Raw genomic sequence first — 57,671 nt, forward strand, 5'->3', positions numbered from 1 at the left:
ATAGCTGTAAATGATGCGTTGAAATGATTTTTGTCTAGAATAATGGCCATTTCTGATTTGTCTGTTTTTGTGTGCTGATCGCCCAAAAAAGATATTTCTCCATTGGACGGCTCTAAATTTTTAAATATTACGTTAAATAAAGTTGTTTTCCCTGCACCATTTTCACCTATCAAACCAACAATATCCCCACTGTAGATTTTAAAACTTATGTTGTTGAGACTAAAGTCGCTCCTCTCAAAATTAACATCTGTTACTTTCAAAATTTCCTGCATAGTAATTCTCCTTATTTAAATCATTAAAAAAGTGGTGATATATGCTTCTACCAATGCACCTAGAAAAATAGCGATAATTCCTAATAATAAAATTAATTTTGTATTTTTGACGTTTGCCACATGATATTCAATACTTTTCAAACCAATAAGTGCACCCAAGAAAAAACCAAAAAACTCGATCCCTCCATGAAGTAGAACGGATACTGCACCCATTTGTAACATAATAATTAGCGGCGTATTAATGCCTAGAAGATAAGCATTAGATATTATTACAACATAGGTAACATACTTATTTAGAACACATCCGCTACATAATATAAAAAAAATGAAATTATTGAAAAAAACTTTTGTGAAAAAGTAAAAATCATTTTCGCCCATTACTACTTCTGGCCGATCTAAGTTTATGAACATCAAACTAATAATAACAATAATAAAGTAAGTTAAAAAAAATAGCGCATTAATTTTTGCATTTCTTTCTTGTAATCTTGGAACATCAGAAAAGTAACCCCTCTTAGTTAGAAAAAAAGTAAAGAATAAGTGTAAAATCTTTTTTACTTCCTTCTATTTTTTTGTAAACAGATATGCGAGTATGATTATACTGATAATTTCAAAAGAATTGACCTTGGTTATTAGAATAATTACTAAGTGATTATCCGACTTAATTAAACTATTCAATCCTATATAAGACTCTTTACTAACTCCAAAAATGGCGCTCAGAAATGTGTTCCTTATTTAGAAATAAATCATCCATTGTTGTTCCTCCTCTAATTGGTTTTGACCATTCCTTCAGTAATTATTCAAACGTTAATTTTGCAATCTCAAAATCAAAATACGTTCCAGATACCCAGTCTACATGACCGCTATCTGTAAAAGTTTTGCGGATCACATCCTCTTCATCTTATAGTGCATGTATGGCATCAAGGATTGCCTTTGCTTCGTTCTCCTTAAAAATACCTAACTCTTCTTTTCTTTGCGTAAATTGCAGATTCTCAACCGTCGTAGCGTTACTTAAAAAGCCCATCAGGATAGAAAAATCCCCTTTTTTCACATAAACTTGTTTTACTAACTCACCGCAATCACATTTTGTCCAGCTAGGCAGCCAGTATAAGCGCCGATTGTAGGGCGTTATTGGTATTTTCCATTGTTCATTCAGTTTCTTCATGCACATGAAAGATATTTTAAGTACCCGATAGATTAATAATACCGAGAAAATGAATGGTTAAATTGCAGAACAATGGTGGTACTTAGACCTTTTTTAAGAAGGAAAAGCGATCTTTTTTACCCTCCACGTTCCAGTCGGCTCCACCACTTAGGAGGACAAAAAAATAGACGTGCAATAGCACGTCTGTAGCGTCAATGATTGATATCTCACCGAAATCTTGCTATAATTATTGTGTAAAAAGGAGTTGCGCGAACAACTCCCCTAAAGCACCGTTTAAGATGGTGGCAAGTTTTATATTATTTTAGTAATCAGTCAACTCGCCAAAGTTTAGTGACTGGTTACTTTTTTTTGTCGTTTTTTGCTGCAGTTAGGATGCCAAAGATAATCGTTGCGATTAAAGAACCGAAACTAATCATTAGCCCTAATGCTTCAGCTACAGACAAAAGGCTTCTCCTTTCTAAAGAGTGAACACTTACTTTCATAAGCACCACCACCTTTCAAAAGATAGCCACCGTCACAAACTTTACTGTCCTACTATTATACCAAAAATCCACGCTAAAAACCGAGATTTATCAAGGTTTTCAGCGTTTTTCCATGCGGTAAGAACGGTCTAAGTAAAGGGATTTTTTTCTCGTTTCATCGTTTAAAGGAACCATCCATTTGTTTTTTCCACGTTGAAAGATCCCTTTTATTTCAGCAGCTCAAGCACACATACCGACACCATTTTTCTCTGACCTTACCTCAAGCCCCCCCATTCCTCACCCTTCATCCTCCCAAGACAGCTCATCCAAGATCCTGATCAACTTCTGGACCTCTTGATTCAACATCGCACTCTTTAAATAGGCATATTGAATATAAAAGATTTCCTTATCTTCAGGGACTAGTGGTATTTTCACTAAGCCTTCCATTTCTTGAAATACGGGAAATTCGGTCATCAAGGTAATGCCGATATTGGAACTGACCAGCTGGCCAATCGTCTGAACGTCTGAAAAATAAAAGGGGACTTCGGGCTTCTTCTTTGATTTCTCACTTAAATTCTGAAAGGCGCGCATGTGGGTATAGCCTTTTTCCAATAGGATAAAGGGATATTTGGCAGCTTCTTCGAATGAGATTTCCTTTTTTTCTGCCAATGGGTTTTCTTTTGACACAAAGATAAAAAACTCTTGTTGGTGCAGCAACTTCACCTGCAGATTCGGGTGGACGAGGGGATTGACACTGCCCAGCAAGCTAAAATCGATTTTTCCTGACAATAGTTTCGAAAGTAATTCATTGGATCCCCCAGATACTAAGTGGAAATTCGAAATAAAGCGGATGATCTCTTTTTCATCTAAGAGTTTTGAAAAAACTTTGGAACGAATGATTGGCGGCAAACCGATGTGGGTCCGGTTGTTTTTGGCATGGTCGATGGCTCGGTCCAAGGTCAAAAATTCATCTAAGATATACTGTGCATGAGCCTTCAAAATTTCCCCCTCTGTCGTCAATGAGATGGAGCGATGAGAGGCTTCTCTAGCGATCAAATCACAGCCATAATGCTCTTCCAAGCGTTTGATAGCATAGCTGACGGTTGGTTGACTGACAGCAAATTTATGCGCCACTTGCGTAAAAGAAAGCATCTCTGCCAAAGCGTTAAAGTATTCTAAATCTCGTATATTCATCGTCTGATTTCTCCCTTAGCCGATTCAAGCTCGCATCGGTTTTGTTATAAATAATTTTTATTATACCACCGATAGTTGACTATAATTCCATGCAAGGATTAAAGTAGCTAATGGAAATGAACGAGTACTCAAAATATATCCATTGGAGGAACATAATGAAAGCACATGACATTTTAAATAACCCATTTTTAAACAAAGGAACCGCGTTTACACAAGAAGAACGAAAAGAACTAGGGCTGATCGGTTTATTGCCCCCACACGTACAAACGATCGAAGAACAAGCAGAACAAGCCTATTTACAATATGTCACCAAAGAATCCGACATTGAAAAACGTCACTTTTTAATGGAGATTTTTAATACCAATCGGACATTGTTCTACTATTTGTTCAACCAACATATCGTTGAATTCAATCCGATCGTCTACGATCCAACGATTGCTGATACCATTGAAAATTACAGCCGCCTATTCGTTGATCCTCAATATGCAGCATACTTAGATATCAATCATCCAGAAAACATCGAAGAAACGTTGAAAAATGCCGCTGGCGATCGGGACATTCGCTTGATCGTAGCCACTGACGCTGAAGGGATTCTTGGGATTGGTGACTGGGGTGTCCAAGGTGTCGATATTTCTGTCGGTAAATTGATGATTTATACAGCAGCTGCTGGGATCGACCCTGCTTCTGTTTTACCAATCGTGATCGATGCTGGGACCAACCGTAAAGAATTGTTAGAGGATCATTTGTATCTAGGCAATCGGCAAGAACGTGTCTACGGTGATGCCTACTACCAATTCATCGATCAATTTGTTCAAACGGCAGAATCATTGTTCCCTAAACTTTACTTGCATTGGGAAGACTTTGGCCGTTCAAATGCTGCAACGATTTTGGACAAATACAAACAAACAATTCCAACTTTTAACGATGACATCCAAGGAACGGGAATCGTTGTGCTGGGCGGTATCTTCGGTGCACTGGATATTACAGGTGAAAAATTAACGGATCAAGTCTACTTATGTTATGGCGGTGGTTCCGCTGGTGCCGGGATTGCCAGCCGTGTCCATGCCGAAATGGTCAGCGAAGGTCTTTCAGAAGAAGAAGCCTACAATCATTTCTTTATGGTTGACAAACAAGGGCTTTTGTTCGATGATATGTCCGATTTGACTCCTGCACAAAAACCATTTGCCAAAAAACGGGCTGACTTTGCCAATGCTGGCGATATGACGCAATTGATCAATGTCATTAAAGTCGCAAAACCAACGATTTTGGTCGGTACTTCAACCAATGCCGGTGCTTTTACCAAAGAAGTTGTGGAAGCGATGTGTGAAAACACTGCTCGTCCAGTGATTTTCCCTATCTCGAATCCAACCAAAAAATTAGAAGCAACAGCTGAGCAAGTGATCGAATGGTCTGATGGAAAAGCCTTTGTGGCAACCGGTGTCCCTTCAGGAACGATCCAATACAAAGGGGTCGACTACCAAATCGGTCAAGCAAACAACGCCTTGATCTATCCTGGTCTAGGATTAGGTATGTTGGCTTCAGAAGCTTCTCTCTTGACCGACGAAATGATTGGTGCCGCTGCTCACTCATTAAGTGGTTTGGTTGATTTGAGCCAACCCGGTGCACCTGTTCTTCCACCATTTGAATACGTTGCGGACGTTTCTATCAAAGTGGCTGAAGCAGTTGCCAATAAAGCCAAAGAACAAGGGTTAGCCCAAGCGCAAGAAACCGATATGGCAAAAGCTGTCCAAAATCTTAAATGGTATCCAACATACTAGGAAGGTCTGAAAAATGAATAAATTAAAAACGATGACGATTTCGGGAATTAGTCTTCCCTTGTATCTCTTTTTCATGGTTGTCATATTCAGTGCGATTGCCTTAGACAAATTGCCATTAAATATGGTTGGGATCACCATTTTACTGGTTGCCTTAGGACACCTGCTGTATTTCATTGGGGAAAAACTCCCGATCATGAATTCTTATCTTGGCGGCGGATCAGTTTTTACCCTGCTTGGTGCCACTCTTTTAGCCTCCTTCCATCTCGTACCCACGAAAGTCATTAACGCGGTCAGTGACTTCATGGGGGGCGGTTTTGGCTTTCTTGATTTCTATATTGCCGCTTTGATTTGCGGCTCGATTTTAGGTATGAACCGTAATTTGTTGGTGAAAGCTTCTACGAAATTCATTCCCGTTGCTTTGATCACTATGGTAGTAGGCTTTTTCTCCGTCGGTCTTGTCGGTATGCTGCTAGGCAATGGCTTTGCTGATTCGGTGATGTATGTGTCTCTACCAATGATGTCTGGCGGGATGGGGGCGGGAATCACCCCACTTTCACAAATTTATGCTGATGGCTTGGCAAACGGTAATCAAGCCGCCATCTTTTCTCAATTAGCGCCAGCAGTTACTTTCGGGAATATTCTTGCCATTATTGGTGCTTTATTTATCGCAAAGGCCTTTGCTAAAACCAAATACAATGGCCATGGTACACTGATCAATGCCACGAAAGAAGAATTAGAAAAACCAAAAATAACGCTTGATGCCCAACAAATCGGGGTCGGGATGCTGTTTTCCTTCTCACTGTTGGTCGTTGGTGCGATTTTAAGCGACTTTTTCCCTAAAATTCACGAGTATGCCTTTATGATCGTGATTGTCTTTATTCTAAAAGCCTTGAACATTGTCCCTAAGAAACTCGAAGATTCTGTGGTGATGTTCAACAATGTTGTGATGACGAATTTGACCCATGCGGTCTTGGCGGGGATTGGTTTGGCATTGATCGATCTGTCAACATTGGCTTCTGCCTTTACTTGGCAATTTGTCGTGCTTTGCCTAACCAGTGTCGTATCTATGGGGGCTGCCAGCTGGTTCTTCGGGATGGTATTGGGGATGTACCCCGTTGAAACCGCAATTGGTGCCGGTATGATCAACAACTCCATGGGGGGAACAGGCAATATCGCTGTATTGTCTGCCTCTGATAGAATGGAAATGATTGCTTTTGCCCAAATGGCTAACCGTTTATGCGGTGCGATCGTGCTGATTCTAGGTGGAATCTTGATCCGTTTCTTCTATTCTTGATCTAAAACAAAAAACAGGTGCTGCTACGCATGATGCATAGCAGTACCTGTTTTTGCATTCATCAAGCGAATTCGTCCAATTGGTTGCACGAATCAAACAAAGGTTCAATCATTTCCTCATAAAAGAGCCAACAAGAGCAGTGCGGAGGCACTGCTCTTGCTTTACTGATTCATTCAAGGGTTACAGCTTCTGAAACAAGGTTGGGGCTTGATCAGGAGACCAAGTGGTGTCCCCGTAATTTGAGTGGGTGTTGATCACGACATAGTTGCTGCCTTTATGGCTCACGATTTCACCACTTGTATACACTTCTGGTGCAGAGAAAGTACCTAGTTTCCACACGCGGTATTCTGACTCCCCGCCTCCAGGTGTTTCCGTTTCTTCTTTGGCATTGGTTTTCACGCTCAGCTGGTTGCTAAAAGCAGATTGTTCGCCCGTTTTACTGATTGCTTTGATTTGGTAATTGTAGGTTGTATCCGCTGCTAGATTCATGTCTTCATAGGTTGTTCCTGTGGCTGTAGCAATTTTGATGCCATTGCGGTAAACATCATATCCAGCGATCCCATTTGTATGAGTCGATGCTTGCCACATTAAGGACACGCTGCTGTCTGTCACGCTCATTTGGTGTAGGTTGCCTGGTGTCGAAGGGGTTTCGACTTGATTGTCTGCTGAGGTAGTCACTTTCACTGCAGCACTTTTTTCTGAAACTAACGCCGTAAAGCCGACTGCTTCTACTTGATAGCTATAGGTTGTGTTAGCTTTTAATTGCGTGTCGGTAAAAGTTGGCTCAGTAGTCGTTGCCACTAAGGCACCATCACGATACACGTTGTATTCTTTCGCATCGGTTTGACCGTTCCATGCTAAAGCCACCGTGCTGCTAGTCACTCGTTCTGAGCGGACATTTGCTGGTTCTGCTGGTTTTTCGGGAATGACTGTCGAACCAGAAACGTTAACGTCGATCACGTTATAAAAGGCATTTGGCGTATCGGCAACATCCCAGACCGCTAAAATGACATGGTACCCGAGACGATTTTCTGGAATGGTAATAGTATGGCTTGGACTATTGCTGGCAGCCGAACCATCGTGATTCACAGTAGCGATCAATTCCAAGCTATCTCTTGAGAGTGGCGCGTTTTGATCCCAACCTGGTTTCGTGATATAGTAATGCCATTTTGTGGTCTTGTGAGGCGCTGTATAATGCCAATTGACCCGCAATGGTCCTTGATTGATGTCTTGTTTGGTCCAACGATTGGTTCCTTGTTCATCAAGAACAAAGTCCCCGATTTGTCCGAGTCCACCATCTGCTGAAGCGATACGACCATCTACTGGTCCTGCTTCTGGAAAGCCTTTTTTAGTTTCCAATGATTGTGGGTTTGAAATGACATTGCCATATTTCTCAAACGCAGCGCTCCACCCTAACGTATTGCGATCCAAAGACCCTTGATAGCCCCGACTGACCGGTGATTCCACATAACCATGAGCAAATACTTGTTTTCCCGTGAAGAACAAGGTCCCTCCAAGTAAGATTGCCACCCCGACCGACCATTTTACCAATGCGTTTTTCATACTCTGCCTCCTAAAATTTTTTATCATCGAATAAACCAATCCTATCCGTTTATTCCTTGATTCCGATTCATTGAAAAGCAAACCCTACTGACAAAAACATTTTGTTTATATGTGAATTATAAATTATCAAATCATTATAAGATTATAATGACTAGTTTTCCGTCCTTTCAGTTAGAAATACAAAAAAACTTGAAACGATTCTCCTCCTAATCACTTAAGAGGATTCGTTCCAAGTTTCTTTCTTTATATACTGTCTTTTTTAGGAAAAAACAGCCGCTTATTTCCCGTTTTCTTTCACATAGTCAGAGGATTGCGCGCCTGCTTGGCGACCAAAGACCATAATGTCGGCTACAGCATTGCCGCCGATTCGATTTTGTCCGTGGATACCGCCGGTCACTTCACCTGCTGCATACAAGCCAGTGATTGGAGTGCCATCTTCTTTCAACACTTGGGTCTTCGTATTGATTTTGACGCCGCCCATTGTGTGGTGGATCCCAGGTGCGATTTGAATCGCATAGAATGGCCCTTCCGTCAGATCATAGTCCATCGCCGTTTCACGACCGAAATCTTTGTCGGCTTTGTCGGCCACTGCTTGGTTCCATGTATCTAAGGTTTTCTTCAAGGTTGCTGGATCGACATCGATTTTTTCAGCTAACGCTTCAATGGTGTCAGCTTCTACCACTACACCTTGTTCTTTGTAGTAATCGACTTGTTTGGCTCTACCTGCTAACGCATTGTCAAAAATCAAGTAGGCATAGCTTTCTGGCAGATCCGTGATAGCAGCTGAAACATTGTCGCGGGTTTCTAATTCATTGTAGAAACGTTCCCCTTGTTGGTTCACCAAGATGGCGCCTTCTCCACGAACGGTTTCACTGATCAACATGCCTGTATCTTGAACCACGGTTGGATGGACTTGAATTTGATCCATATCAACCGTTGCGCCGCCTAATTCTTCGATCATCTTGATACCATCGCCTGTACTACCTTCAGAAGTCGTGCTGACATAACCTTTCAGATCTGGACGATATTTTTCGATCAGTTCTTTATTGGAGCCAAAACCACCAGTAGTAACAACGACCGCATCACCAGCAATTTCTTTTTCTTCACCATTGATTTTCACGTTGACGCCAGTGACTTTGCCGCCTGTTTCATTGATTTTTGTCACATCAGCATTTACAAACAAAGGAATTTCTTGCTCATGAATGTTTCTCAACAAACCATCCACCAAGTACGTACCGACTGCTGAACCGTCGTGAGGACGATGGATCCGTTTCACACTGGCACCGCCGCTATAGCTGATATTGTCTAAAGTGATCCCCATTGAATCCAACCAATCAATCGCTGAAGCAGAGTTGTCTACTAAATAATGCAGCAATTCTTGATCGTTGGTTCCTTTACCGCCTTTTAGGGTATCTTCAAAAAATAGTTCATTGGAATCTTCAATGCCTTGGGCTTCTTGGAATTTGGTTTCTGATGCGTTCATTCCGCCAGAAGATTTCAAGGTATTTCCGCCTGCGATCGGCATTTTTTCTAAAATGACTGGATTCATTCCAGCATCTTTAGCCGACAAGGCTGCTGCCATCCCTGCACCGCCAGCACCAACGATGACGATATCATATTGATCTTTTAACTCTGCTGGATCGGTATACTCTTGTTGGGAAGCACCTGAAGTGACTTCACTTTCTGAAGAAGAGCTTGCCGCACTGCTGCTGGCTTTTGTTCCGCCATCGGCGCCACATGCACTAAGCAACAATAATGAGGCTGCCCCAATCACCCATTTTGACCATCCACTTTTTTTCATTTGTTTCCCTCCGTTTTTCTTGCTCTTTTCTCCTCACTGATCCCCGTCATATATGATGAGAAAAGAAGCATTTTTCTTGCGAACCCCGCTAAACTTGTTACTTTATTAACAATGGTAAACCTCTTGCGATCGGACTATTTTTCTATTCGATAGCGACAAAAACATTGTTTAAGCAATATTTTAACAGCGTTCTATTTTATTTAACCATTGTAACAAAAAAAGAAACTAAGTGTCCCGTAATAATTTGTGTATATTTTAACTATTCATTCTCATTGTTTTCTAATTTTTCCGAAAAAAGATAATATATTTTTCTCGCTACTTTCTGCTATTGAAAGCTATCACAAAAGACACGCCCATAGAAGGATCGTTAAGCTTACGGTCAAAAAGATATGGCCGCGATTGTTCTTTCTCTGTTCTTTTCCCTTTGTCCTACGCCTTCTTTTGTATAATAAAAGAAAAAGCAGAAATGGAGTGGCGAATGGAAAAATTGACCCGAATGTTCGAGCGAGTGATCAGTATCTGTATTGATAGCTTGTTAGCGATCTTAGTTGTTATCGTCTTGATTTTTATGGGAAAAGCGATTTTTATGATCAGCACGACGCTCTTTCCCTTAAGTGAAGCGCCCCACCTGTCCTTTTTGATTGAAGAAATTGCCACGTTATTCATTTTATTAGAAATCATTTTGATGTTGCTGCGGTATATGAAGGACGGACACCATATTCCCGTCCGTTACTTGATTCTGATCAGCATTACTGCGATTTTGCGCGAGTTATTGTTGACGCAAGGTATGGCGAACGATGCCCTATTTTTTGCTTTAGCGATCTTTGTTTTGGTACTCGTCTTGCTAGTCCTGCAAAAAATCAATGCCTTCCAGCATGCCCAAGAAAAAGACCACTGAAACTAGCCCGTCGGATCAGTTGGGTTCAGTGGCTTTTTCGGGATCAGTTAGAGGAATACCAATATAAAAGGTGGTTCCTTTAGGCGTACTTGTAACATCAATCAACCAATCGTTTTTTTCCACGATCGAAGAGACAGTGAAGAGTCCTAGACCAGTACCGCCAGTGGCACTCTTGGTCGTGAAAAAGCGGGTAAAGATTTTTTCTTGGATCGCTTCTGGTATGCCGGGACCGTTGTCGGAGATTTCGATCAAAGCAAACTCCTGTTGCGCAGAGAAAGCTTGCTTACGAAACAGAAAGGTGGCGCTTTCTGTCGAAGTGCGGCTCAAGCGAATGCTGCAATCGGCATTTGCTTGGTATACATTCATCAACAAATTGTAAATGATGACTTGCAGATCGATCTTCTCGTAGACGGCATATCCTACTTCTTGGATATCATACGTAAGGGAAAAGGCTTTTGGCAACAGCGCACGCATAGTATCGATGGCCTCTGTCAAGGTGGCGGCAATTGACTGCACAGTTTTGTCGGCACTTTCGAGTTTCGAAAAACGCAGCACATTGCTAGATAACTCTTTGCCTTTTTCTGCTGCTTTGCAGACTTCTTGCAAATCCTCCATCAAGACTTCATCGTGTTGGTTTTCCTCGATCAGCAATTGCAGATGACCAATCATGGGCGTCAAAAAGTTGTTTAGGTCATGGACGATCGAGGTCGTTAGCAAGCCAATGGTTTCCAGTTTTGATTCTTGCAAAATGTTTTTTTCGATTTCGTGCTTTTCTTTTAACAGCCGTTGTCGTTCTTTCAATGCTTGGTTTTCGACATAGGCTTGATTGCGTTTCATGTAGTTTTTGATCAGGACCGTCAATAAAATCATAATGACAAACAACAAACCTAGTAGGCCAATCAAAATCAAGTTGTCTTGTAAAAAGAGACCGCTTTGCTCCAAAAAATCGGCATTGCTAGCGACGATCAGGCGACTGTCGCCGATGGTAATCCATTGATAAGCAGCCAATTTCAGCACTTTTTGCAGTGTTTCTTCGTTCCACCAATAAGAATAATAGACGGAGGTGCCCTCTTCATTGTCGATTTGTTCTTGCTCCAAGCGCTCAAGATCGGTGAAATCCAGCTCTGGAAATTCTTTTTTGCGGCTTTCAACGATGGAAAAACCAATTTGTTCGTCCGATGGGTGCATAACGATCCGCATCTCGGCGTTTTTGACCATCGTATAGCCGGAGACATTGCGATCGGTGGTAAATTCATGACGGTACATGCGCTGTAGATTCAAAGGCATCACAAGAATCGCTTCTTTGTCGTCAAGGGTTAAGGACTGATACACATTTAGATAGGCCTGCTTGCCATCAAAATAGACTTGCCCATTTTGTACCTGCCGTCCTGCCAATACTTTGTCTAAGGATGGGTCTTTGAATAACAATTCTTGCACCGGCGGGTCTTCTGGTTTATTGACCGCCGTTGCGGTATTTTGGGCGATGATCTGACCTTGTTGGTCGATCAAAAACAATCCGACCATGGCATTGTTCGCAGAATTGATCACTGGTAACGTTAAGGGGCGCTGCAAATCAGCCAAGGCGGCGCCTTCGAGGTGGTCATCGGCATAATTGGTAAGAGCCATGTGGTACGATTCGATACTGCGGCTGATCAGTTTGATCGCCGCTTGATTGACCGTTTCCAACTGCCGCAACCCGACGGTTTCAGCTTGTCTTTGTGCGCTTTTATAACTTGTAAAGGTAAAAATAAGTCCAATCAGTGTAATGAATAAGGTAGCGACCACACTTAAATACAGCCAAAACTTTGATGGCGGTTTCATTGTAAACCCCTTTCATATTTACTATAATACTATTGATACAGGAGGCGGATATTTTGCGAGATGAAAAAATTTTAATCGTTGATGATGACCCTGCCATTCGGCGGCTGATTTGGAAATCTTTACAGTCGACGGGTATTCTGATCTACCAGACCGATTCCGTTGAAAAAACGATTGCGATCAACTCTCGTGTCAGCTTTGATCTTTTTTTACTGGATATCAGTTTAGAGCATGAAAATGACGGCTATCATTTGGCACAACTGATTCGGGAAGAAAACCCCACGGTGCCGATCGTTTTTTTGAGCGGAAAAAGTGACGAAAAAGACATGATCAACGGCTATGAGATCGGCGCCGATCACTACATTACGAAGCCTTTTTCACCGGCACTCTTAAAAGCACAAATCGTTTCGATTCTTGATCGCCGCAACGTGCTGCGAGAAAAAGGGATCGCCAAACCGGAAGGCGATCTGTGCAGCGGCATGTTTCGTTTTGACCAAAAACGCTATCAGTTTTTCAAAAATGATCAGCCCATCAAGTTGTCTTCAAAAGAAATCATGCTGATGCGCTTTTTCATGGAAAATCCAGATCAAGTGTTCTCGAAAGAACAGATTTACAGCAATGTCTGGCAAGATGGCCAATTCGATGCCAATACCGTGATGGTTTTTATCAATCATCTGCGAAACAAAATTGAAGATGAGCCGAAGCACGCCCGCTTTTTAAAAACCGTTTGGGGGATCGGCTATACCTTTTTACCAGAAGGAGACGCCTTCTAGCTGCAAGAAATAAAGGGCCAAGGCTAAAAGATCCGCCGAGCCGCCGGGACTCAAATGGCGTGCAATCAATACTTGATCATAGGTCGTTAATTCACGAAGCAAGTCTGTCTCTGACAGATTGGCTTGGTGAATTTTTTGCATCTCCTGCTGTACCGTCTTCATCGCCTCGTAGCCGCCTCGGTGGACGAGGTTGCTGTCTTCGGTTTCACTCATTAGATAGACCAACCCGCGTAACAAGGAAACGGAGGTTTTTTGTGGTTGCTGCCGTAAGTACTCCAGCAGTTTTTTAACCGTTGGATACCCAGCTGCGGCTTCTCCACGAATTCCCATCGTGCCATAGGTCAAATAATTTTTTTCTCCGTAAGACAACTGGTCTTTGTGGGTGATTTGCTGCAGGTCTTGCTTGACCAAATGCTGGCAGATGTCGGCGGCAAGCTGCAGGATCTGATTGGTATCTTCAGCCGTCAGCTCCGCCTTGCCATTTTGTTGATAATAGACTCCTGTCGCCCCCAACAAAACTGCAAAGGAAAAATTTGCCCCTTTGTGGGTATTGATGCCTTTGGTTGCCCGAAGCATCGCTTCTTCTGCTTCTTGACCGATCCCTCGTAACTGGTCAAATAGCTGGATCAGCGAGCCTGTATGGGCAAAGCCCGCTTGGCTATAGCGCTGAAAAAAAGGCGCCAAACAAGTGATACTGTTGATAAAGGTAAACACATTCATGTCCTGATGCGCACCAGAGGAGCAAGGATCTACTAAACCAGGCTTGGGTGCTAACGCTACCTCATAATGCAGCGCATTGACTGCATAGTTGCTGGCGGTAAAAAGACGGGAATCAGTCAATTTTTCTTCGCTCCATTTCAGCAAGAATAAATTGCAGGGAGTGATCCAAATGTTCATGGGTCAACAACGTGATCTGTTCCGTGTCATTGGTTCTCATGCCGCGATAAATCAGCCAATGTTCCGCCAATGCCGCATCCCTTCTTCTAGAAGAGCGAATCGCAATGTCACGAAAATACACGAGGTACGCTTGCAGATCTAGCACGATACTTTTTAACCGCAGCATTTGACTTTTTTCGTAAATAAACGCATTGAAGTCCGAAAAGTTTTTCAAGACCCCATCCACATCATCCTCACGATTCAGCTGTTCGCCATGTTCTAACAAGCAGCGCATTTCCTGGAAATCTTCCTCAGTCATCAAGTCCATCGCTTTGATGGTCGCTAACGTATCCAATGATTTGCGGATATCGTAAATCTCATAAGCATCTTTGATACTGATCCCTTTTACGACGATGCCGATTTTTGGCACATGCTCCACCAGTTTTTCAGCCACGAGCTGAGTCATGGCGTAACGAATCGGGGTTCGGCTGATATTTAGCGTATCGGAAAATTCTTTCTCATTGATGCGAGAGCCTGCGGGAATATCTCCTAAAATGATGGTTTTTTTGAATGCTTCATAGATCAAATCTTTTAATGGTTTATTTTTGGTCAGATCCAGATTTTTATTTACTGCATCAATAATTGGATTCATGATTTACTCCTATCATACTAAAAACAAATGAGATTTTTGGGAAAAAATAAGTTTATCGATAAACAAGGAAAACTACCGAGCAAAATGGCAGCCTGCTCGATAGTTTCTGTATGAAATTACTGTGGAATATAAAACGGCATGTGACCTAATAGCACGATCGTAACGACGAAGATCACGAAAATCCCCAGTGCGTATTTCGCAGCTTCTTTTTGCCATTGTCCCATATCTAAGCCCGTCAAGCGCAACAGCAAGTAGATGAAGGCAACCAATGGACTTAACAAGTGGAACGCTTGGCCCATTAAAGAGGCTAAGGCCATCTGCATATTGGTGAAACCATACGAACGACCTGCTTCTGCTAAGACTGGCAGGACCCCAAAGTAAAATCCGTCATTGGAAATAAAGAAGGTCCCAGGTGCAGAAATCAGGGCAATGACTAATCCCCAGAAACCAGCCAATTGTTTAGGGATGATTTGCGTGAAGCTATTCGCCAAAGCCGTTGCCATCCCTGAGCCTTGGAACAAGCCCATGAAGACGCCTGCTGCAAAAACTAAAATTACGACTTGCACGGCGTCACCACCGTTGGCACCGATCCGTGACGACTGGTCTTTCAAGATTGGGTAGTTGACCATCAATGCGATACACGTACCTACTAGGAATAACAAGATTGGCGGTAAAGCGATACTAGAAATAAAGGAGCTTGCTACTAACCAGCCAATCAAGACGATCGTTAAGATACCGTTGAAGACAAAGTTTTTCGGACGGCGGATCGCTAATGTATCAGGATCAGTCACAGTTGTCATTTCTAAAATCTCATCATTCGTCAGCTCGGTAACCCCTAAACGTTTCCGTTCTTGGATCCCCATTCTGCGAGCTACAAAGAAAACCACGTAGAGTAGAGACAAGATCATTCCTGGCAGCAGATAAGAAAGAATATCCGCATCGACTTCCAGCACCGCCATTGCCCGAGCAGTCGGTCCGCCCCATGGCAATAAGTTCATGATGGTGTTTTGCAAAATGATCAAGACACCAAGGTTCATCATTTTCATATTCAGCTTCTTGTAGATGGGAATAAACGCAGAACAACAGATCAAGGTCGTGGTCGTTCCATCACCGTTCAAAGAGACTGCAGCGGCAACGACTGCCGTTGCCATCAAGACTTTCATCGGATCGCCTTTAGCAAAATAAATCATTTTTTTCGTGATTGGATCAAACAAACCTGCATCCAACATAATGGAAAAGTACAAAATCGCAAACAGCAACATGATCCCTGTGTTGGCTGTGGTGGAGATTCCCTCAAGGACAAAATCACCGATATTGCCTTTTTCTGAAACACCAGCAACCATCGCAACAAGGGTAAATAGTAATGGGATAATTACTAAGGATGTAAAGGGTGACATTTTTTTCTTCATGATGACGAACATGAAGACAATAATCATAGCATAGGATAAAATCGTTAAGAACATTTTCTTCTTCCTTTCATGCATCGAAATGTGTAAGCGTTATCAAAAAACATTTTAAAAAAATTACAGGCCCGTAATTTGTTAGCGACAAGCGTCACTAGTTTGTGAATCTTTTTCTTTTCTTAAAGGAAATAATGTTATTGAATGCTTTACACGTCTAAGAATAAACAATCAAGAAATAGAAAAAAAGACCCGTTTAAAAAAAGAACAGCAAAAAAACAATTTCTCTTTTCAAATCTTATTTTTCGTTTAAAAAGTTCTTAACAGAATATTAACGCAATAAAAAGCTTGATAAATCAACGTTTATCTCGGTTTTTCGCTCTTTTTTTAAAAAAGGAACACTGAAAAAACAATTTTTAGCCGAAATAAATCTCGCTGATTGAACGGGAGTTTCTATAATGAAAGGGAACGAATCATTGAGAAAGGAGAAACCCATGAATCTTATTAAAAGATTGTTCAAAAAAACGCATGATGAACCTGATGCGCCTGTCAGCTCCCCTTTGAAGTCCGAGGAAATGATAACGGATCCACCCGCGTCTGATTGGCAAGAAGTGTCGAGCTATCAGCCAGCGCCTGCAGAAGATTATCCATTAGTCAGTCTGATAGCCGCCGCACTAGGGGCTGAATGTTACCCTGAAAGTCAGTTTGTCATTCGAAGAATTGAGAAACGCAATCCTGAATTTAAGCGAGTCGCCCTGATTGCCGCCAGTATTGCCGCAGGAGAGCTGCCTGATTCTCAGTTCACAATTAAAAAAATAGCCAAAAAAAATGAAAACAAGTGAGGGAAAAACATGTTACGTAAATTTAAAATAGCAATCGATGGGCAAGAATACCTTGTCGAAATGGAAGAAATCGGTGCGCCGCAACCTACCACTCCTGCCCCAGCAGTGCCAACACCGGCTCCCGCAGCGGTACCTGCTCAACCAGAGGCAGTCAGCACACCAGAACCAGAAGTAGCACCACAGCCAGTGCCAGCTACGCTTCCTGCTGATGGCGAGCCGATTCATTCTCCGATGCCGGGAACGATTTTACGTCTCTTGGTCAATGTAGGTGATACTGTACAAGAAAATCAGTCGTTGATGATTTTAGAAGCCATGAAGATGGAAAATGAGATCGTGGCACCAAAAGCAGGAACCGTGGTTGCCATTGCAGTCAATGCGGGCGACATGGTCAACCCAGGAGAACTGCTGATTACGATCGGCTAATTTATTGAAAAGGAAGTGACGTAGTGGAAACGTTAATTGAAGGTGTAGTCGGGTTAGGATCGGAGCCGGGACGGATCGTTATGATGTTCATCGGTGGTCTATTGATGTATTTGGGGATCAAGAAAGAATATGAACCGACCTTATTAGTACCCATGGGATTGGGCACGTTGTTAGTGAACTTCCCGAACTCAGGTGTGTTAAGTGCTGGCGGAGAAGCTGGCCCGTTCCAAGTATTGTTTGATATGGGGATCTCAACTGAATTGTTCCCCTTGCTTTTGTTTATCGGGATTGGCGCGATGATCGATTTTGGTCCCTTGCTGCAAAATCCATTTCTTTTGTTGTTTGGCGCTGCTGCGCAATTCGGGATCTTCTTTACGATCATCGTTGCCGTGTTGCTTGGTTTTGATTTAAACGACGCAGCTTCCATCGGGATCATCGGCGCTGCTGACGGTCCGACTTCGATTTTTGTCGCAAATACGCTGAACTCGAAATATATGGGTGCGATCATGGTAGCAGCTTACTCTTACATGGCGCTAGTACCGATCATTCAACCGGTTGCCATCAAAGCAGTGACGACCAAGCATGAACGAAAAATTCGTATGTCGTATCGTGCCGGCGAAGTTTCGCAAACGGCCAAAATTTTGTTCCCGATCGTGATCTCGATCGTAGCAGGGTTAATTGCACCTGTTTCATTGCCACTGGTTGGATTTTTGATGTTTGGAAATCTCTTACGGGAATGTGGTGTCTTGGATCGTTTGTCCATCACTGCTCAAAACGAACTAGTGAATATCATTAGTATCCTCCTAGGTTTATCAATTTCTGTGAAAATGCAATATGAAGAATTCTTACAAGTCGATACATTGATGGTTATTGGTTTAGGGTTGGTTGCCTTTATTATGGACTCGGTCGGCGGTGTGTTGTTTGCGAAAGTGCTGAACTTGTTCCGTAAAGAAAAAATCAATCCAATGATCGGTGCCGCTGGTATCTCTGCGTTTCCAATGTCTAGTCGGGTCATCCAAAAAATGGCGACAGATGAAGATCCGCAAAACTTTATTTTGATGCATGCAGCCGGTGCCAACGTTTCAGGACAGATTGCTTCGGTCATCGCCGGTGGCTTACTGCTGGCACTGATTGCTTAGGTCACTAGAAAGGAGAGGAAAACTATGAGTCAAGATTTACTGACTTCATTTGAATTGTTGTTATTCGGTTGGGGCGGCGTCTTTGTCGTGATCCTGATCATCTACTTCGCATCCTTGCTTTTGTCGAAGCTCTTCCCAGTAAAAAAATAAAGAAGGCATTGTATGTATACCCTAAAAAGAATCTGGCTGCAAAAAGATCCAGAAGTCTTTTTGCAATGGCAAAAATTGATCACCCGTGCTGGCTTAGCCGTCGGTGAAGAAGTAGCCTATACCGTCGGCATTTTTGACCAGCAAACCTTGATTGCTACTGCTTCTTGCTATGCCAATATCATCAAGTATGTGGTGGTCTGTGAAAAAAGACGCTCCGAACAGCTGTTGACGCAATTGATTTCACACCTTAGCGATCATATCAAAGACGAAGGCTTCACCAAGTCCTTCGTCTATACAGCACCGAAAAACCGCCTGTTTTTTGAATCCCTCGGGTTTCGTGAAGTGCTGGCAGCACAAGACATCTTGTTCATGGAACAAGGCGTTCCTTCTTTTGAAAGCTATGCCCAGCAACTGCAACGGCAGCGAATTGGACAAAACAACGGCGCGATCGTCATGAACGCTAATCCTTTTACCAAAGGACATTTGTACTTAGTCGAAACGGCTGCGAGTCAAAAAGAACAGGTTTATGTGTTCGTTTTATCAGAAGACCGCTCGCAATTTTCTACCAGCGAACGGCTGCAGATGGTGACGGATGGTGTGGCTCATCTGCCAAATGTAACGGTGCTGACGACCAACAACTATCTCGTCTCTTCGGCGGTCTTTCCCAGTTATTTCTTGAAAGAGCAAGCACCTGAGGCGATCGCCAAAAAACAAGCCGCCTTTGATGCAACCCTCTTCAAAGAAAAAATTGCCCCGCTGTTGGCGATCACTACGCGTTTTGTAGGCTCAGAGCCTTACTCGCCCGTGACCCAACTCTACAACGAGGCCATGGCTGCCGTTTTTTCACCCGAGCTTGAACTGATCGTGATCGACCGTCTGAAGATCAACCAATCAACCGTTTCGGCTACAAAAGTCCGGAAAGCGATTGCAGAAAAAGATTTACTTTCCTTGCAGCAATTTTTACCAGAAACAACGTTCTCATTTTTAATGCAGCATAACTATATTTAGAGGTGATAATAAGTGGAAATCAAAAAAAGTGCGGTTGCTGGCTCTGTTGAATCCAGTGATATCTTGATCGCGATCGAGCCTACCACAACCCAAACCATCGAGCTGACCCTCGATAGCAGTGTCGAAAAACAATTCGGCAAACAAATTCGCGCCGTCATCCTTGAGACGCTGAACCATCTAGGCGTGACACAGGCCAAAATCACTGCCACCGATAAAGGCGCATTGGACTGTACCATCAAAGCCCGAACTCTGACCGCCGTTCATCGGGCCGCCGAACAAGAACAGTATGCTTGGAAGGAGATCGACACATGGAACGTTTAAGAAGAACGATGATGTTTGTACCAGGAGCCAATGCTGCCATGCTACGGGATGCACCATTGTATGGCGCCGATTCCGTTATGTTTGATTTAGAAGATGCGGTCTCCTTGAATGAAAAAGACTCCGCTCGGACACTGGTGCATTTTGCCTTAAAAACCTTTGACTATTCTGCCATCGAAACCGTCGTACGCATCAACGGCCTCGACACGGTGGGTGCCTTTGATATCGAAGCGATGGTCCTAGCGGGGGTCAACGTCATTCGTCTACCGAAAACCGAAACCGCCCAAGACATCATTGACGTTGCCGCTGTGATCACGCAAGTGGAAGAAGAAAACGATCTGCCTGTAGGAACCACCAAAATGATGGCTGCCATCGAGTCTGCCGAAGGCGTTTTAAATGCCCGAGACATCGCTACAGCTTCCGATCGTTTGATCGGGATCGCTTTAGGGGCAGAAGATTATGTCACCAATATGAAGACTCGTCGCTACCCAGATGGGCAAGAATTGTTGTTTGCCCGCAGTATGATTTTGCATGCAGCTAGAGCTGCAGGGATCGCCGCCATCGATACCGTCTTTTCTGATATCAATGACACAGATGGCTTTATCGCTGAAACGACTCGCATCAAGCAGCTTGGTTTTGACGGAAAATCAGTGATCAATCCACGGCAGATTCCCCTAGTCAATGGGATCTATGCGCCTTCAAAAACCGAGATCCAACAAGCCAAAGAAGTGATCTGGGCCATTCGCGAAGCCGAAAGCAAAGGCTCTGGTGTGATCTCCTTGAATGGCAAAATGGTCGATAAACCAATCGTTGAGCGAGCGGAACGCGTGATCGCCCTTGCCAAAGCAGCGAAATTGATTACCGAGGAGGAAGTGTAATTATGGTGTTAAACAAAGCAGGAAAAGACATCCCTGAATGCTATGCCAACCAATACGGGGTCTTTGAAAATGAAACAGCCAATATCCATGCCTACAAAGAAGCGAGTCGCAAGATCGAGCCAGTCCTGCCAGGCAAAAGCAAGGTCTTGGGCAGTATCCGTGAAGCCATTGAAAAAACAGGGCTAACGGACGGCATGACGATCTCCTTCCACCATCATTTTCGCGAAGGGGACTTTATCATGAATCTCGTTTTGGACGAGATCGCAAAAATGGGCATCAAGAATCTTGCGATTGCCCCTAGTTCCATCGCGAATGTTCATGAACCATTGATCGGACATATCAAATCTGGGGTCGTGACCAATATCACCTCCAGCGGTCTGCGGGACAAAGTCGGTGCCGCAATCTCCGAAGGCATTATGGATGCCCCAGTCATTATCCGTTCTCATGGCGGTCGTGCTCGTGCGATTGCCGCCGGCGATATCCACATCGATGTCGCTTTCTTAGGAGCGCCTAGCTCAGATGCGTATGGCAATGCCAATGGTACCGTCGGAAAAGCAACCTGCGGCTCATTGGGCTATGCGATGGTCGATGCAAAATACGCCGACCAAGTCGTGATCATCACCGACACCCTGGTGCCGTTTCCAAATACCCCAATCAGCATTCCCCAAACGGATGTCGATTATGTCGTGGAAGTCGATGCCATCGGTGATCCTGCAGGGATCGCAAAAGGTGCGACCCGCTTTACCAAAAATCCAAAAGAATTGCTGATTGCTGAGTATGCAGCCAAGGTCATCACCAGCTCGCCTTACTACCAACAAGGCTTCTCCTTCCAAACTGGAACGGGCGGTGCCGCATTAGCCGTTTCTCGTTTTTTACGCGAGGCGATGATCAAAGATGAGATCAAAGCTAGCTTTGCCCTTGGCGGCATCACCAATGCCATGGTGGAACTGTTAGAAGAAGGATTAGTAGAAAAACTGATCGATGTCCAAGACTTCGATCACCCTTCTGCACAATCGCTAGGAAAAAACGCCAATCATTACGAGATCGATGCCAATATGTATGCTTCACCGTTAAGCAAAGGGGCGTTTATCAATCAATTGGATACCGCCATTCTTTCCGCACTGGAAGTTGATACGAATTTCAACATCAATGTCATCACCGGTTCTGACGGTGTGATCCGCGGTGCTTCTGGCGGCCACTCAGATACCAGTATGGCGTGCAAAATGAGCTTAGTGATCGCTCCTCTCGTGCGGGGACGGATCCCAACGATCGTCGATACCGTCAACACGATCGTCACGCCAGGCGCCAGCATTGATGTCGTCGTCACAGAAATCGGGATCGCCATCAATCCTGCTCGCGAAGACCTGATCAGCCATTTTGAAGCATTGGATATTCCCCAATACACCATTGAAGAATTAAAAGAAAAAGCCTACAACATTGTCGGTCAACCCGAACCAATCAAGTACGGGGAAAAAACCGTCGCTTTGATCGAATACCGCGATGGCACGATCATTGATGTGGTCAAAAATGTCTGATGCCCTATTTTCAGGAACCCCTGTGACGCTAACCGATATGCTGCAGGCGCGAGAAAATAGAAGCTCCCTTCAACGGGAGCTTCTCGCTGCGGATGAAAAAGCGGCATTACTTGTTGCCACCATGAATATTCCTGGTCCCGTGAAAAATTCTGCCTCATTGACCGCAGTTTTTGAAGAACTCATTACGGAAATCGAAGAGGCCGTCAAGGAACTGATTCCACTGGCAAACCTCTACCGTAGTTTGGAAACTGGACCGGAATATTATCTCGTACTGCCCACAGATCCTTATGAACTAAAACGAATGATGGTTCAGATTGAGACCCATCATCCTTATGGTCGATTGGTGGATCTGGATGTCTTAGCCAAAAACCAAGACCAGCTTTTACCTATCAGCCGCACCGAAATAGGACTGCCGGCAAGAAGCTGCTACGTCTGTGAACAAGATGCCAAAGTTTGTGGCCGTTCTAGAACTCATAGCGTAGCAGATATGCAGCAGCAGATCCGTAAAATCATTCAGGAAAGAGTGAAAGAATGAAAAAAATCCAATTTACCGAAACCGTCTTGCGGGACGGCCAACAAAGTCTGATCGCCACGCGAATGCCTACCAGCGATATGCTGCCGATTTTAAAAACCATGGATCAAGCAGGCTATCATGCCCTGGAAATGTGGGGCGGCGCAACCTTCGATGCTTGTTTGCGTTTTTTAAATGAAGACCCATGGGAAAGATTGCGGGCGATCCGCAAAGAAGTGAAAAAGACCAAACTGCAAATGCTCTTACGGGGACAAAATCTCTTAGGCTACAAAAACTATGCCGATGACGTCGTTGCTGACTTTGTGACCAAATCGGTCGAAAACGGCATCGACATTCTTCGTTTGTTTGATGCCTTAAATGATGTCCGCAATTTAGAAACCGCCATCCGCGCCACAAAAGCAGCCGGTGGACACTGTCAAACGGCAATCTCTTATACTACTAGCCAGATCCATACCGTGGATTACTTCGTTGACCTTGCCAACAAAATGGCAGACCTCGGCGCAGATTCTATCTGTATCAAAGATATGGCAGGCGTTTTGACGCCGCAAACCGGCTACGAGTTGGTCAGCCGAATCAAAGACGCGGTCGATCTGCCGCTGGAAGTCCATACCCATGCCACCAGCGGCATTGCTGAGATGACTTACTTAAAAGTTGCGGAAGCCGGTGCAGACATCATTGATACCGCCATTTCCTCTTTTGCTGGCGGCACCAGTCAGCCAGCAACCGAATCTGTGGCAATCGCCTTAGAAGATTGCGGCTTTGCTACGGGACTTGATTTGCAGAAAGTCGCTGAGATCGCGGAACACTTCAATCCCGTTCGTGATCGTTTCCGCGAAGAAGGACTACTGAACCCGAAAGTCAAAGACATCGAACCCAAAACCTTGATCTATCAAGTACCTGGCGGCATGTTGTCGAACCTACTCAGCCAATTGACGGAACAAGGATTGCAAGACAAGTATGAAGAAGTTCTAGCAGAGGTACCAAAAGTCAGAGCGGACTTGGGCTATCCACCGCTAGTGACCCCATTGTCGCAAATGGTCGGCACTCAAGCCTTGATGAATGTGATTTCAGGAGAACGCTACAAACTTGTCCCAAGTGAGATCAAAGATTACGTCAAAGGATTTTATGGACAATCGCCAGCACCCATCAGCGAAGAAATCAAAGAAACAATTATCGGAGATGCTGAAGTGATCACTGTCAGACCAGCTGATCTACTGGCACCACAACTGCCAGCCTTTCGGGAAGAAATCGCTGAGTATGCCAAAAGCGAAGAAGACGTGCTGATGTACGCCCTCTTCCCTCAGCAAGCCCAAGACTTTTTAGGCCGACGAGAAGATCCCTTTTATGATGTCCCCGTACAGACAGTGTCTGTGAGGATTGCGGTGGATTAACAATGAAGCCAGAAATAGAGAAAACAACTTAAAGTGCCCCTCACAAATTCGCTTGCTTTAGTAAATTTGTGAGGGGTATTACCATCTATAGGTTGTTTCTTCGTTTTTACTAATCTGCAGTGCAAAAATACGTACGCCACAGCCACTCCACCAATAAGCTTGCATTAATCGCTTCTCGCTCACGTATTTTGGGTAGCTGAGAAGCCAGGATTGTGCTTCCGCTCCATCCATTCTATAATCAGCTAAAAGAAGAGTTTTAAAGGAGGGTCTAGCCATGCAACGATACATCGCTTTATTAAGAGGCATCAATGTCGGTGGGAATAACAAAATTTCTATGAAAGAATTGAAAGCCGGTTTTGAAGAACTGGGGTTTAGAGATGTGGTCACTTATTTGAATAGCGGCAATGTGATTTTTTCTAGCGAAGATGATGATCCACAAGCCCTTGCCGAAATGATTAAAGCAATGATCAAACGGTACTTTTCCTTTGATATCGCTATTTATATCATTCGCCAAACAGATCTGCAGGAACGCTTGGCCCATAGACCTGACTGGTCAGGAACGGAAGATAAAACCATCTATGACAACCTGATCTTTTTGATGCCTTCACTGACCTACGAGGTGTTATCTGAAAAACTCGGGGCTCCAAATGTCGACCTTGAACAGGTTTTCTCTTACAAAGACGTCGTTTTCTGGTCCTACATCCGCAAAGACTATCAAAAAACCAATTGGTGGAAAAAAACAGCCAGCACCAGCGTCGGTAAACAGATTACGATTCGGACTATCAATACCGTACGGAAGATTGCGGAGCTGTGAGGAATAGCAAGCCTTCTAATAATTATAAAACCCGTCAGGCAGACTCTTCTGACGGGTTTCTTATAACATTCTAATGTCTCATTAGTTCTCGTTACTACTATTCGTGACGCGCTTTAACTGACGTTAAGTTTCTACGCAATCATCCCAACTAGAAGCAATAAACTACCGAGAAGAATAATAGATTTTCACATCGTGTATTTCTATACTGAATATCTATGATAAAACAAAACCCAAGCATTAAGAAGCAATTTGAGGCAACTAGACAATAGTATAGAACGAAAGAAAAAATTCTTATTTGCGACATTCGATTACGCAAAAAATATATATGAACATCTATTATTAGCCATCCTTTTTACTAGCTCTCATTTTAGTTAACCTTTTTATCTATCCTAACTGCTATAAAAACTCTCTCACACGTTCTTTAACATGCTGCTATTGTTCCAACTTCTTTATTGCTAAAGCTAAGCAGCCGATCAAACCTGCATCGTCAGCAAGCATTGGAGTTAGTAGGTATTCTTCAAGAGCAGGGGTATCCACATAGGAACCCATTTTTTCTTTAAACGCTTGGCGAATCAACTCGAGTAGTTGCGGCTGTTTCATTACACCCCCACCTAAAATTATTACTTCCGGTGCATATAGTAAAGTTGTGTTATACACACACTGAGCAAGATAATCTGCCTCAATCGCCCAATAAGGATGATCAAATGAAATGGTCTGGGCTTTTCTTCCAAAGCGTTTTTCAATCGCGGGGCCTGAGGCTAACCCTTCCAAACAATCATGATGAAAAGGACAGATTCCTTCAAATTGATCTTCATTATGACGTTGTAAGAGCATATGTCCCATTTCAGGATGACTGAAACCTGTGACTATTTTTCCATCGACTACAGCACCACCACCAACACCAGTACCAACGGTGTAATAAAGAACACTATTTTTACCTTTTCCATACCCTGCCATATATTCTCCATAACAAGCAGCATTTACATCGGTAGTCCAATAGATGGGAACCGACAAGGCGTTTTCCAAAGCTCCTACAAAATGATAATTTTGCCAAGCTACCTTCGGAGTGTTGGTGATATATCCGTAAGTTCTTGATTCGATTTGAATATCAATTGGCCCAAATGCTCCTACACCAATTGATGCGATATTTCCTTTGTACTTATCAAAGAAATCAAACACTTGCTTCATCGTTTCTTCTGGTGTTGTGGTAGGAAAACTTTTCCGTTCTATCACTTGTAATTGTTCATTACCAATCCCACAGACAAACTTTGTTCCACCAGCTTCTATTCCACCATATAACATTTTATCTACACCTTTCATTCACTCATTTTCAAAAAAAGAAACGTATTTGCACTAAGCAAAATCGTTTCTCACTAAAGGTTTCGTTGTGCCACCTTCGCCAAATTCAATCGGCAATACGGTACGTTTTTCTACTGTCTCTCCATTAATGACAGCAATTAATTTTGCCACTGCCACTTCCGCCATTTGCTTTGTAGGTTGGGCAATTGTTGATACGAGATAAGGGTCTCCTTCTGTCATCTTTTGACCATCAAATCCGATAACTTGGACATCCTCTGGTACGTTTTTCCCTATTTTTTCAAGCATACCAATGACAGCTAATGCCATCGGATCGTTGATCGTAAAAATCCCATCGATATCGGGATTCTCTAACAAAAAATTTGTTACACGTTCTGAGAGATGGTCTAAAGGTTCTAACATATCTAACGCTTTATAGGAAATCCCCAGTTGACGGCACTCGATCTCAAAATATTTTCGACGACTCTTCGTTTCATTCGGTGTTTCTTGGTACCCACCGATATATGCTACATTCTGACATCCTCGGCGATAAAGTTCATTTGCAGCCAAACGTCCACCGGCCGCATTGTCAGCGGTCACATAAATCACCTCTTCAGTGAAATAACGGTCAATACTAACAAAAGGCAGATTACTCGAAATGTATTCATCGATATCTGAATAAGTAATTCCAATGATGCCGTCTACTTTATTTTGGCTGACCATCTGGATATATTCTTGTTCTTTTTCACTATTCCCACTGGAGTTACACAAATAAAGCTTGTAGTTTTGTCTTTCTAATGCTGTTTCTACATGGTAGGCAAATTCGCCAAAAAATGGATGCCATACAGTGGGTAGAATCAAAGCAACCGTATTCGTATGCTTCATCTTTAACCCCCGGGCATAAAAATCTGGTTGATATTTTAACTCTGTCATTGCTGCTTCAACTTTTTCTCTAGTAGAAGCTTTAACAGAGCCGTTATTCAATACCCGGGAAACAGTTCCTACTCCGACACCTGCTAATTTTGCGACATCTTTCATTGTTGCTTTCATAGTTGATCCCTCACATTTCTGCACAAGTTTAGTATAATGAATTTTGTCATAAATTACTAATTTTTTCAAAATACTAATAGCAAAGTCATGGGAAATCTAGCTATCTGTTCTTTTCTAAAAATATTATCCTTCAAAACCTATTAAATAATTGATACACCGCCTAAGCAATCAAACATTTATTTCACACTCGCTGTTTCAAAAGCTTGAATACGACTTTCTCCAATCGAATGAAACAAGATATCTCGAGCTTTTTCCAGCTCATAGAAAGTAGCCGTCATAACTTCTAAACCATTAATAAAGACTTCAACTGATGAGGTATCTCTAAAAATCTCAAGAACGAGCTGATTATCAATCAAAGGTACTTCAACTTTTCGGACATTCAGAGATTCTTCTTCCGCCCCTGTAAGCTCTCTTCCTAGTTTCTGACGATCCAATTCAAAAACCTGTTTAGCAGTGTCATAAGTTAGTTTGAGACAATCCGTCTTAGACCGCAGTAATTCAATTGTAAAAACTTCTGCTTTCTCCAAATCTGCGACTAGATGTAAATATGAAGAATCCGACAGTGCGTTTCGAAATACGACTGATGTGTCAGTCACTGCGATATTTTCACTGCCTTGTTGATAAACTAAATGACTATATACAGTTGAGATGGGTTTTTGTACCAATCGATTTTTTTTCACTCTTAACTCTCGGGGCAAACTCATAGAGCCTGCCCAAAGATGGCCTAACTCATGTGTAGGCAATGTACGATCCCACATCTGCATCCAAGCAATCATCACCCGTCCACCATTAGGATCTGTTGTTGTTTGTGGTGCATAAAAATCCATTCCAAAATCCATTTCATGGAAATTATCAACTATCATCTGACCTGTTTCCCAGTTTACCTCACCAATACAAGCCATGGTAGAACTGATATTATGATATTCCAGTCCGTTCTTCTTGATTTGTATCGGAGACATGATTAAGACATCTCGTCCGTCTAAATGGAATAAATCAGGACATTCCCACATTATTCCTTGCTCTGAAGTCCCTTCTAGCAACACAGAGTAAAAGTGCCAAGTATACAAATCTGACGATTGAAACATCACTATTCTACCAGTAGACTGTGTAGATTTAGTAGCTACTACCATATAGTAAGCATCGTTGTGAACAATTACTTTAGGATCACGAAATTCTTGTATCAGCCCATTTTCACCTAGCTGTTTTTCTGCTACCACAGGATTACCATTGTATTTGCTAAAATGAATACCATCTTCAGAGACCGCCAAACATTGATGCTGATGGCTAATACCATCAATTTCTTGACAGCCTGTATAAAATAAATATAGTTTTCCGTCTCTTTCAATTGCACTTCCTGAGAAACACCCGCCGCTGTCATAAGGTTGATCTGGGGCTAACGCTACTGGTAGATCTTCCCAATGGACCAAATCACTACTGCGCGCATGTCCCCAATGCATGGGCCCCCATCGACTATCGTAAGGATAGTATTGATAGAAGAGATGGTAATGCCCTTTGTAATATATAAACCCATTGGGGTCATTTATCCACCCAATGGGTGCGGAAAAATGATAGTTTTGTCGATACTGAGGGTTAACTTTTCCTCGCATCATTTCAATAAATCGATTTGCTTTATCCAAAATCGCCGTTTCTTCTACTAACACTTATTGTGCTCCCTTCAAAAAATTATCATAGCCAGTTTGCTTTATTTGAATCCATTCTTCCAAACCTACACGTTCCAATTCAGCAAGGTATTCTTCCCATTCTTCATCGATTTTACCGCCGGTGATCCACTCTGCTCTTTTGCGATAGATGTAATCCCACATATCTGTTTCAATTTTTGCTAATCGGTCTGTATCTTCTTTTTCTAAAAAGACACGTGGATAGATATTGTCTTCCGTAATATATGGCAAATACGTATCATGCATTAAATCTAAACGCCACTTCGCATCATCTGGCATAGTAGTGACTGTGCCGTAATAAGAATCAAGAACTGCTAATGGTCCTCCAGCTTCGGTTTTTTGTCTTAGTTCCCCCGGTGCTGTCCCCTCTAAAGGCAAATGTTTTAACATACCATCCTTTAATTCAAAAATATTGGCCTGTGCTTCATCACCGTAGGTTCCCCAGTTATTTTGGACAGACTGTAACGGTTCATACATTTTATCTATCCATCTAGCTGTAAGTTCCAAGTTTTTATTCGCACTAGTAATTACGAAACGATCTCTTGAGAAACCCATGCCATTCGTACGAGTAACGTGTTTCGTTCCATCTGGTCCCGCTAAGACTGGCAAGACGTCATAACTATCATCTGCACCCGTGATATTTGCTTTATCCCAAGTAAAATACACGCCATACTTATGTTCTTTTCCTTTGGCAACATACGTATTCCAATCTTGTTCGAAAGCCTCTTTATCAATAAGACCTTTATTATTCATTTCATTGAAATATTTGATGGCTTCTTTATACCCTTCTTTGTTAGCAGTAAATTGTACCTGGCCATCGTTATCAACGACTAAGTGGTCATCATTATCACCTAGACCGAATGCCCCCATTAAAAATTTTAAGTCTTCATTTCCTCCATTGTTAATAAAGCTAAAAGGAATTTCATCTGCTTCACCATTACCATTTGGATCTTGCGTCTTGAAAGCCTCCAACACAGTCATCAACTGATCAGTGGTTTGCGGCATTTCAAGACCCAAATTATCCAACCACTCCTTGTTGATCCAAGCCATCCCATTTACTGTATGAATCGACTCTTTTCCTTCGCCTAATTCTTCAATCCAAGGCATAGAGTAAATGTGACCATCAGGTGCAGTAGACATTTGTCGGTATTCGGGGTTTTCATCAAAAATTTTCTTCAGATTTGGCATATAATCTTCGATCAAATCTTCAATCGGTACAATAACGCCACTTTCCGCCCAGTTTAATAAATCATAGTCACCTGCAGCGGCGTTGAAGATGGCATCTGGTAAATCCCCACTAGCGATATCCAAATTTCTTTTTTCGGCAAAATCACTACTGTAGTTTGTCCAATCAATATGGAGATTGGTCTCTTCTTCTAACCGTTGGAAAATCAATTTGTCATTAGGATCATTGGGAGCCAAAGGGGCACTTTGAGACATCATTTTTAAAGATACTTTTTCTTTCAATGGAAAAGAGACATTTTCTAGTTCATAATCAGGGCTTGATGTACTCTTTTCTTTTGAGCCTCCACAAGCCCCCAAAATTAGTACGGAAGTAAAAACGATTGGCAGCATCCATTTTGCTTTCATCTTAAAATCTCCTTTATAATTTTTATTCATACAAATAGTGAACAATACTTATCCTTTAACAGAACCAACTAAAACACCTTTATCAAAATATTTTTGGAAGAAAGGATACATTATGATTAATGGCAAACTAGAAATGACGATCGTTGCGTATTTGATCAACTCAGCAATTTGTTTCATTTCTGCCATGGCTGTATTGGCTCCCACCATGTCTTGTGAGGGTTGGTTTTGGATCAAAATATTTCTTAATACGAGTTGCAACGGCTGTAAGTCGGGATCTTTGATGTAAATCATGGCATCAAAATATGAGTTCCATTGCCCAACAAAGGCATATAAAAACAATACGAACATAATTGGTTTAGCTAATGGAAGCATGACTTTGAACAGTATTTGCAAGTCATTGGCGCCATCGATAGTAGCAGCTTCAGAAAGTTCTTTTGGCAAAGCACTAAAATAGGTCCGGGCTAAGATAATATTCCACACATTTATAGCACCTGGTACGATAATCGCCCATACACTATCTAACATGCCCAAGTTCTTTACCAATAAATAGGTAGGTATCAAGCCGCCACCCACGAACATTGTAATGACAAAAAAAGTCATAATAATCTTTTTCCCCGCCAAGTTAGGTCGAGACAAAGGATACGCAGTGATCATCGTAATAAATACAGTCAATAAGCTGAAGCTAAAAGAGTAAAACAACGAATTTACAAAACCGCGTAAAATGGAATCATCTGCAAATACCCGTTGATATCCTTGTATTGTCCAATCTTTCGGATTGAAGCTTATACCTTTATTGATCAAAGTAGCTGGGTCCATAAAAGAAGCTACCAGTACATAAATCAGCGGAACAATGGTGATGACGACTAAAAAAGTTACAATCACTCGATTCAACCATAAGATTTGACGGTCGATTTTTGATAAAGCACTATTCATAATTTTCTCCTTTCATTACAAGCCTTGACCATCGTTTAGCCGCTTGGTTATATTGTTGACAATCAGTAATAAAACGACATTAATAATCATATTGAACAGACCAACAGCAGCAGAGTAGGCATAATCACCTGATTGCAAGCCGACTTTGTATACATAAGTGGAAATGATTTCTGAGGCAGGGATGTTCATTGAAGTTTGCATCAAGTAGGCTTTTTCATATCCTACATTCATAATACCGCCGGCGGCCAAGATGAAGCTGATCACCATCACAGGCCTCAATGCAGGCAAATCGATATGCCAAATCTTTTGTAAAATATTTGCCCCATCGATATTTGCTGCCTCATATAAATCGGTACTGACTCCCGCCAGCGTCGCGGTGTAAAGAATGGATGACCAGCCGATTCCTTGCCAAATTCCAGATAAAATATAAATCGTTCTGAAATAAGCTGGATTAGACATGAACATAATTGGTTGCCCCGTAACCTTTTCTACTAACCCATTAATAGGTCCATTTGCGGATAGGAACAAAAACAGCATCCCCACGATAATAACTACTGAGATAAAATTCGGCGCATATAGAATCAACTGGATTTTCTGTTTTATTTTTTTATTGATAATTTGATTCAAGCTCAGTGCTAAAATAATTGGTGGAAAAAAACCTAACAATAAACCATAAATGCTAATTTTTAATGTGTTGCTCAGCAAAAGCGTAAAATTTGGTGAACTGATAAATTCCCTAAAGTGATCTAGTCCTACCCAAGGACTTTCCAAAATTCCTAGCATAGGATTATAGTCTTTAAATGCAATCACAGCACCGTACATTGGCACATACTTAAAGATAAACGTCATGATGATACCTGGTAAGAGCAACAAGTACATCCACTTATCACGCCGCAACTGTTTCTTTAATTTTTCCCACTTCGAGATATTTTTTTTATCCCGTTGTACCGCCCTTATCTCACCACCTGGTCCCAATGTCTTTTCCAATTCAATCTCCTCCCAATACGTTTTAGAAACGTTTCCATTTTCGTATAAAAAAATAAAAATTTAACGAAGATGCATTTTGGAAACGTTCCCACTATTTTCGTTTATAGATTACCATAGCCATTTTTTTAAGTCAATATTTTTTTGTAATTATTCTTTCACCCACACTAAGCTTCCTTCAATTCATTTATGGTTTTCGAAAATTGTTAAAAAATAAGGATCTCGATTATTTCATTAATCCTATTTTTCTCTACTTTTCTAGCATTCTTCTTTTATGAGTTTACTTATCACAACTCGCATCCTCTAATCTCTTTTCTACCAATCATTCACTATTTAACCGTTCCAATCGGAAGATTATCTGGTTAATTATTTAAAAATAGCTCGGATTCACATTTATTTTTTGCTTTTTAACTAACTAAAAGCGAAAAGATAAGAGTTAGATATGTAAATGTATATAAGGTTAGGAGCTGTTAGATGAGCTTTTTAGGGGAATCTTGGAAAACTAAAGATATTCAAAAAATTGTGAATTTACTCCAAATCAATACAAAGCTTTTCTTTCAAGTAATCAAGTTTTCTATAAAGACGCTTGCGCTTTCCTCCTATAGCAGCCCCATACTTAGTCAATCTCAATATTCAGCCACATAATACTTTTGCATATGAATAATCTGTGATTAGCTACCGATCAAATCTACAATAATCATTGTATTCTCGATGTAAGAACGTTTAGATCACCACACAAAAAGCTAGTCAGGGACTGTTCCTAACTAGCTGTAACTGCTTTTTCATCTTCCTATGCCATTATCAAAGTAAACTATTAAAGCTAGTTTCATCTTATAAAAACCTCGTATAAAAGAGTTTCTCTTGACTACTATCTCTCTTACTTTTAACTAACTTTAAGCTTCCTTGCAATCAGCCCCACTAGAAGCAATAAACTGCCGGAAAGAACAAACACCCACCGTACATCGAAAACATCTGCCACCTGTCCCATCAATAAGGCGAATAAAGCAAAAACAGCGGAATTCAAGATTCCTGAGGCAGCGTAGATGGCAACCAATCGATCGGCTGCTACTTTTTGTTGGATTAATGAGGCTTGTGGGATATTTTTGATCTGGGAAAAGAGCCCGATTAAAACGGATAATCCTAGAATCAAAAAGCGATCGCCTGATAGGGCAACGGCAACAGTGATCAGTCCGCCTAAGACAGCACCCATTACAATCGCTGTTCGTTTGTTTTTATCAAACCGCTCGGAAAATCGCATCACCAACGCACTTCCTAGCAACGCGCCAACAAAATAAGTGGCGTTGATATAGCCCCACCAAGCATCAGGTGTCTGCATCACTTCTCGAACGAATACTAACACAATTGCGGACACCCAGGCTGTATTGGCGATACTTTCCAGCATGTCCATGCCAACGATTACCCGAACAAGAGGATCTTTCATAATCCAGCGCCAACCAATAAACAACTGGTGTGCTAACGGCTGCTTTTCGTTTTTTTCTCGAGTCGTTCTAGGCAAAAACGCTAATACTATCGAGGCACTTAGAAACAGAAAGCTGTCTAATAAAACCAACTGATGAACAGAAAATACCAGCAGCAAGGAGGTTCCGATCGCCCAACTGCCGATGTTGACTGTTTGAAGCATCGAATTGAAGATTCCATTGGCTTTGACGAGTCGATGCTTTTCCACATATTTTGGGATCAAGGCACGGCTAATTGGTTCTGAACAGCCGTCCAAAAACGAAATCAATGCGACAAGGCAATATAAAACCAATAGATTCATCGTTTCAGCTTTCAAATAGAGATACGCGGTCATAAAAAAGAGCACGGCTGTTTTGCACATCTGGCTGACCTTCAGCACTTGTTCTAAGCGAAAATAACTCGTGATGACCGGTGAGAGGAAGCCGGAAATGACACCGCCTCCTGTTACTAGTACCGGGACCAGCGCCGCTGCCAAAGCAGAGTCTGTCCAGCTAAAAATAGAACTGATAATTGCCACAATATAAATGGTATCCCCGACATTCGCCACTGTTTGGCCAATGATCAATTGGGTAAATCCCTGATTCCTCTTCATTTGTTTTCCACCTTTACTTAGAAATAACGATTGCTCGTTTTTCTAGTTATTGATCGCCATTTGCTAAGTAAAGGATTTTATTTTGTCTGATTCATTTTTGTTCGTGCCTCCTCTATCTGGTGTTGCCTAGCTGTCTAATAGTTCTACTATACCAGATTGACGGGCAAAATTATCTTATGTACACTATAATCACATTGCTTAAGGAGGCGCCTATGAATAATTTAGGAACCACATATCGTAAAATCAGAAAAAGCCGCGGCATCACGCAAGCGCAAGTTTGTAAAGACCTGCTTTCAAGAACCACCTTGTCTAAATTTGAAAATGAAAAATTAACGCCTTCCGTTACCCTTTTTATCGCACTTTTAGCGCGAATCGATTGCGGTTTTGATAAATTTTTTTACATCGCCCAAGGATACCGTTTAAATGAAAAACAACAAATCTTGCATCAATTTTTCTCTTTGTTTTCCAACCAGGATCTAAAAGCATTGCTTGCTTTGAAAGAGCAATGTTTACTTTCCCAAAAAACATCCGTCAGTAAAACCATTGACTTATTGTTGTATGTAATCGACTCTCTCACAGCGCTCTCAACGAATGCAGAAAAAGAAATTCCTTGCCTGCCCAAAGTTCTTTTGACGGTTCCCTGGGATACGCTTCAAGCTTATTCCGACTGGACCCTTGATGATATCAAATTGATCAATTGTCTTTTATACCACTTTCCAGTTGAAACCGCCCACGTCATTGCCAAACAATTGATCCATCAGCTAAAAAAATACGAAGCACTAGAAAATACTGTGCCTTTACAGTGTGCGATTCATTTGAATGTCGCCTTGCTTTATCTGCAAGAACAGCAACACCCAGAGGCGAAAGAAGCCGCGGATCAAGCCCTGCTATTGGCAAAAAAGAGCAAGCGCTATGATTACTGTTCGTTAGCCACTGCTCGAAAAAGTTTTGCGATCGGAGATACGGATTTATTTGCCCAAGCAAGACAGATGGCGTCGTTGTTTGAGGATAACTGGACTTGTGAATTGATTGAGAAGGAAGGACGACAGTTTTTAAGTTGATGGCAGGTTGATTGGAGAATTACAATGCTTATAGCGGATATAGTTAGAAATAATCAGATATAAATCAGAATGACTCAATAACAAAAGACAGATGACTATCTCAATTAGTCGTCTGTCTTTTATTCTTCCTATCTTTCTAAACGTCCCTACTTCACCGATCCCAACATCCCAGCCACAAAATACTTTTGCAGCGAGAAGAAGACCACCATTGTTGGCAGGGTTGCGATCACGATTGCTAGCATCATTAAGCCATAATCTGGATTATTGGCGGCACCGATGGCAGAAATCATCAGAGGGAAGGTTTGCTTTTCTGGTGATTGAAGGGTGATCAACGGCCATAGGTAGCTGTTCCAACTATTGATGAAGGTAATGATGGCAGCGGCCGCATAAGTTGTTTTCATGGTTGGCATGTATATTCGGAAAAACAAGCCTAGTTCCGACAGGCCATCCATTCGCCCAGCTTCAAGCAGTGACTTGGAAAACATTTTTGTGTTTTGTCTGAAAAAGAAAATCAGAAATGCGGTCGATAGTGTTGGCAAAATGACTGAAGCTACTGTATCGAGCCCAATAAAAGGAATCGTTACTGAAAAGCTGCCGAACATTCGAAACAGCGGAATCATGGTGGCGGCAAAAGGCAACATCATCGACAAGAGCAAAATATTAAAAAGCATATTTTTTAATCGGCTTTGATAGATCTCAAATCCGTAGCCGGCCAACGAAGCGATCGTCACGGATAAAATCGTCTGTAACAACGCAATTCTTGCACTATTAAAGAATACTTGTTTCAAGTCATAGGTTGCGACTAGGTTACGCCAGTTTTCTAGCAAATGGGTACTTGGCAATAGTTTGCCTTGCATGATATTTACGGTAGGATTGGTGATACTCACTAACATGAAATAAAAGGGAAAGGCAAACAGAATGGTAAAAACACCCAAAAATACATATGTGCCTACTTTTTTCATTTGTCCTCTCCTCCGATCTTAAATTGGATCATGGAAAAGAAGATGACCATGACGACAATGGCATAAGAAACTGCAGAGGCGTAGCCAAAATCTGGTGTATAGCGAAAGGAGAGATTATAAATATATTGGGAAATCGTCGATGTGGCGTTTCCTGGTCCACCTTGGGTCAAGTTCATCGGTTCATCAAATAACTGTAGTGTCCCAATCGTTGACGTCACAGCTGAAAACAAAATGACTGGCTTCAGCAAAGGGACGGTGATTTTAAAAAATTGTTTGGTCGGAGAAGCGCCATCGATTCTAGCAGCTTCATAAATTGCTGGGTCAATGTTTTGCAAAGCCGATAGAAAGAAAATCATATTGTAGCCGGTCCAGCGCCAAGTGATGGCTAAAATGATAATGACTTTTGACCAAAAGGGACTAGAGAAAAAGGCGATCGGCTCAGAGACAATCGACAGTCTCACTAAAAGGGCGTTCACCACGCCATTTGTTGCAAACAGTGATTTAAAGACCATGGAGTATGCGACTAATGAAGTCACTGCTGGCAAAAAAATGATCGTCCGAAACAGGCCTTTTAGCTTTAGGGTTTTCTGATTGAGCTGGACGGAAAAGAACATGGCCAACAAGACCATGACAGGCACTTGAAAGCCCAAAAAGATCAAAGTATTTTTCGTGGCTGTCAAAAAGGTTTGATCCGAAAACAGCCGCCGATAATTCGCTAGTCCGCTAAAGGTCAGCCCGGTGCCGCTTCCTGATTGCAAGGATAATAGAAACGCTTGGATCATTGGATAAAAAGAGAAAAAGAAGATTAAGAGTGTCGGGATAGCAATAAATAGCCACCCCGTGATCACTCCTTTTTTATAAAATAATTTATTTTTCATCGTACATGCCCCTCAGTCCGTGTTAATTCAATTGATTGTCAGCAATCATTTGCGTATTTTTTAAGACTTCGTCCAAATCTGCTCCATTGACATAGTCCAAAAAGCCTTGATTCATGATGTCTTCCAACGCATAAGTGTTTTTCCCAAAGTTTACTGAAGGAATTTCATTTGCCCAGTTCATGAAATCTTGATAGATAGCCTGATCGTCGAAGAAGGGATCTGGTGCATGATACGCATCTCCTTGTGAAGCGGGAACGTAAGAACCGATTGCTCCGACGGTTTGAATCAGCTCTTCGTAAAAGGCGATATTTTTGCCGAATACGTCAGCAATATAGCTCAGGGCTTCTTCTTTCCCATCGATATCTAATACATAAATTGACGAACCTCCGAGATTGGTCGCATTGACAGAACCTTCGATCGATTCTTGCTTTGGTACTGGAACGACTGCCCAATCGCCACTTTGGCTTTCTTCTGCTTTCACCGATGGCGTGATCCAGTTTCCTTGTAAAACGCCCGCTACTTCGCCGCTGTTAAAACCTGCTAGCATTTGGTCCCAGCCATTGTGCGTTGTCATTACTCCTGAATCAAGCAGCATTTTCAAATCTTCAAGCCCTTGTTTCAAAGAAGGATTGCCGTCAATAAAAGGCGTTTCACCATCCTCTGCGGTATACCAATAACCACTGGAATGCATCATCATTCGCAAATGTCCTAGATCATTCATATCGATGGACAACAATGGTTTGCCAGTTGCTTCTTTCACACGGATCCCCAATTCATTAAAGGTTTGCCAAGTGATATTGGTGAAATCTGACAGTTCCAAGCCCGCTTCTTCAATGATCGATTTTCGCAAGTAAACGCCCGCTACCCCTGAATCAAACGGCATCCCATACTGCTCGCCATCGATCGAAGATACCTCGATTTTGTAATCCATAAAGTCGTCAACATTTATATACTCAGTCAATGGAACGAAATACTCTGGAAAAACTTCTAAAAAATTACGAGCGCGAAAATCTTCAATCAAGACGATATTAGGCAATCCTTGGGTACTGCCTGAACTAAAGATGGTATTCATTTTTTGTACGCTGTCTTGTTGGGAAATCTCAGTGACATTGATTTTGAAATCAGGATTTTCTTCTTGATGGTATGATTCCGCCAACTCAAAGGCTGCGATATTGAATTTTGGGTCCCACGCCCAAATGGTGATTTCCTCTGCGCCGTTTTGATCGCCCCCCTCACGCTCTGGCGTATCGTTGCCATTCCCACAAGCAGCTAAGCCTCCTAGTCCTATCATTGCCATACATAAAGCTATTTTTTTCATTGTCATGCTCCTTCCACTTTTTTTTGATAGTTCATCTGAAAATCAAAGGCAAAGGCCTGATTTTGCAATAAATACTTCGGTAAAATACCGGGACCGCAACTGGCACTTCCTAGTCCTTGCACCCCATAGTCAATGTTGACGGCAACTGCGTCGCTGGTTTCTAATTGATTGGTATGGGTCGCTTGTTCCAAATTGTTCAGGGTGTAGTGATGCACACTAAAATTCAGCGATTTTCCGGAAATAGTCAGTCCTGCTCCGGAAGGCTTAGACAAACGGAAGAATTTGGTCTTCATGCGGTTGCCATTTTCTTGCGGCCGCACATACGGCGTGTGCATTTCTGGAACGGTTCTTTCCCACCAATCGAAAAACCCGCTTTGGCAACTATCAGGATAGGTTTCATGCGGCCCAAGTCCCAGCCACTGAACATTCTGATGTTCTTTATCCATCATCAGCTGCACACCGATTCGCGGCAGGGTTTTCGGTCCGTTTCCAAACGGGGTTCCTTGGACTGCTACACGGATATCGCCTGCCAATGAAAGATGATACGTAAAGAACAATTCAATTCCCCAGTCGAGGGAAATAGGCATGCTGTTGCAGCGAATCTCGACTTTTATTTCATCAGGGCGCTGTTCATAGGTAAAGGCGAGCACACGCTCCTTTAAGTGGCGAATGCGAAACGCTTCCCATTCCTTGGCGATGCTTGCCGAACCAAACTCTTCACTGCCTAACAAGTCGTTGTCAGTCGGTGCCCGCCAAAAGTTCATTTCAAGCGGTTCAGTAAGCAAGGCTTGCCCTTCGATGAGCCACTGGCTCAAGGTACCTGTTTTCTTATGAAAAATATAGGTCTGCTCAGCCAAAGTAATCCTCAGTTCATCGACCGTTTCTGAATAGTGAAAGGCATCCGCTTTGGGTATTTGTACGCTTTTTATTGGTTGATCAATGATGGCTTGTTCCCAAGCAACTGCGTGTTCTAAAGAAAAATCTGGCGCACTTTCTTCAAAGAAAAACAGCGTGACCACTGCCTGTGCTCTTCCCGCTAAGCTCAGCGTAGCTTCTTCTGGCAGGGAAATGGTCGTTTCTTCCTGAGGTGGAAGGACGATTCTTGGCAGCTCTTGTAAGAAAATCACCTGATCGTCTTCCTTGATTTGCAGGACTGCCTGTAAAGACGCTAAATTTCGAAAGTCGAAACGGTTGGTGATGCGACATGTCTGTTCTGAGAGCTGGAAAGTGATTTTGACAGGCTGAATCACTTTCTTATACTCGAACAATGCTGGCGATGGCGTACGATCTGGAAATAGCAATCCATCAATCACAAAGTTGCCATCATGGATTTCTTCTGCAAAATCACCGCCATACTTGTAGTACGTTTCACCAGAAACGTGATCTATACTCTTGATGCCATGGTCGATCCACTCCCAAATAAAGCCGCCTTGCAACCGAGGATAGCGATAAAACAATTCCAGATATTCGCTCAATCCACCAGGGCCATTGCCCATCGCATGACCATATTCACATAAAATATGCGGTTGTGTTAGTGAACGTTCCCCTTGTTCTGCCATTTCGCCAACAGATGTATACATAGTCGAAATGACATCAGACGCTTGGCACGCTTGCCATTCTCCCAAGGCTTTCAAGTGCCGTGCTTCTCCTTCATAATGAACTAGACGACTGGGATCTAATTCCTTGATCAGCTGCGCCATCTTCAAATGGTTTTCCCCATAACCAGACTCATTTCCTAACGACCAAAAAATGATCGAAGGATGATTTCTATTTTTTTCGACCATTCTTTTTGCTCGATCTAAATACGTCGGCAACCATTCCTCACTACTACTCAGTTCGTTGATTCTTTGGGTGATATCCATCCCATGGGTTTCAATGTCTGCTTCGTCAATGACGTACAGCCCATAACGATCACACAGGTGATAAAACTTTGTGTCTGCTGGGTAATGAGAACACCGTACAGCATTGATATTGAATGCTTTCATCATCTGCACATCTTGTTCCATCGTCTCAACTGTCAGACTTCTACCAGACTCACAATGCCATTCATGGCGATTGACGCCCTTTAGCACCACCCGCTTTCCATTAATTTGGAAAATACCGTCAACTATGGAAATCTGTCTAAAGCCGACTAGAAACGGAATGACCTCCAACAGTTCCTCGCCTTGATACTGTTTCACCAACAGATGGTATAGGTACGGTTCTTCTGCGTTCCAAGGAATTATTTCTTCAATGGTTGCGGAAATCGTCCAATCCGCTTTTGCTCCTCCTAGTCTTTTCTCAGCTTTCTTTAAAACGGTTACATTTTCCTGATCCAGCAATTCGATTTCTATCGTTCGTTCTGACTGCTCTGGCGTTGCTGGTTGAAAGAAAAGCGAAACTTCCAAGATGCCATCTTTATATTGATTGCATAAATCTGCTTGGATCGTTACATTTTGGATCGACTGCGGCTTACGGGAAAACAAGTAGACTTCTCTAAAAATTCCGCCAAGCCACCACATATCTTGATCCTCGACATAGCTCATCGCACTCCATTGCTTCACCTTCACACTAAGCACATTTTTGCCCTTTTGAAGATATGGCGTGATGTCAAATTCCGATACCAAGCGACTGCCAGTGCTGTAGCCGACATACTGATCATTGACATGCACCTCAAACACCGATTCCACACCTTCAAAGTGAAGCACATGCTCAAGATCAATGTCCTCCACAATAAATGCTTTTCGATAAAAGGCGGTTGGGTTCTCCATCGCAACAAATGGCGGATCAATTGGAAAAGGATACTGGACATTCGTATAGATTGGTTTTCCATGCCCTTGAAACTGCCAATGAGCAGGTACCTCGATTTTTTGTTCATACACAACTTGACTTTCTGCCTCACCCAAATAAAAATCCCACAGACCATTTAATGACTGGTACCCAAAAGATGCCTGCGGATCCCCTTGCATAGCTGCTGCGACCGTTTCATAACTAAAAAAACTGGTTCTAGGTGACAAGCGGTTTTCATGTAGTATTGCTGGATTGAATATTTTTTCTTGGAACATAGCTTCCTCCTGATGTGTTTCGTCCTGTCTGTAACAACCAAGTGACTTCTCCTCTATATGGTCCTCTCTTTAAAGATGGCAATTACATAGAGATAAATTTGTTTCTGCTTTTCAAGTACTCCCTCCTTTCATTTCCTATGTAAGTTACTAAATATATTGATGTTTAACAGAAAATCCAAAACAATTATGCGTTTAACGCATAATATGCCGTAGCACAAAATTACTCACCTAAAATAAGGATGAGGTGATTTTTATGTATCATAGAATTCGTGACTTACGCGAAGATAAAGACTTGAATCAAGAACAACTTGCTAAACTACTGAATATCAGCCAAACAACTTACTCCCGCTATGAGTCAGGAAAATTAGACATTCCTACCCAATCTCTGATCAAACTTGCAGATTTTTATTCTACTAGCGTCGATTACTTGCTTAATTTAACAGACCATCAAAAGCCTTATCCTCGTAACTAACAACATAATATGCGCAAAACGCATAAAAGTCAATATGCGATAAGAGCATAATTTAGAATAGTATCGAGGTGACGTGAATGTTTCAACGAATCCGCGATATGCGGGAAGACAACGATTTAACCCAACACCAGATTGCTACTCTTTTAAATATTTCACAGTCAACGTATTCTCGGTATGAGAACGGTGAGTTAGAGATTCCTATTCAAACGTTGATAAAGTTAGCAAATTATTATAATACTAGTATTGATTATTTGGTAAATCTGACTGATGTAAGAACTTCTTATAAAGCCAGTAAGCATTGATACCACGATTTCATTGTAATCACACTTTTAAATCATTTTAAGAGATGAGTAGACGCTCACTAAGCCGGTTTCTTCTCTCCGATTTTCCGTTTATATTCATGACTGATATGTTTTTAGCTTAAAAGTGATAAACAGGAAGAACTCACTAAACGTTTGCTAATAAAGCAACAGATTAGTTAATATTATACTCTATGATACTAAGCATCAATAAAGAGGTGATTTTTGTGTATAAGGAAACAGTGTTAGTGATCCATATTCAAGAACTTGTGAAAAAACATAATATTTCTTTACGAGAGCTTTCTAAAGGATCAATATTGAATACATCAACTACTAAGTAAATACCCACCCGTGAAAACGGGTGACTTTTTAACAGACCTAGAAGGGCTCACCACACACTAGTCCTTAAAAAGGGGCTTTTTAATGATAACCAACCGCTCTCAGCCCTACCTTCCTTTAATTATTTAAATGGATCTACATACTCTTGTTTACTTATACTGAAAATACTATTTTTTGGCGGTATTCTTACTAACATATAAATGTGGTCAGGCATTGGATGAGCTTCAATGATTTCAACATCTTTCATCTCACACAATTTTCCTAATATCTGTCCGATACTCACACTTAACTTTCCATAAATCACTTTTCGTCGATACTTCGGTGCGAAGACTATGTGAACCCAGCAATTCCATCACATATGTGCTAAACATTTATCGTCATTAGGATTAAAAAAATTACTTTCGATCTGATATGCGGTTGGTGTCCGCTATTAGTATATTGAAAAGATATTTTCGATAAAGCTATCTCATCAACGCGTAGAAACGCTCCACAATCTAAATTGCTAAACGCCTGAAAATATCGATATAAAAAAATAATGTTTTGAAAACAGAACTTACTATCAATTAAGAACCTCCCTCCATAAGAATCCTTTCATATCAATAATTCAGCAACATTCATTTACATCAAAATCGATAAAAAAGGATTTTTATAGACAGTATTTGAACCATGATAGATGCTAGTTGAAACGACTATATAAAGCTTCCACCATGCTGCATTTTAAATAATTTATTTTTCCTACCACTTAATTCTGAGATTCTATACTTTCTACAACATGGTCTTTAAAACCTTTTTGTATCAATTTTCTTGCAGCACTTAATTCTTCTTCCCTTTTATATTCTAAAATAAAACGCTCGAGTGCTTCAATACATTCTTCTAAACTGTTTTCTAATCTAGTCGACAAAAAGATTACATACAAATATTTTTGGTGAAAACCCACAGTTTCACTTTTCTCATACATGTCTTCTATTTCGTAATATAAATTAATTAGATTTAAGACATTATCAAAATCTAAATTTTCTTCATCAAAAATATTATTATAATATTTTTCAAATAATGCATTCTTCTGATTTGTGGCTCTGTCTGGGAATCCCATATCGCTATAAATAATTTGCGCAACTTTGTCCATCGGTATACGCCTGTTGTATTCTTTTTCTTTCCCACCTGTGTCACCAGCTTTACGAACATATAAAATTCCATATGTTTCTAAATATGAACTTAATTGTATTTGAAAATTACTTATAGATTTTAAATCAATAGAAGATATTGCATTTTGACTATTCGTATATTCTGCAATATCATTAGTTAATTCTTTATCTGCTTCTGTTTGGAACAGTCTCACTAAGATTTCGGCATTCGCCAATTTTTCTTCATCAAATTGATTATTGCAAAACTCATATATACTTCTTAAAGTTTGACCACCATTGACAATTTGAAAACCTTTAATTTCACAGCCAAATTTTTTTCTACCATTTTGGTAACCAGCTTTAATATCTTTAACAGTAATAGTCATTCCATTATTAAACATAAAGAATTTGTTTGGATCATCCTTTATGGTTTTAATTATATTTCCATTGAATTTAGTGTTGCTTCCTAAATATCCTCTAACATTGTCAAACAACAAACTCATTTCTAAACTCTGGCCCTGAAGATGTTTATACTCTTCTGTAGGATTCATTCTCATTTTTTCATCGGAACAAGTTATTCTGATTAAGTCAGCCAAAGAAAGTTTTATTAAATATGATTTTAAAGTAGACAATGTATCCATCTCATAGGTCATGACCGATTCGCTATCAATAACAAATTTTGCATTTAAATCTTGTGGTAAATCAGAAATATAAGCGACTATTTCTTCAAGGGTTATTGACTGCACTTGCATTCCGTAGTTATCCTTGAATTGAATAACAGTAGGATCCTCCAATTCCAAGGGATGATTTTCATTAGACACCATATACAATTCTAATTTCCATTCTTCGTCAGACTCAAGTTTCTCTATTATCAATTCGACTTTCTGTTTAGTTAAATCAGTCATTCCATCAGGTATTCCATTTACAATCGGTAATAAAAACTTTGATACATCGACCATATCTCCTAATTTCAAACCAGAATTAATTTTAAAAGTATCTCTATATTTAAAATTGAATAGCTGAATAACTCTATCTTCCAAGTTCACATGAACCGCATCTACCCCTAAATCATTATTCTTCTCCTTAAAAACTACACTACTGAACTCGGTATCAATTACCATATTCTTTAACTCATCTATATCCTTAATACTGGTTACACATTCCAAAATCAATAAATAGAAACCAAATCTAGCACCATTTGTTTTTTTATTCGCATCATCCAAACCCAGATACTCTGAATATTTTTTTGCTCTTTGTTTAACATTTTTAAAATCATTGATATTTGCCATATTTACACTCCTTATTTTTTGTATACTTTAAATTTATGCCCATAACCTTTAAAATATCCCGAAAGTGCCGAAATTATTTGTCAGATTAATGAAAGATCAATCGTTTGTTCAATCAAACAATAATTGAACATACTCTTTTATTTAAACTATAGATTAAGTTTGACGTACTTCCTTTTTTTTAAAATATTTGTCTTTTTTCTTTCTCTCTACAGGAACATCATATTTATTTCTGATATACCGAATCATATTTTTGTAATGCTCTAAATTTCTTTCTGGTTCAACAGATTGTATAGCAGCAAGGCATCCCTGCATTCTATTACAGGTATCAATAAAATTATCTTGGGTATAATTTTCCGTATTTTCGTCCATATCTAGCAATGTCAAATAGTGCTCATATGTTTTTTTAAATAAACCTTTTGGAACACTCATTTTGTCTTTGTGAACTACAACACCTGTAATCTTAGTATGATTAACTTTTACTAATTTAGTTTTCTTTTCATTCACACTCAGCCCATAGTCGCTAATTATTTTTATTGCTTCTTTCATAAGATATTTAGGTATAAAATCTTTCGAAGAAAACGTAAAATCATCATAGTAAGCTGAAAATGTTAGATCATTTTTTTCTGCAAACGCATTTAAGCGCTCATACATCTTATGATAAGCGAAAAAACTTAGCATAGGACTCGTAGAATAACCTTGTGGCAAAAATCTATAGTCTCCATCTTCACTTTTCGCTGTTGTCAAATTCACCATAATCTTTGCAATATCTGTAGATTGGTTCAAAGTATTTAAAAAAAAATCGTATACATATGAGTCTTTTGTACTCGGAAAGAAATTTGTAATATCTAATAAGAGGAGATTATTTTTTTCTAAATGTCTAGAAGCATTCGTGACATAACTAACTTCTGGAACTCCACCACATAAATAATCTGGAAATCCAATGAAACTCAGCATCTTCACAATTCTTTTCAAAGCAATTTTATGTTGCATAGAAGGATTGTAGAGTAGCCGTTCCTTTTTATTTACTTTCTTTAAAAAAGGTTTTACTTCATAAAATTTATCTATTTTTTTTAAAGTTGATTTTTCAAGGTGGAGTAGCTCAGATAAGTATTTCTTGTTTGAAACCCCATACAATTTACTATTATAAAAATCCACAAAAAAACTCCTTCTTAAATTATAAGAAAGAGTAGAAGCTAAGTTCTCTAAAATTTTAAAGAAAGCTTCAAGAAATGGTGCTATTTCAACAAATGTTGAAATAATGAATCCGCAAAGCATGCAAATAATTTCTATCAACCACAGACATACTTGAATCGCTGCAAGAAATGTACAAGTTTTTGTAAAATTTATTTTACCATCTTTGCAAGTTTTTTCTTTAAGCCACTGCTTAACTTGAACAATTTTATGCTTTTTAATCATAGCAATATACCTCCTGTAATTTGTAGGTCTAAAAAGACCCCCCTGCTCCAATAATTACAGTACAAGTAGTTAAACAGCCTTAATAACGCTTCACTCTTACTTAGCTGACGAATGGTCAACTTTTTGAAAACCCTGCTCGATTACTACTTAGTGATAATGCTCTCGTAGTACCATTCTCGATCTCCTTTTCGTCATTTGTCATTCGATTTCGTCGGAATTCATATTCGAGACGAGTTCAAGACAACATTCGTCGAAAAGACATTGCAGGGGCTTTTCCGTACCGTCATAATTTCTTATGACAAATTTTCAGCAGGCAATCCTTAGGCAATTGTTCTTAAATAGATATTCTCACAATTCTATAATGATGTCAATTTGAATTAGCAGATATAAACCAGAAACAGAGTCATAATACAGTAAAATCCGATTGTACTCTAAAAAAAGACGCTCCACAATCTAAATTGCGAAGCGTCTGAAAATATCGATATAAAAAGATTAACGTTTTGAAAACTGTGAAGCTTTACGAGCTTTCTTAAGACCTGGTTTTTTACGTTCAACCATACGTGCGTCACGAGTAAGTAAGCCAGCACGTTTAAGAGCTAAACGGAAATCAGGATCAACTTGTAACAATGCGCGTGCGATACCGTGACGGATTGCACCTGATTGTCCAGCGTATCCACCACCATTTACGTTTACAAAAACATCGTATGAACCTTTAGTTTCTGTAACGCCGAATGGTTGGTTGATTACTTCACGCAAGTCTGCGTGTGGGATGTATTCTTCAACATCTTTTTTGTTAACAGTAATTTTACCAGTACCTGGTACTAAACGTACGCGGGCTACTGCATTTTTACGACGGCCAGTGCCGATATATTGAGCTTGTGCCAATGAAATTCCCTCCTATTAGATTAAGTTTGTGATGTCCAATACTTCTGGTTGTTGTGCAGCATGTGGGTGTTCAGCGCCAGCATAAACATGAAGTTTCATTCCTTGTTTACGGCCTAAAGTGTTTTTAGGAAGCATGCCTTTTACAGAAGTTTCGATCAAACGACGAGAATTTTTAGCACGTAATTCTCCAGCAGAGACTGATTTCAATCCTCCTGGGAAGTTTGAGTGACGGTAATAAATTTTATCGCTTGCTTTGTTACCTGTTAATTTGATTTTTTCTGCATTAATGACGATTACGAAATCGCCTGTATCCACATGAGGTGTGAATGTTGGTTTATTTTTACCACGTAAGACAGATGCTACTACTGCTGAAAGACGACCCATAGGAACATCTGTTGCATCTACTACGTACCATTTACGTTCTACTTCGCCTGGTTTGGCCATATATGTTGTACGCACAATTTTTTCCTCCAATTCAATTTCACGAATGTTTGACATACACTTGAGTTTCCGGGGCTCTTGTGGGGCAAACAATACCATATAACATAATACCTTCTATAAAGCCTAATGTCAACGTAATTCCGCCTCTTTTTGAAAATTTTCTCCATTCGTTTTCTGCCATTTTCTCTGAGAAACGAAACTTGTTGTTGCAGGTTTCTAAAACTGAATACCATAATGAATATTACGTATAAACTTTCATTAAAAAAGTGAGCATCCACTTCTTTTCCTTAACCATCGATAATAGTATAAAAACCTGATAATCGCCGCTTTTATGTATAAATATTTAATTTTACCCTTGATTTATTATTTTTATTCTGATAAGATAGCTTCAATCACTTGAAAACACGCGGAAAAGGAGTTAATAAGTATGAAAGAAAAAGTAATATTGGCCTATTCTGGAGGATTAGATACCTCCGTTTCAATTAAATGGTTAACGGACCAAGGATATGATGTGGTGGCTTGCTGCCTAGACATCGGTGAAGGTCGCGACACCCAATCCATTAAAGACAAAGCGTTGGCAGTTGGCGCGATTGAATCTTATGCCATCGATGCCCGCGAAGAATTCGCCCAAGATTTTGCTTTGATCGCTTTACAAGGCAATACTTTTTATGAAAATTCTTATCCTCTTGTTTCCGCTTTGTCTCGTCCATTGATCGCCAAGAAATTGGTGGAGTTGGCATTAGCAACTGGCGCAACGACCGTCGCCCACGGCTGTACTGGTAAAGGCAACGACCAAGTTCGGTTTGAAGTGGCGATCGCTGCTTTAGCGCCTCACTTGAAAGTCATCGCACCAGTTCGGGAATGGAAATGGTCCCGGGAAGAAGAGATTGCCTATGCGGCTGAAAAAGGAGTGCCGATTCCCGCTGATTTGGACAATCCGTATTCTATCGATCAAAACTTGTGGGGACGTGCCTGTGAGTGTGGCGTCTTAGAAGATCCTTGGGCAACGCCGCCAAAAGGGGCCTACGCCATCACGCAAGAATTAGAAGATACTCCTGACGTACCAACGATCGTTGAGATCACCTTTGATCAAGGGGTACCGACCGCCATTGATGGCGAAACGATGAATCTAGCAGAATTGATCATGAAACTGAACCGGGTGGCTGGCGAGCATGGCGTTGGTCGGATCGACCATATCGAAAATCGTCTGGTGGGAATCAAATCACGGGAAGTTTATGAATGTCCAGGAGCGATCGCTTTGATGACGGCTCATAAAGAATTGGAAGATTTGGTCTTTGTTCGGGAATTGGCGCATTTCAAACCAATCATCGAGCAGCAATTAGCGCAAGTCATCTATGATGGTCTTTGGTTCAATCCATTGACGGAAGCCTTGATTACCTTCCTGAAAAGCACGCAAGTCTACGTCAACGGGATCGTGCGTTTGAAATTGTTCAAAGGCAACGTCATCTGTGAAGGACGGAAATCTGAAAACAGCCTGTACGATGAAAACTTAGCAACGTACACGTCTGCAGATACCTTTGATCAACATGCGGCTATCGGCTTCATCAAGTTATGGGGACTGCCAAGCAAAGTGCACGCTGAGATCCAAGCACAACAGCAACTAACAGAAACATTGATTTAAGTATGCACGGCTGAAGCTGCCGCTTCAGCCGTAATCTTTTTTTGAGGTGAGAATATGGCAAAATTATGGGGCGGACGTTTCGATGGGAAAAACGAAGCATGGATCGATGCTTTTGGGGCTTCCATCACGTTTGATCAAAAGTTAGCAAAGCAAGACATTCTTGGCAGTTTGGCACATGTCAAAATGCTGGTCCATACGGGCATCATCAGTCAAACCGATGGCGAAGCGATCATTGGCGGCTTGACCACAATTCAACAGCAATTAGCCGCTGGCGAATTGACCTTCACGATTGAAAATGAGGACATCCATTTAAACATCGAGACATTCTTGCATGAATTGATTGGACCAGTGGCAGGCAAATTGCATACTGCCCGTAGTCGTAATGACCAAGTGGCGACCGATATGCATTTGTATTTAAAAGAAGTCGTGCAAGAGGTGATCACTTTGATCGCTGAATTGCGAGAAGCGCTGGTTTTACAAGCCGAAGCCAACATCTACACCATCATGCCTGGTTATACCCATCTGCAGCATGCACAGCCGATTTCTTTTGCCCATCACCTCTTAGCCTATTACAGTATGCTGACGCGTGACCAAGAGCGTTTCAGTGAGAGTTTGAGTCGCATCGATGTGATGCCTTTAGGCAGTGCTGCTTTAGCAGGAACTACCTTCCCTATCGATCGTGATTTCACCGCTCAAGAGTTAGGGTTTAGCAATATTTACAGCAACAGCCTAGATGCGGTCAGCGATCGTGATTTTATCTTGGAATTTTTAAGCAACGCCTCTTTATTGATGATGCATCTGTCTCGTTTTTGTGAAGAGCTGATTCTTTGGTGCAGCCACGAGTACCAATTCGTGGAACTGACCGATACCTTCTCCACCGGCAGCTCCATCATGCCTCAAAAGAAAAACCCTGACATGGCGGAGCTGATCCGTGGAAAAACAGGACGTGTCTATGGGAACCTCTTTGGTCTTTTGACGGTCATGAAGGGTTTGCCGCTGGCGTACAACAAAGATTTCCAAGAAGACAAAGAAGGCATGTTTGACAGTGCCGAAACCATCACGAAAAGCTTGCAGATCATGACGGGCATGATCGCAACGATGAAAGTCAATCAAGCACGGATGCAAGAATCCACTGAAAAGGATTTTTCCAACGCAACAGAATTAGCGGATTACTTAGCTGGCAAAGGTGTGCCTTTCCGACAAGCCCATGAGATCGTCGGCAAACTCGTCAGCGAGTGTTTGAGCAAAGGCATCTATCTGCAAGATGTTTCCTTGGAAGACTACCAAGTGATCCATCCTGCCATCGACAGCGATATTTTTGAAAAACTTGACTCCTACACCGCCGTCAAAAATCGTCATTCCTATGGCGGCACCGGTTTTGATCAAGTGGCACAGCAAATTGAAGCCGCCAAAGCATTATTGGCAGGCCAGTAAAAAAACCAGCGAAGAAAATTCTTCGCTGGTTTTTTTGTGGATTAATGACGTACGCGAGATTTCGCTGGATCGATCAATGGCGCTTCGCCTAAGTGCGCTTGGATCATCCAAATACGTTTTTCGATGGCTGTTTTGAAGCCGATGAAGATATCTTGGGTTGGATCGTCGCCTTCTTCACCAGATACTTCGATCCCTTTTTGGTATAAGTCCGCTAAATAACGATAGCCTTCCACCAATGTAGCTAAGCGTTCTGGAATCGTGCGGTCCCAGTTACCCACTTCATCAGGGATTTGAGTGTGTTCTGCCATTTCACGCAAAGTTGAATATGGTGAACCGTCTAATGTAATCAAGCGTTCAGAAACTTCATCCAATTGCTCATTTAGATCATCCATGAATTCGTCCATCATTGGATGCAATGTCAAAAAGCCAGGTCCACGCATGTACCAGTGTGTTTGGTGAACGACCATAGCCATTTGGCTTAAATCAGCAACAAGTTGGTTTAATACTTCTTTTGTTTGTTCAAATTTCATAACGATTCCTCCTCTAAATTATCTATTTTAAGGATAATACGAAACAATTAAAAAGTACAACAAAATCATCTATTTGAGAAAATTTCTCACTCTCTTACGTATTTCTTTATGAGGGGGGACGAAAAATGACGATTTTCGTGTTTTTTTTAGGCGCTTTACTCGGCTTCTTTTGGCTTTTGCTCTTACAAACCCTGTTTTGGAATCTACCAAAAAGTGATTCTCGTTCTCACTACCAGAAAGTGAACAAAGTTTCGGATAACCATTGGTTTCTTCTCCTTCCTACAAGATGGCTTTCACCCCCACTTTATTGGATCTTCGCTTGCATATGCTATGGCGGACTTTGCGGGGTTGCCTTTCGTGCTTCAGAAAGCTTCCTGGCTTTTGTCTGGCTGACCAGTGCCTTTTTACTCAGCTTGACCGACTTGATAGACTATAGCGTCTACCCACAACTGCTGTACCCCGCCCACCTGCTTCTCGCGCTGGCACAGCTTAGAAGCGGCGCTTCTTTTCAATGGCTGTCTTTAGGCTTGCTGGTTCCACTGGTCTTTTTTGTCTGGCAGGAAAAAATGGGCGGTGGCGATCTCTTAGTGCTGGCAGGCTGGGGCACTTGGCTAGCGCCAAAGACACTTTTGGCCCTCTTACTGGTAGCCAGCAGTCTCGGTCTCCTCGCTTTTTTTAGCTATCAAGGCATCTGGAAGAAACGATTGGCGCAGTTGCCCTTCGTCCCCTTCTTGAGTCTGGGTTTGCTGACTGTTCGCTTCCTAGCGTTTCATACTTTTGACGGTTTTTTTTTGAAGTGAAGAAAAACGGGACAGGAAAAAGCGGGACAAGTTGGCCTCATCCCGCTTTCTCTTTCTGCTCTGTTGCTTCCCCTGCCTATGATAACGGCGTCCGTTTTTTGCGATCAAGGTAGATGCCTACTGCGATTACTACTAACAACAGTCCCAAGACGACCCAACCAGCGGTCGTGGTGTCATTGGTTTTCGGTAAGTTGTCAGTTCCCGGCTTCGGTGTTTTGCCTTCTTTGACACGATTGTTGAATACCATCTCTGCCGTTTGCTCCGCTTCAGCCACCAATTTTCCTGCTTGATCTTTGACGGTGACCGTTACTTGATAGGTGGTTTCATCATAGATGATCGTAGCATCGTTGCCAGCTTTTTCACGAATCGTGTAACGATGTTCCCCAGCATCGTCATACGTCAATGCATCAAAGGTAATTGTTCCATTTGCGTCATTGCGTTGGGTTTGCAGAACCTTTCCAGCTTCATCCACTAATTCAAATGCGAATTCGTTGGCTTGCAAGTCTCTACCCGTCAAGACTTTCTTCGCACTTAGTACGACACTGCCTGCTTGTGGTTGGTAGCTGTTTTCAAAGACTTGATTGCCTTCGTATTCAGCAATTGCCGTGAGCTGTCCGTCTTCATCCGTCACGGTCACAACTACTGCAAGCTCTTTTGTATCGTAGGTGATGGTACCGTCAGTTCCTGTTTTCTCACGAATGGTGTAGTGATACTCACCTGCTTTGTCATATGCAAGAGCATCGAAGTAGATCTTGCCAGTGGCGTCGTTGGCTTTTATTTGAAGCACATTGCCTTCATCATCGACTAGTTCAAAATCAAATTCATTTGCCTGTAACGTGCGACCAGTTAAGACTTTCTCGGCACTTAGTACGACACTGCCTGCTTGTGGTTGATAGCTGTTTTCAAAGACTTGATTGCCTTCGTATTCCGCAACTGCCGTGAGCTGTCCGTCTTCATCCGTTACAGTGACAACTACCGCCAGTTCTTTCCTATCGTACGTAATCGTGCCATCGATTCCTGCTTTCTCACGGATGGTATAGTGGTACTCACCTGTTTCCTCGTAAGGGAGCGCGTCAAAGTAAATCTTGCCCGTGGCATCGTTAGCTTTTGTTTGAAGAACAGTTCCGTCTTCATTGACTAGTTCAAAGGCGAATTCATTTGCTTGTAGTGTACGACCAGTTAAGACTTTCTCGGCACTTAGTACGACACTGCCTGCTTGTGGTTGATAGCTGTTTTCAAAGACTTGGTTGCCTTCGTATTCCGCAACTGCGGTCAACTGTCCGGCTTCATCAGTGACGGTTACAACTACCGCCAGTTCTTTTGCATCGTAAGTGATGGTGTCATCAGTTCCTGTTTTCTCACGAATGGTGTAGTGGTATTCGCCTGCCTTGTCATATGCAAGAGCATCAAAGTAGATCTTACCAGTGGCGTCGTTGGCTTTTGTTTGAAGTACAGTTCCATCTTCATCGACTAGTTCAAAATCAAATTCATTTGCTTGTAAGGTACGGCCGGTTAAGACTTTCTCGGCACTAAGTACGACACTGCCGGCTTTTGGCGTATAGTCGTTTTCAAAGATCGCATTGCCTTCGTATTCGGCCACTGCCACGAGCTGTCCGTCTTCATCGGTGACGGTTACAACTACCGCTAGTTCTTTTGCATCGTAAGTGATGGTGCCATCAGTTCCTGCTTGCTCACGGATGGTGTAACGGTATTCGCCTGCTTTGTCATATGCAAGAGCATCGAAGGCAATTTGTCCGGTTGCATCATTGGCTTTTGTTTGAAGAATGTTACCTTCTTCATCTACCAGTTCAAAGATAAATTCGTCAGCTTGTAACGTGCGGCCGGTCAAGACTTTCTCGGCACTCAATACGACACTACCAGCTTTTGGTGTATAGTCGTTTTCAAAGATCGCATTGCCATCATACGTTGCTTTTGCCACTAGTTGCCCGTCTTCATCGGTTACTTTCACGACAACACCAATTTCTTTCGTGTCATAGGTAATGGTACTATCTGCGCCAGCTTTTTCCCGAATCGTATAACGGTATTCGCCGACTTCGCCATATGTCAATTCATCGAAATAGATTTGACCATTTACGTCATTGGTTTTCGTCTGTAACACGTTGCCTGCTTCACCGACTAGCTCAAAGGCAAACTCGTTGGCTGCTAGTGTGCGGCCTGTCAACACTTTCTCTACATTCAAGACCACACCGCCAGCTTTTGGCGTATAGTCGTTTTCAAAGACTTGGTTGCCTTCATATTCCGCCACTGCGGTCAACTGTCCGTCTTCATCGGTGACGGTCACGACTACCGCTAGTTCTTTCGTATCGTAAGTGATGGTACCGTCAGTTCCTGTCTTCTCACGAATGGTGTAGTGATACTCACCTGTTTCCTCGTAAGGGAGCGCGTCAAAGTAGATCTTGCCAGTGGCGTCATTGGCTTTTGTTTGAAGTACAGTTCCCTCTTCATCGACTAGTTCAAAATCGAATTCATTTGCTTGTAAGGTACGACCGGTTAAGACTTTCTCGGCACTTAGTACGATACTACCAGCCTTTGGTTGATAGTCGTTTTCAAAGACTTGGTTGCCTTCGTATTCGGCAACTGCCACGAGCTGTCCGTCTTCATCGGTGACGGTTACAACTACCGCTAGTTCTTTCGTATCGTATGTGATGGTGCGGTCAGTTCCTGCTTTCTCACGGATGGTATAGCGGTATTCACCTGCTTTATCATAAGGAAGAGCGTCAAAGTAGATCTTGCCAGTTGCATCATTGGCTTTTGTTTGAAGTACAGTTCCTGCTTCATTGACTAACTCGAAGTCAAATTCTTCTGCTTTCAAATCACGACCAATCAGTACTTTCTCAGCACTCAAAACGACACTACCGGCTTTTGGCGTATAGTCATTTTCAAAGACTTGATTGCCTTCATAGACTGCTTTCGCAATCAACTGGCTGTCTTCTTCTGTCACTGTCACAGTTACCTTTAGTTCTTTGTCAGTATAGGTGATGGTTGGATCATCGCCGGCTTTTTCCCGAATCGTGTAATGGTAATCGCCAGGCTCATTGTAAGTGATTGCGTCAAAGGTGACTTGTCCGTTACCGTCATTGGTTTGGGTTAGAATCACAGAGCCAGCTTCATCCACCAGGTAGAAAGTAAATTCGCCGTCTTTCAGCTCGCGTCCATGAAGCAGCTTCTGGACATTCAAAGCATGGGTCGTTTCTTTGATTTCTCGCTTGTTGGCTAGCTCAAAGACATAATTGACTTCTTTATCAGAGATAGTGAAGGTGTACTGAGTCGCATCTCGTTCGTATCCTTCTGGTGCGGTGATTTCTTGGATCATATAATCGCCGTAACGCAGATTGTCGATCCGATCAATGGCGTTGCCGTTTTCCATGATCTGATTGTTTTTGACCACCAGATTCGACAAGATGACTTCATAGGTATTTTGCGCATTTTTGCGGCTTAATTGGAAAACCGCTTCTTCATCGATCCCTCGTTCTTTGGTGCCATCGGCATCGTATTTCACGATCGTCAAGGAGCCATTCGTCCCAGAAGAGGTTCCGCTGCCGTCTGTCGATTTGATGGTGACTTCTTTGGTCACTGTGTGAATCTCGATCTCACTACCCGTCAAATTGACACTATTGGCCACCCGTTCATTGTTCAAAATCCCGGGATCAAGCTGTGTTTGATAAACGATAAAGTACGGTTTATCAATCAATTCTTCAAAAGCGATCACTAACGATTGCGTCCCTGCGACCACATCCGAGGTGATTTTCGGATTGTCTTCGTTGGTGAAGGTGACTTTTTCGCCTTTTTCCCAAGTACCATTGTTTAAGACCGCTTCATACACATCTACGATCACGTTATCGTCGGCATCGCGTAAAAAGGTGTGCTGATTGTAGTTGATGGTATCGGTCACTACCGCATTGTGGATTTTGCGACTGTCAGCGTTGATCATGATTTCCCAATCGAGCAATCGATTGTTCTCGGCATTCTGGCTGCCGTTTTTCATCAACCAGTCCGTTTTCGCAGACTTGTCGACTTGCCCATCAGCCGTCAACGTTGTGTCATTGTCCGTCAATGTAATAGTATTTTTGTAGGTAAATACTTCTTCAGATGCTTCCGTTGCCAAGAAGACCGCCAGTGTTTCTGACGTTTCTTTCAGCAAGGTGATCGTAACTTTCTTCGTGTCAGGGTCATAAGTGTAACTGTAATCCTCGTTTAGCACCAATTGCTCTTTCAGTGCTCTGACTTGTGTCGTATATCCAGTTACCGTGACCGTGTAAAGCGCCAAGTCTTTCAAAGTTTGACCTTCTTGCAGCTGGTCCGTGATGATTGCATCTTTGTTGATTTTTTCTTTGTACGTATTGAATAGCCCCATCCAATAGACTTGATCGCTTGAAGCAGTCTGCTCATCAAAAATAGTTCCTAGATTCCGACCAAATACAGCGGTAATCGCTTTGGCGACATCTTCGCCTTCACCAATGAATAGGCCGTATTTCAAGGCATTTTTTAACCAGTTGGTATCCATCCAAGTATTGGATTCAGAAGCTTCCGTGAACGTATTGCCAGCTTCGTCTTTATAATGGACAAACGCTGCATTACTAAACCGGCTGCTAGAACTTCCTAATGCGATCTGTTGTGAAACATCGAAGCTGGTTTTGAAATTAACAGTGATCGTTGCCGAGGTCGTTTGGTACGCCCCTTGCAGCTTGATGCGAAAACCAGTCTCAAGTTCCTTCGTTGAGCCATCGGCTAGCGTTTTCGTTTCTGTGATCAGCTCTAGCGTATAGTCGGTATTGAGCTCTAAAGGCTCGGTCCCCCCGCTGGCTGTCACTACTAGCGTATCCGCCAATAAAGCTAAAGCACTGCTGTTTGAGCCAGAGATCAATTGATAGCGGTCTTCTATAATCAGGTCGCTAACTTTTTGCTGATTGGTATTGGCTTCAATTTTCCATGCGACAGTCTTCGTTTCATAGTCTTTGGTGCCAGCGGTTTTCACGACACCGATCGTTTTGGTTGGTGTCACTGTCCCACTGCCCGTCAAAGAGGTATTTTGATTGTCGCGGATCGAAGCGTAATTGTATATACGGGTATCGGCTAAAACCGATTCATACAACTGGGTGTCGTATTGGATCTTGTAGTAGCCAGCTTTGGCAAACGTGATG

48 protein-coding genes and 1 pseudogene (1 of these 49 cut by a window edge) are annotated in these 57,671 nt (G+C 41.8%); 21 read left to right on the forward strand and 28 right to left on the reverse strand.

What is annotated here, in order from left to right; all coding sequences use genetic code 11:
* The 4 genes from A5867_RS00065 to A5867_RS00085 form a co-directional block, all read right to left on the reverse strand.
* The coding region (locus A5867_RS00065) for an ATP-binding cassette domain-containing protein (protein ID WP_140397117.1) at positions 1-272 on the reverse strand (272 nt) is incomplete at its 3' end.
* 15 nt (positions 273-287) lie between these two features.
* Positions 288-650 (reverse strand): stage II sporulation protein M, encoded by a 363-nt coding sequence (locus tag A5867_RS00070; RefSeq protein WP_249269993.1) that lies wholly within the window; start codon positions 648-650, stop codon positions 288-290.
* 1,122 nt (positions 651-1,772) lie between these two features.
* Positions 1,773-1,916 (reverse strand): putative holin-like toxin, encoded by a 144-nt coding sequence (locus A5867_RS00080; protein WP_015510573.1) that lies wholly within the window; start codon positions 1,914-1,916, stop codon positions 1,773-1,775.
* Between the two features lie 276 nt (positions 1,917-2,192).
* A complete protein-coding gene (locus A5867_RS00085) occupies positions 2,193-3,089 on the reverse strand; it encodes a LysR family transcriptional regulator (RefSeq protein ID WP_087626634.1) in 897 nt (298 codons plus the stop codon).
* Positions 3,090-3,205: 116 nt separating this feature from the next.
* Between A5867_RS00085 and A5867_RS00090 the strand changes: the two genes are divergently transcribed.
* Positions 3,206-4,867, forward strand: a complete 1,662-nt coding sequence (locus tag A5867_RS00090; RefSeq protein WP_276525021.1) for a malolactic enzyme — start codon at positions 3,206-3,208, stop codon at positions 4,865-4,867.
* Between the two features lie 13 nt (positions 4,868-4,880).
* Positions 4,881-6,161, forward strand: coding sequence for a 2-hydroxycarboxylate transporter family protein (locus A5867_RS00095; protein WP_087626635.1), 1,281 nt, complete (start codon positions 4,881-4,883; stop codon positions 6,159-6,161).
* 180 nt (positions 6,162-6,341) lie between these two features.
* Here A5867_RS00095 and A5867_RS00105 read toward each other — a convergent pair whose 3' ends face one another.
* On the reverse strand, positions 6,342-7,724 hold the full coding sequence (locus tag A5867_RS00105; protein ID WP_170927483.1) for a lytic polysaccharide monooxygenase: 1,383 nt from the start codon (positions 7,722-7,724) through the stop codon (positions 6,342-6,344).
* A 277-nt stretch (positions 7,725-8,001) separates the two neighbouring features.
* Positions 8,002-9,525: a flavocytochrome c gene (locus tag A5867_RS00110; RefSeq protein WP_087626637.1), complete on the reverse strand. Its 1,524-nt coding sequence runs from the start codon at positions 9,523-9,525 to the stop codon at positions 8,002-8,004.
* Positions 9,526-10,003: 478 nt separating this feature from the next.
* Here A5867_RS00110 and A5867_RS00115 point away from each other — a divergent pair, with 478 nt between their 5' ends.
* Positions 10,004-10,423 carry a phosphate-starvation-inducible PsiE family protein gene (locus tag A5867_RS00115; protein ID WP_249269994.1) on the forward strand — a complete coding sequence of 140 codons (420 nt, stop codon included), beginning with the start codon at positions 10,004-10,006 and terminating at the stop codon, positions 10,421-10,423.
* Between the two features lie 15 nt (positions 10,424-10,438).
* Here the strand turns inward: A5867_RS00115 and A5867_RS00120 are convergent, their stop codons facing one another.
* Positions 10,439-12,244, reverse strand: coding sequence for an ATP-binding protein (locus A5867_RS00120; protein ID WP_087626639.1), 1,806 nt, complete (start codon positions 12,242-12,244; stop codon positions 10,439-10,441).
* A gap of 53 nt (positions 12,245-12,297) precedes the next feature.
* Here A5867_RS00120 and A5867_RS00125 point away from each other — a divergent pair, with 53 nt between their 5' ends.
* On the forward strand, positions 12,298-13,014 hold the full coding sequence (locus A5867_RS00125; RefSeq protein WP_005230498.1) for a response regulator transcription factor: 717 nt from the start codon (positions 12,298-12,300) through the stop codon (positions 13,012-13,014).
* On the opposite strand, the gene citG is transcribed toward A5867_RS00125, so the two are convergent.
* The 3 genes from citG to A5867_RS00140 form a co-directional block, all read right to left on the reverse strand.
* Positions 12,991-13,854: a triphosphoribosyl-dephospho-CoA synthase CitG gene (citG, locus tag A5867_RS00130; protein ID WP_249269995.1), complete on the reverse strand. Its 864-nt coding sequence runs from the start codon at positions 13,852-13,854 to the stop codon at positions 12,991-12,993. The two genes, A5867_RS00125 and citG, sit on opposite strands and share 24 nt — an antisense overlap.
* The gene (locus A5867_RS00135; RefSeq protein WP_005230494.1) at positions 13,847-14,542 is read right to left on the reverse strand and encodes a GntR family transcriptional regulator; all 696 of its coding nucleotides are present in this window, start codon (positions 14,540-14,542) and stop codon (positions 13,847-13,849) included. Before A5867_RS00135 ends, citG begins: the two co-directional genes overlap by 8 nt.
* 116 nt (positions 14,543-14,658) lie before the next feature.
* Entirely contained in the window at positions 14,659-16,005 is a 1,347-nt protein-coding gene (locus A5867_RS00140; protein ID WP_010748906.1) for a citrate:proton symporter, read from the reverse strand.
* Positions 16,006-16,436: 431 nt separating this feature from the next.
* On the opposite strand from A5867_RS00140, the gene A5867_RS00145 reads away from it, so the two are divergent.
* The 11 genes from A5867_RS00145 (at position 16,437) to A5867_RS00200 (ending at position 24,972) form a co-directional block, all read left to right on the forward strand.
* Complete coding sequence (locus tag A5867_RS00145) at positions 16,437-16,784, forward strand: hypothetical protein (protein ID WP_241655700.1); 348 nt, start codon at positions 16,437-16,439, stop codon at positions 16,782-16,784.
* Positions 16,785-16,793: 9 nt separating this feature from the next.
* Positions 16,794-17,207, forward strand: a complete 414-nt coding sequence (locus A5867_RS00150; RefSeq protein ID WP_087626642.1) for an acetyl-CoA carboxylase biotin carboxyl carrier protein subunit — start codon at positions 16,794-16,796, stop codon at positions 17,205-17,207.
* 23 nt (positions 17,208-17,230) lie between these two features.
* Complete coding sequence (locus tag A5867_RS00155; RefSeq protein ID WP_005230469.1) at positions 17,231-18,346, forward strand: sodium ion-translocating decarboxylase subunit beta; 1,116 nt, start codon at positions 17,231-17,233, stop codon at positions 18,344-18,346.
* 24 nt (positions 18,347-18,370) lie between these two features.
* Complete coding sequence (locus tag A5867_RS18275) at positions 18,371-18,496, forward strand: OadG-related small transporter subunit (RefSeq protein ID WP_008381833.1); 126 nt, start codon at positions 18,371-18,373, stop codon at positions 18,494-18,496.
* A 12-nt stretch (positions 18,497-18,508) separates the two neighbouring features.
* Complete coding sequence (gene citC, locus A5867_RS00165; protein ID WP_087626643.1) at positions 18,509-19,504, forward strand: [citrate (pro-3S)-lyase] ligase; 996 nt, start codon at positions 18,509-18,511, stop codon at positions 19,502-19,504.
* 12 nt (positions 19,505-19,516) lie between these two features.
* Positions 19,517-19,825: a citrate lyase acyl carrier protein gene (gene citD, locus A5867_RS00170; RefSeq protein WP_005230465.1), complete on the forward strand. Its 309-nt coding sequence runs from the start codon at positions 19,517-19,519 to the stop codon at positions 19,823-19,825.
* Positions 19,813-20,700 (forward strand): citrate (pro-3S)-lyase subunit beta, encoded by an 888-nt coding sequence (gene citE, locus A5867_RS00175; protein WP_087626644.1) that lies wholly within the window; start codon positions 19,813-19,815, stop codon positions 20,698-20,700. The genes citD and citE overlap by 13 nt, the downstream gene beginning before the upstream one ends.
* A 2-nt stretch (positions 20,701-20,702) precedes the next feature.
* Positions 20,703-22,235, forward strand: coding sequence for a citrate lyase subunit alpha (gene citF / locus A5867_RS00180; RefSeq protein WP_087626645.1), 1,533 nt, complete (start codon positions 20,703-20,705; stop codon positions 22,233-22,235).
* Positions 22,228-22,770 (forward strand): citrate lyase holo-[acyl-carrier protein] synthase, encoded by a 543-nt coding sequence (gene citX, locus A5867_RS00185; protein ID WP_249269996.1) that lies wholly within the window; start codon positions 22,228-22,230, stop codon positions 22,768-22,770. The genes citF and citX overlap by 8 nt, the downstream gene beginning before the upstream one ends.
* Positions 22,767-24,158, forward strand: a complete 1,392-nt coding sequence (locus A5867_RS00190; RefSeq protein WP_087626647.1) for an oxaloacetate decarboxylase subunit alpha — start codon at positions 22,767-22,769, stop codon at positions 24,156-24,158. The genes citX and A5867_RS00190 overlap by 4 nt, the downstream gene beginning before the upstream one ends.
* A gap of 274 nt (positions 24,159-24,432) precedes the next feature.
* Positions 24,433-24,972 carry a DUF1697 domain-containing protein gene (locus tag A5867_RS00200; protein WP_087626649.1) on the forward strand — a complete coding sequence of 180 codons (540 nt, stop codon included), beginning with the start codon at positions 24,433-24,435 and terminating at the stop codon, positions 24,970-24,972.
* 432 nt (positions 24,973-25,404) lie between these two features.
* Here A5867_RS00200 and A5867_RS00205 read toward each other — a convergent pair whose 3' ends face one another.
* From A5867_RS00205 to A5867_RS00235, 7 genes are all read right to left on the reverse strand, one after another.
* Positions 25,405-26,274 carry an ROK family protein gene (locus A5867_RS00205; RefSeq protein WP_061053450.1) on the reverse strand — a complete coding sequence of 290 codons (870 nt, stop codon included), beginning with the start codon at positions 26,272-26,274 and terminating at the stop codon, positions 25,405-25,407.
* Positions 26,275-26,325: 51 nt separating this feature from the next.
* Entirely contained in the window at positions 26,326-27,318 is a 993-nt protein-coding gene (locus A5867_RS00210) for a LacI family DNA-binding transcriptional regulator (RefSeq protein WP_087626650.1), read from the reverse strand.
* Between the two features lie 176 nt (positions 27,319-27,494).
* Positions 27,495-28,979, reverse strand: coding sequence for a glycoside hydrolase family 32 protein (locus A5867_RS00215; protein WP_087626651.1), 1,485 nt, complete (start codon positions 28,977-28,979; stop codon positions 27,495-27,497).
* Positions 28,980-30,587: an ABC transporter substrate-binding protein gene (locus tag A5867_RS00220; RefSeq protein WP_077454161.1), complete on the reverse strand. Its 1,608-nt coding sequence runs from the start codon at positions 30,585-30,587 to the stop codon at positions 28,980-28,982.
* Between the two features lie 48 nt (positions 30,588-30,635).
* Positions 30,636-31,520, reverse strand: a complete 885-nt coding sequence (locus A5867_RS00225; protein WP_005230433.1) for a carbohydrate ABC transporter permease — start codon at positions 31,518-31,520, stop codon at positions 30,636-30,638.
* Positions 31,521-31,535: 15 nt separating this feature from the next.
* Positions 31,536-32,507, reverse strand: a complete 972-nt coding sequence (locus tag A5867_RS00230) for an ABC transporter permease subunit (protein ID WP_015510591.1) — start codon at positions 32,505-32,507, stop codon at positions 31,536-31,538.
* 880 nt (positions 32,508-33,387) lie between these two features.
* Complete coding sequence (locus tag A5867_RS00235) at positions 33,388-34,575, reverse strand: MFS transporter (RefSeq protein ID WP_087626652.1); 1,188 nt, start codon at positions 34,573-34,575, stop codon at positions 33,388-33,390.
* Positions 34,576-34,787: 212 nt separating this feature from the next.
* On the opposite strand from A5867_RS00235, the gene A5867_RS00240 reads away from it, so the two are divergent.
* Positions 34,788-35,636, forward strand: coding sequence for a helix-turn-helix transcriptional regulator (locus A5867_RS00240; protein WP_249269997.1), 849 nt, complete (start codon positions 34,788-34,790; stop codon positions 35,634-35,636).
* Between the two features lie 146 nt (positions 35,637-35,782).
* Here the strand turns inward: A5867_RS00240 and A5867_RS00245 are convergent, their stop codons facing one another.
* The 4 genes from A5867_RS00245 to A5867_RS00260 are packed head-to-tail and all read right to left on the reverse strand — an operon-like array spanning position 35,783 to position 41,838.
* Positions 35,783-36,598: a carbohydrate ABC transporter permease gene (locus A5867_RS00245; RefSeq protein ID WP_087626654.1), complete on the reverse strand. Its 816-nt coding sequence runs from the start codon at positions 36,596-36,598 to the stop codon at positions 35,783-35,785.
* Positions 36,595-37,476 (reverse strand): sugar ABC transporter permease, encoded by an 882-nt coding sequence (locus A5867_RS00250; RefSeq protein WP_087626655.1) that lies wholly within the window; start codon positions 37,474-37,476, stop codon positions 36,595-36,597. The genes A5867_RS00245 and A5867_RS00250 overlap by 4 nt, the downstream gene beginning before the upstream one ends.
* Positions 37,477-37,498: 22 nt before the next feature.
* Positions 37,499-38,794 (reverse strand): ABC transporter substrate-binding protein, encoded by a 1,296-nt coding sequence (locus A5867_RS00255; protein ID WP_087626656.1) that lies wholly within the window; start codon positions 38,792-38,794, stop codon positions 37,499-37,501.
* A gap of 2 nt (positions 38,795-38,796) precedes the next feature.
* On the reverse strand, positions 38,797-41,838 hold the full coding sequence (locus A5867_RS00260) for a glycoside hydrolase family 2 TIM barrel-domain containing protein (protein WP_087626657.1): 3,042 nt from the start codon (positions 41,836-41,838) through the stop codon (positions 38,797-38,799).
* A 253-nt stretch (positions 41,839-42,091) separates the two neighbouring features.
* On the opposite strand from A5867_RS00260, the gene A5867_RS00265 reads away from it, so the two are divergent.
* Together A5867_RS00265 and A5867_RS00270 are read left to right on the forward strand one after the other, a co-directional pair.
* On the forward strand, positions 42,092-42,310 hold the full coding sequence (locus A5867_RS00265; RefSeq protein WP_015510596.1) for a helix-turn-helix transcriptional regulator: 219 nt from the start codon (positions 42,092-42,094) through the stop codon (positions 42,308-42,310).
* A 77-nt stretch (positions 42,311-42,387) separates the two neighbouring features.
* Positions 42,388-42,612, forward strand: a complete 225-nt coding sequence (locus tag A5867_RS00270; protein ID WP_087626658.1) for a helix-turn-helix transcriptional regulator — start codon at positions 42,388-42,390, stop codon at positions 42,610-42,612.
* Between the two features lie 499 nt (positions 42,613-43,111).
* On the opposite strand, the pseudogene tnpA reads toward A5867_RS00270, so the two are convergent.
* From tnpA to rplM, 5 genes and pseudogenes are all read right to left on the reverse strand, one after another.
* Positions 43,112-43,306: pseudogene (gene tnpA / locus A5867_RS00275) on the reverse strand (IS200/IS605 family transposase); the annotation flags it as partial.
* Positions 43,307-43,690: 384 nt separating this feature from the next.
* Entirely contained in the window at positions 43,691-45,361 is a 1,671-nt protein-coding gene (locus tag A5867_RS00280; RefSeq protein WP_087626659.1) for an AIPR family protein, read from the reverse strand.
* Between the two features lie 153 nt (positions 45,362-45,514).
* Complete coding sequence (locus A5867_RS00285; RefSeq protein WP_249269998.1) at positions 45,515-46,777, reverse strand: reverse transcriptase family protein; 1,263 nt, start codon at positions 46,775-46,777, stop codon at positions 45,515-45,517.
* Positions 46,778-47,269: 492 nt separating this feature from the next.
* On the reverse strand, positions 47,270-47,662 hold the full coding sequence (gene rpsI, locus A5867_RS00290) for a 30S ribosomal protein S9 (RefSeq protein WP_003128901.1): 393 nt from the start codon (positions 47,660-47,662) through the stop codon (positions 47,270-47,272).
* Between the two features lie 15 nt (positions 47,663-47,677).
* Positions 47,678-48,124, reverse strand: a complete 447-nt coding sequence (rplM, locus tag A5867_RS00295; protein WP_301280258.1) for a 50S ribosomal protein L13 — start codon at positions 48,122-48,124, stop codon at positions 47,678-47,680.
* 406 nt (positions 48,125-48,530) lie between these two features.
* Between rplM and A5867_RS00300 the strand changes: the two genes are divergently transcribed.
* Both A5867_RS00300 and argH read left to right on the forward strand, forming a co-directional pair.
* Positions 48,531-49,745: an argininosuccinate synthase gene (locus tag A5867_RS00300; RefSeq protein ID WP_005230386.1), complete on the forward strand. Its 1,215-nt coding sequence runs from the start codon at positions 48,531-48,533 to the stop codon at positions 49,743-49,745.
* A gap of 54 nt (positions 49,746-49,799) precedes the next feature.
* On the forward strand, positions 49,800-51,179 hold the full coding sequence (gene argH / locus A5867_RS00305) for an argininosuccinate lyase (protein WP_087626660.1): 1,380 nt from the start codon (positions 49,800-49,802) through the stop codon (positions 51,177-51,179).
* Positions 51,180-51,220: 41 nt separating this feature from the next.
* Here the strand turns inward: argH and A5867_RS00310 are convergent, their stop codons facing one another.
* Positions 51,221-51,709: a Dps family protein gene (locus A5867_RS00310; protein ID WP_005230382.1), complete on the reverse strand. Its 489-nt coding sequence runs from the start codon at positions 51,707-51,709 to the stop codon at positions 51,221-51,223.
* Between the two features lie 125 nt (positions 51,710-51,834).
* Between A5867_RS00310 and A5867_RS00315 the strand changes: the two genes are divergently transcribed.
* On the forward strand, positions 51,835-52,509 hold the full coding sequence (locus A5867_RS00315; protein ID WP_087626661.1) for a prepilin peptidase: 675 nt from the start codon (positions 51,835-51,837) through the stop codon (positions 52,507-52,509).
* Between the two features lie 76 nt (positions 52,510-52,585).
* On the opposite strand, the gene A5867_RS00320 is transcribed toward A5867_RS00315, so the two are convergent.
* Positions 52,586-57,671: the 3' portion of an FctA domain-containing protein gene (locus tag A5867_RS00320; RefSeq protein WP_087626662.1), read on the reverse strand. Its footprint extends 1,439 nt past the window's final position; 5,086 of the gene's 6,525 nt are visible here — the last part of the coding sequence; the start codon falls outside the window, past its right edge; it ends in the stop codon at positions 52,586-52,588.

The sequence above is a fragment of the Enterococcus sp. 6D12_DIV0197 genome, from assembly GCF_002174385.1.
Taxonomy (GTDB): Bacteria; Bacillota; Bacilli; order Lactobacillales; family Enterococcaceae; genus Enterococcus_D; species Enterococcus_D casseliflavus.

Coding starts and splice junctions, on each gene's coding strand:
- A5867_RS00070 (WP_249269993.1), bottom strand. CDS start 650: ATGGGCGAAAATGATTTTTACTTTTTCACAAAAGTTTTTTTCAATAAT.
- A5867_RS00080 (WP_015510573.1), bottom strand. CDS start 1,916: ATGAAAGTAAGTGTTCACTCTTTAGAAAGGAGAAGCCTTTTGTCTGTA.
- A5867_RS00085 (WP_087626634.1), bottom strand. CDS start 3,089: ATGAATATACGAGATTTAGAATACTTTAACGCTTTGGCAGAGATGCTT.
- A5867_RS00090 (WP_276525021.1), top strand. CDS start 3,206: ATGAACGAGTACTCAAAATATATCCATTGGAGGAACATAATGAAAGCA.
- A5867_RS00095 (WP_087626635.1), top strand. CDS start 4,881: ATGAATAAATTAAAAACGATGACGATTTCGGGAATTAGTCTTCCCTTG.
- A5867_RS00105 (WP_170927483.1), bottom strand. CDS start 7,724: ATGAAAAACGCATTGGTAAAATGGTCGGTCGGGGTGGCAATCTTACTT.
- A5867_RS00110 (WP_087626637.1), bottom strand. CDS start 9,525: ATGAAAAAAAGTGGATGGTCAAAATGGGTGATTGGGGCAGCCTCATTA.
- A5867_RS00115 (WP_249269994.1), top strand. CDS start 10,004: ATGGAAAAATTGACCCGAATGTTCGAGCGAGTGATCAGTATCTGTATT.
- A5867_RS00120 (WP_087626639.1), bottom strand. CDS start 12,244: ATGAAACCGCCATCAAAGTTTTGGCTGTATTTAAGTGTGGTCGCTACC.
- A5867_RS00135 (WP_005230494.1), bottom strand. CDS start 14,542: ATGAATCCAATTATTGATGCAGTAAATAAAAATCTGGATCTGACCAAA.
- A5867_RS00140 (WP_010748906.1), bottom strand. CDS start 16,005: ATGTTCTTAACGATTTTATCCTATGCTATGATTATTGTCTTCATGTTC.
- A5867_RS00145 (WP_241655700.1), top strand. CDS start 16,437: ATGAATCTTATTAAAAGATTGTTCAAAAAAACGCATGATGAACCTGAT.
- A5867_RS00150 (WP_087626642.1), top strand. CDS start 16,794: ATGTTACGTAAATTTAAAATAGCAATCGATGGGCAAGAATACCTTGTC.
- A5867_RS18275 (WP_008381833.1), top strand. CDS start 18,371: ATGAGTCAAGATTTACTGACTTCATTTGAATTGTTGTTATTCGGTTGG.
- citC (WP_087626643.1), top strand. CDS start 18,509: ATGTATACCCTAAAAAGAATCTGGCTGCAAAAAGATCCAGAAGTCTTT.
- citE (WP_087626644.1), top strand. CDS start 19,813: ATGGAACGTTTAAGAAGAACGATGATGTTTGTACCAGGAGCCAATGCT.
- citF (WP_087626645.1), top strand. CDS start 20,703: ATGGTGTTAAACAAAGCAGGAAAAGACATCCCTGAATGCTATGCCAAC.
- citX (WP_249269996.1), top strand. CDS start 22,228: ATGTCTGATGCCCTATTTTCAGGAACCCCTGTGACGCTAACCGATATG.
- A5867_RS00190 (WP_087626647.1), top strand. CDS start 22,767: ATGAAAAAAATCCAATTTACCGAAACCGTCTTGCGGGACGGCCAACAA.
- A5867_RS00200 (WP_087626649.1), top strand. CDS start 24,433: ATGCAACGATACATCGCTTTATTAAGAGGCATCAATGTCGGTGGGAAT.
- A5867_RS00205 (WP_061053450.1), bottom strand. CDS start 26,274: ATGTTATATGGTGGAATAGAAGCTGGTGGAACAAAGTTTGTCTGTGGG.
- A5867_RS00210 (WP_087626650.1), bottom strand. CDS start 27,318: ATGAAAGCAACAATGAAAGATGTCGCAAAATTAGCAGGTGTCGGAGTA.
- A5867_RS00220 (WP_077454161.1), bottom strand. CDS start 30,587: ATGAAAGCAAAATGGATGCTGCCAATCGTTTTTACTTCCGTACTAATT.
- A5867_RS00225 (WP_005230433.1), bottom strand. CDS start 31,520: ATGAATAGTGCTTTATCAAAAATCGACCGTCAAATCTTATGGTTGAAT.
- A5867_RS00235 (WP_087626652.1), bottom strand. CDS start 34,575: ATGAAGAGGAATCAGGGATTTACCCAATTGATCATTGGCCAAACAGTG.
- A5867_RS00240 (WP_249269997.1), top strand. CDS start 34,788: ATGAATAATTTAGGAACCACATATCGTAAAATCAGAAAAAGCCGCGGC.
- A5867_RS00245 (WP_087626654.1), bottom strand. CDS start 36,598: ATGAAAAAAGTAGGCACATATGTATTTTTGGGTGTTTTTACCATTCTG.
- A5867_RS00250 (WP_087626655.1), bottom strand. CDS start 37,476: ATGAAAAATAAATTATTTTATAAAAAAGGAGTGATCACGGGGTGGCTA.
- A5867_RS00255 (WP_087626656.1), bottom strand. CDS start 38,794: ATGAAAAAAATAGCTTTATGTATGGCAATGATAGGACTAGGAGGCTTA.
- A5867_RS00260 (WP_087626657.1), bottom strand. CDS start 41,838: ATGTTCCAAGAAAAAATATTCAATCCAGCAATACTACATGAAAACCGC.
- A5867_RS00265 (WP_015510596.1), top strand. CDS start 42,092: ATGTATCATAGAATTCGTGACTTACGCGAAGATAAAGACTTGAATCAA.
- A5867_RS00270 (WP_087626658.1), top strand. CDS start 42,388: ATGTTTCAACGAATCCGCGATATGCGGGAAGACAACGATTTAACCCAA.
- A5867_RS00280 (WP_087626659.1), bottom strand. CDS start 45,361: ATGGCAAATATCAATGATTTTAAAAATGTTAAACAAAGAGCAAAAAAA.
- A5867_RS00285 (WP_249269998.1), bottom strand. CDS start 46,777: ATGATTAAAAAGCATAAAATTGTTCAAGTTAAGCAGTGGCTTAAAGAA.
- A5867_RS00300 (WP_005230386.1), top strand. CDS start 48,531: ATGAAAGAAAAAGTAATATTGGCCTATTCTGGAGGATTAGATACCTCC.
- argH (WP_087626660.1), top strand. CDS start 49,800: ATGGCAAAATTATGGGGCGGACGTTTCGATGGGAAAAACGAAGCATGG.
- A5867_RS00310 (WP_005230382.1), bottom strand. CDS start 51,709: ATGAAATTTGAACAAACAAAAGAAGTATTAAACCAACTTGTTGCTGAT.
- A5867_RS00315 (WP_087626661.1), top strand. CDS start 51,835: ATGACGATTTTCGTGTTTTTTTTAGGCGCTTTACTCGGCTTCTTTTGG.